This window comes from Desemzia incerta, assembly GCF_900115825.1.
GTDB lineage: Bacteria > Bacillota > Bacilli > Lactobacillales > Carnobacteriaceae > Desemzia > Desemzia incerta.
The window spans coordinates 1-57,671 of the sequence record NZ_FOXW01000001.1; the positions used below are offsets into that span (position 1 = coordinate 1).

General features: G+C 38.5%; 47 protein-coding genes and 6 tRNA genes (1 of these 53 running past the window's edge). 47 read left to right on the forward strand and 6 right to left on the reverse strand.

The window, feature by feature from the left end:
- Position 1 precedes the first annotated feature (1 nt).
- The 20 genes from BM137_RS00005 (at position 2) to BM137_RS00100 (ending at position 18,111) form a co-directional block, all read left to right on the forward strand.
- Positions 2–74, forward strand: a tRNA-Phe gene (locus BM137_RS00005).
- A 5-nt stretch (positions 75–79) separates the two neighbouring features.
- A tRNA-Tyr gene (locus tag BM137_RS00010) sits at positions 80–160 on the forward strand.
- Positions 161–177: 17 nt separating this feature from the next.
- Positions 178–250, forward strand: a tRNA-His gene (locus BM137_RS00015).
- A 7-nt stretch (positions 251–257) separates the two neighbouring features.
- A tRNA-Gln gene (locus tag BM137_RS00020) sits at positions 258–329 on the forward strand.
- A gap of 16 nt (positions 330–345) precedes the next feature.
- A tRNA-Cys gene (locus BM137_RS00025) sits at positions 346–416 on the forward strand.
- A gap of 37 nt (positions 417–453) precedes the next feature.
- Positions 454–538, forward strand: a tRNA-Leu gene (locus tag BM137_RS00030).
- Positions 539–827: 289 nt separating this feature from the next.
- On the forward strand, positions 828–1,118 hold the full coding sequence (locus BM137_RS00035) for a WXG100 family type VII secretion target (protein ID WP_092478936.1): 291 nt from the start codon (positions 828–830) through the stop codon (positions 1,116–1,118).
- A gap of 112 nt (positions 1,119–1,230) precedes the next feature.
- Positions 1,231–4,530, forward strand: a complete 3,300-nt coding sequence (esaA, locus tag BM137_RS00040) for a type VII secretion protein EsaA (protein ID WP_143084221.1) — start codon at positions 1,231–1,233, stop codon at positions 4,528–4,530.
- 2 nt (positions 4,531–4,532) lie between these two features.
- Positions 4,533–5,027 (forward strand): hypothetical protein, encoded by a 495-nt coding sequence (locus tag BM137_RS00045; protein ID WP_092478940.1) that lies wholly within the window; start codon positions 4,533–4,535, stop codon positions 5,025–5,027.
- Positions 5,017–5,259, forward strand: coding sequence for an EsaB/YukD family protein (locus BM137_RS00050; RefSeq protein WP_092478942.1), 243 nt, complete (start codon positions 5,017–5,019; stop codon positions 5,257–5,259). Before BM137_RS00045 ends, BM137_RS00050 begins: the two co-directional genes overlap by 11 nt.
- Positions 5,260–5,269: 10 nt before the next feature.
- Positions 5,270–6,475 (forward strand): type VII secretion protein EssB, encoded by a 1,206-nt coding sequence (essB, locus tag BM137_RS00055; protein ID WP_092478944.1) that lies wholly within the window; start codon positions 5,270–5,272, stop codon positions 6,473–6,475.
- A gap of 37 nt (positions 6,476–6,512) precedes the next feature.
- The gene (gene essC, locus BM137_RS00060) at positions 6,513–11,069 is read left to right on the forward strand and encodes a type VII secretion protein EssC (RefSeq protein ID WP_092478946.1); all 4,557 of its coding nucleotides are present in this window, start codon (positions 6,513–6,515) and stop codon (positions 11,067–11,069) included.
- Position 11,070: 1 nt separating this feature from the next.
- On the forward strand, positions 11,071–12,216 hold the full coding sequence (locus BM137_RS00065) for a hypothetical protein (RefSeq protein ID WP_092478948.1): 1,146 nt from the start codon (positions 11,071–11,073) through the stop codon (positions 12,214–12,216).
- Positions 12,209–12,508, forward strand: coding sequence for a TIGR04197 family type VII secretion effector (locus BM137_RS00070; RefSeq protein WP_092478950.1), 300 nt, complete (start codon positions 12,209–12,211; stop codon positions 12,506–12,508). Before BM137_RS00065 ends, BM137_RS00070 begins: the two co-directional genes overlap by 8 nt.
- 11 nt (positions 12,509–12,519) lie before the next feature.
- Positions 12,520–13,947 (forward strand): T7SS effector LXG polymorphic toxin, encoded by a 1,428-nt coding sequence (locus tag BM137_RS00075; protein WP_092478952.1) that lies wholly within the window; start codon positions 12,520–12,522, stop codon positions 13,945–13,947.
- A gap of 54 nt (positions 13,948–14,001) precedes the next feature.
- Positions 14,002–14,439 (forward strand): hypothetical protein, encoded by a 438-nt coding sequence (locus BM137_RS00080; protein ID WP_092478954.1) that lies wholly within the window; start codon positions 14,002–14,004, stop codon positions 14,437–14,439.
- A gap of 27 nt (positions 14,440–14,466) precedes the next feature.
- Entirely contained in the window at positions 14,467–14,889 is a 423-nt protein-coding gene (locus BM137_RS00085; RefSeq protein ID WP_092478956.1) for a YwqH-like family protein, read from the forward strand.
- Between the two features lie 199 nt (positions 14,890–15,088).
- A complete protein-coding gene (locus BM137_RS00090) occupies positions 15,089–16,012 on the forward strand; it encodes an alpha/beta hydrolase (RefSeq protein WP_092478958.1) in 924 nt (307 codons plus the stop codon).
- A gap of 27 nt (positions 16,013–16,039) precedes the next feature.
- Positions 16,040–17,446, forward strand: coding sequence for a condensation domain-containing protein (locus BM137_RS00095; protein ID WP_244887612.1), 1,407 nt, complete (start codon positions 16,040–16,042; stop codon positions 17,444–17,446).
- Positions 17,446–18,111 (forward strand): DUF6320 domain-containing protein, encoded by a 666-nt coding sequence (locus BM137_RS00100; RefSeq protein ID WP_092478962.1) that lies wholly within the window; start codon positions 17,446–17,448, stop codon positions 18,109–18,111. Before BM137_RS00095 ends, BM137_RS00100 begins: the two co-directional genes overlap by 1 nt.
- A 33-nt stretch (positions 18,112–18,144) precedes the next feature.
- On the opposite strand, the gene BM137_RS00105 is transcribed toward BM137_RS00100, so the two are convergent.
- Positions 18,145–19,332 carry a MalY/PatB family protein gene (locus BM137_RS00105; protein ID WP_092478964.1) on the reverse strand — a complete coding sequence of 396 codons (1,188 nt, stop codon included), beginning with the start codon at positions 19,330–19,332 and terminating at the stop codon, positions 18,145–18,147.
- A 221-nt stretch (positions 19,333–19,553) separates the two neighbouring features.
- Here BM137_RS00105 and pepF (BM137_RS00110) point away from each other — a divergent pair, with 221 nt between their 5' ends.
- From pepF (BM137_RS00110) to BM137_RS00160, 11 genes are all read left to right on the forward strand, one after another.
- The gene (gene pepF / locus BM137_RS00110) at positions 19,554–21,362 is read left to right on the forward strand and encodes an oligoendopeptidase F (RefSeq protein WP_092478966.1); all 1,809 of its coding nucleotides are present in this window, start codon (positions 19,554–19,556) and stop codon (positions 21,360–21,362) included.
- A gap of 16 nt (positions 21,363–21,378) precedes the next feature.
- Positions 21,379–22,146, forward strand: a complete 768-nt coding sequence (locus BM137_RS00115) for a MurR/RpiR family transcriptional regulator (RefSeq protein ID WP_092478969.1) — start codon at positions 21,379–21,381, stop codon at positions 22,144–22,146.
- Positions 22,147–22,266: 120 nt separating this feature from the next.
- The gene (locus BM137_RS00120; protein ID WP_092478972.1) at positions 22,267–23,868 is read left to right on the forward strand and encodes a PTS transporter subunit EIIC; all 1,602 of its coding nucleotides are present in this window, start codon (positions 22,267–22,269) and stop codon (positions 23,866–23,868) included.
- Positions 23,869–23,891: 23 nt separating this feature from the next.
- Positions 23,892–25,220, forward strand: a complete 1,329-nt coding sequence (locus BM137_RS00125) for a 6-phospho-alpha-glucosidase (protein WP_092478974.1) — start codon at positions 23,892–23,894, stop codon at positions 25,218–25,220.
- A gap of 94 nt (positions 25,221–25,314) precedes the next feature.
- Positions 25,315–26,211: a phosphogluconate dehydrogenase (NAD(+)-dependent, decarboxylating) gene (gnd, locus tag BM137_RS00130; RefSeq protein WP_092478977.1), complete on the forward strand. Its 897-nt coding sequence runs from the start codon at positions 25,315–25,317 to the stop codon at positions 26,209–26,211.
- Between the two features lie 15 nt (positions 26,212–26,226).
- Positions 26,227–27,771, forward strand: a complete 1,545-nt coding sequence (locus tag BM137_RS00135) for a gluconokinase (RefSeq protein ID WP_218147477.1) — start codon at positions 26,227–26,229, stop codon at positions 27,769–27,771.
- Positions 27,772–27,979: 208 nt separating this feature from the next.
- A complete protein-coding gene (locus BM137_RS00140) occupies positions 27,980–28,738 on the forward strand; it encodes a MurR/RpiR family transcriptional regulator (RefSeq protein ID WP_092478979.1) in 759 nt (252 codons plus the stop codon).
- A gap of 154 nt (positions 28,739–28,892) precedes the next feature.
- Positions 28,893–30,497 (forward strand): alpha-glucoside-specific PTS transporter subunit IIBC, encoded by a 1,605-nt coding sequence (locus BM137_RS00145; RefSeq protein WP_092478982.1) that lies wholly within the window; start codon positions 28,893–28,895, stop codon positions 30,495–30,497.
- A 164-nt stretch (positions 30,498–30,661) separates the two neighbouring features.
- Positions 30,662–32,005 (forward strand): 6-phospho-alpha-glucosidase, encoded by a 1,344-nt coding sequence (locus BM137_RS00150; protein WP_092478985.1) that lies wholly within the window; start codon positions 30,662–30,664, stop codon positions 32,003–32,005.
- A gap of 241 nt (positions 32,006–32,246) precedes the next feature.
- Positions 32,247–32,501, forward strand: a complete 255-nt coding sequence (locus BM137_RS00155; protein ID WP_092478987.1) for a type II toxin-antitoxin system Phd/YefM family antitoxin — start codon at positions 32,247–32,249, stop codon at positions 32,499–32,501.
- The gene (locus BM137_RS00160) at positions 32,486–32,752 is read left to right on the forward strand and encodes a Txe/YoeB family addiction module toxin (protein ID WP_143084222.1); all 267 of its coding nucleotides are present in this window, start codon (positions 32,486–32,488) and stop codon (positions 32,750–32,752) included. The genes BM137_RS00155 and BM137_RS00160 overlap by 16 nt, the downstream gene beginning before the upstream one ends.
- A 401-nt stretch (positions 32,753–33,153) precedes the next feature.
- Here the strand turns inward: BM137_RS00160 and BM137_RS00165 are convergent, their stop codons facing one another.
- The 3 genes from BM137_RS00165 to BM137_RS00175 all read right to left on the reverse strand — a co-directional run bounded on the left by BM137_RS00165 (position 33,154) and on the right by BM137_RS00175 (position 36,399).
- A complete protein-coding gene (locus BM137_RS00165; protein WP_092478989.1) occupies positions 33,154–34,395 on the reverse strand; it encodes a DUF438 domain-containing protein in 1,242 nt (413 codons plus the stop codon).
- Positions 34,395–34,625: a DUF1858 domain-containing protein gene (locus BM137_RS00170; RefSeq protein WP_092478991.1), complete on the reverse strand. Its 231-nt coding sequence runs from the start codon at positions 34,623–34,625 to the stop codon at positions 34,395–34,397. Before BM137_RS00170 ends, BM137_RS00165 begins: the two co-directional genes overlap by 1 nt.
- 229 nt (positions 34,626–34,854) lie before the next feature.
- Positions 34,855–36,399 (reverse strand): FAD-dependent oxidoreductase, encoded by a 1,545-nt coding sequence (locus tag BM137_RS00175; protein WP_092478993.1) that lies wholly within the window; start codon positions 36,397–36,399, stop codon positions 34,855–34,857.
- Between the two features lie 264 nt (positions 36,400–36,663).
- Between BM137_RS00175 and pepF (BM137_RS00180) the strand changes: the two genes are divergently transcribed.
- From pepF (BM137_RS00180) to BM137_RS00195, 4 genes are all read left to right on the forward strand, one after another.
- Positions 36,664–38,472 (forward strand): oligoendopeptidase F, encoded by a 1,809-nt coding sequence (gene pepF, locus BM137_RS00180; protein ID WP_092478995.1) that lies wholly within the window; start codon positions 36,664–36,666, stop codon positions 38,470–38,472.
- Between the two features lie 25 nt (positions 38,473–38,497).
- Complete coding sequence (locus BM137_RS00185; protein ID WP_092478998.1) at positions 38,498–38,779, forward strand: hypothetical protein; 282 nt, start codon at positions 38,498–38,500, stop codon at positions 38,777–38,779.
- Positions 38,780–38,923: 144 nt separating this feature from the next.
- Complete coding sequence (locus BM137_RS00190) at positions 38,924–39,253, forward strand: PadR family transcriptional regulator (protein ID WP_092479000.1); 330 nt, start codon at positions 38,924–38,926, stop codon at positions 39,251–39,253.
- Between the two features lie 2 nt (positions 39,254–39,255).
- Complete coding sequence (locus tag BM137_RS00195) at positions 39,256–40,242, forward strand: permease prefix domain 1-containing protein (RefSeq protein WP_092479003.1); 987 nt, start codon at positions 39,256–39,258, stop codon at positions 40,240–40,242.
- Between the two features lie 50 nt (positions 40,243–40,292).
- Here BM137_RS00195 and BM137_RS00200 read toward each other — a convergent pair whose 3' ends face one another.
- Positions 40,293–40,919: a glycosyltransferase gene (locus BM137_RS00200; RefSeq protein ID WP_092479004.1), complete on the reverse strand. Its 627-nt coding sequence runs from the start codon at positions 40,917–40,919 to the stop codon at positions 40,293–40,295.
- Between the two features lie 408 nt (positions 40,920–41,327).
- On the opposite strand from BM137_RS00200, the gene BM137_RS00205 reads away from it, so the two are divergent.
- The 10 genes from BM137_RS00205 (at position 41,328) to BM137_RS00250 (ending at position 55,680) form a co-directional block, all read left to right on the forward strand.
- Positions 41,328–43,976, forward strand: a complete 2,649-nt coding sequence (locus BM137_RS00205) for a calcium-translocating P-type ATPase, PMCA-type (RefSeq protein ID WP_092479006.1) — start codon at positions 41,328–41,330, stop codon at positions 43,974–43,976.
- 60 nt (positions 43,977–44,036) lie between these two features.
- Positions 44,037–44,894 (forward strand): PPK2 family polyphosphate kinase, encoded by an 858-nt coding sequence (locus BM137_RS00210; protein WP_092479007.1) that lies wholly within the window; start codon positions 44,037–44,039, stop codon positions 44,892–44,894.
- Between the two features lie 300 nt (positions 44,895–45,194).
- Positions 45,195–46,847, forward strand: a complete 1,653-nt coding sequence (locus tag BM137_RS00215) for a peptide ABC transporter substrate-binding protein (protein WP_092479009.1) — start codon at positions 45,195–45,197, stop codon at positions 46,845–46,847.
- A gap of 143 nt (positions 46,848–46,990) precedes the next feature.
- Positions 46,991–47,932: an ABC transporter permease gene (locus tag BM137_RS00220; protein WP_092479010.1), complete on the forward strand. Its 942-nt coding sequence runs from the start codon at positions 46,991–46,993 to the stop codon at positions 47,930–47,932.
- On the forward strand, positions 47,925–48,962 hold the full coding sequence (locus BM137_RS00225) for an ABC transporter permease (RefSeq protein ID WP_092479011.1): 1,038 nt from the start codon (positions 47,925–47,927) through the stop codon (positions 48,960–48,962). The genes BM137_RS00220 and BM137_RS00225 overlap by 8 nt, the downstream gene beginning before the upstream one ends.
- A gap of 3 nt (positions 48,963–48,965) precedes the next feature.
- Complete coding sequence (locus BM137_RS00230; RefSeq protein ID WP_092479013.1) at positions 48,966–50,090, forward strand: ABC transporter ATP-binding protein; 1,125 nt, start codon at positions 48,966–48,968, stop codon at positions 50,088–50,090.
- The gene (locus BM137_RS00235) at positions 50,035–50,997 is read left to right on the forward strand and encodes an ABC transporter ATP-binding protein (RefSeq protein ID WP_218147478.1); all 963 of its coding nucleotides are present in this window, start codon (positions 50,035–50,037) and stop codon (positions 50,995–50,997) included. Before BM137_RS00230 ends, BM137_RS00235 begins: the two co-directional genes overlap by 56 nt.
- 211 nt (positions 50,998–51,208) lie before the next feature.
- Positions 51,209–54,052, forward strand: a complete 2,844-nt coding sequence (locus BM137_RS00240) for a sigma-54-dependent transcriptional regulator (protein ID WP_092479016.1) — start codon at positions 51,209–51,211, stop codon at positions 54,050–54,052.
- Between the two features lie 79 nt (positions 54,053–54,131).
- Positions 54,132–54,632, forward strand: a complete 501-nt coding sequence (locus BM137_RS00245; RefSeq protein ID WP_092479593.1) for a mannose/fructose/sorbose PTS transporter subunit IIB — start codon at positions 54,132–54,134, stop codon at positions 54,630–54,632.
- 304 nt (positions 54,633–54,936) lie between these two features.
- Entirely contained in the window at positions 54,937–55,680 is a 744-nt protein-coding gene (locus BM137_RS00250) for a sugar phosphate isomerase/epimerase family protein (RefSeq protein WP_092479018.1), read from the forward strand.
- 43 nt (positions 55,681–55,723) lie between these two features.
- On the opposite strand, the gene BM137_RS00255 is transcribed toward BM137_RS00250, so the two are convergent.
- The gene (locus BM137_RS00255; RefSeq protein WP_092479020.1) at positions 55,724–56,545 is read right to left on the reverse strand and encodes an aminotransferase class IV; all 822 of its coding nucleotides are present in this window, start codon (positions 56,543–56,545) and stop codon (positions 55,724–55,726) included.
- Between the two features lie 193 nt (positions 56,546–56,738).
- Here BM137_RS00255 and BM137_RS00260 point away from each other — a divergent pair, with 193 nt between their 5' ends.
- Complete coding sequence (locus BM137_RS00260) at positions 56,739–56,936, forward strand: hypothetical protein (RefSeq protein WP_092479021.1); 198 nt, start codon at positions 56,739–56,741, stop codon at positions 56,934–56,936.
- Positions 56,937–57,045: 109 nt separating this feature from the next.
- A protein-coding gene (locus BM137_RS00265; protein ID WP_092479023.1) for a zinc-dependent alcohol dehydrogenase crosses the window boundary here: on the forward strand, positions 57,046–57,671 show its 5' portion. 523 nt of this gene lie beyond the right edge of the window; the window shows 626 of its 1,149 coding nt (coding positions 1–626); the start codon lies at positions 57,046–57,048; the stop codon falls past the right edge of the window.

Sequence of the window (57,671 nt, forward strand, 5' to 3'; positions counted from 1 at the left end):
TGGCTCGGTAGCTCAGTTGGTAGAGCACTTGATTGAAGCTCAAGGTGTCGGCGGTTCGATTCCGTCCCGAGCCATTGTTGGAGGGGTAGCGAAGTGGCTAAACGCGGCGGACTGTAAATCCGCTCCTTCGGGTTCGGCAGTTCGAATCTGCCCCCCTCCATTTTTTATTTTATTATGGCGATTGTGGTGAAGTGGTTAACACACCGGCTTGTGGCGCCGGCATTCGTGGGTTCGATCCCCATCAGTCGCCCCTTTAATGGGCTATAGCCAAGCGGTAAGGCAAGGGACTTTGACTCCCTCATGCGCTGGTTCGAATCCAGCTAGCCCAGTTTTTTAATATATTTTGGCGGTATAGCCAAGTGGTAAGGCAGAGGTCTGCAAAACCTTCATCACCGGTTCAAATCCGGTTACCGCCTTGTTTTATAAGTGATAAAATTTGTAGGCAAAACACATGCCGGCGTGGCGGAATTGGTAGACGCGCTGGACTCAAAATCCAGTGCCCGTTGAGGGCGTGCCGGTTCGATTCCGGCCGCCGGTATTAAACACAACGATAGACTTTAATACGTACTTCAAACTAACAACTTGTTCAGTTTGAAGTACGTATTTTTTTTACCTAAAATTAAATAAGTCTTCCTAAAATAGGTCGCTTGTTTAAAGTCTGTCAGACCTACTTTCTAAAGTTATTTTACTGCTATTATTCTATTTAAGGATTAGAGACTATTTTGTGAAAAAAATGTGTCAAAACTTTAAGTTATTAGTTGCATTGTATAGAAGAAGTTTGGTAAATTTGTTCTAGGTATAAATTACATATATTGGAGGAATAAAGCATGGCACAAATTAAATTAACACCAGAAGAGTTGAGAACTTCAGCAGTAAAATATACAAACGGTTCTTCTGATATTGATAACGTTTTAGCAATCTTAACTTCTGAACAAGAAGCTATTCGTGAAAATTGGGAAGGATCAGCTTTTGAAAGCTTTGACAATCAATTCAGTGAATTGAAACCTAAAATCCAAGAATTCTCACAATTATTACAAGACATTAATACTCAATTAAACTCAGTAGCAGATACGATTGAGCAAACAGATCAAGATATTGCTGGACAAATCGGATTTTAATATTCAAAGTTAGTTGATTAAAAATCGAACCATAGGGAAGGGATGAGAATTCCCTTTCTTTTTTTATGTATTTTTTCAATAGGAGTTTAATTTGGAGAGGTGAAGGTTGGAGATGAAAAAGAAAAGAAGGCTTTGGTTAAAAATTGGAGCAGCAATTATTGTATTTGCAGGTTTATTATTTGTGTTAAGCAACCAAGTCCTGACAGCGGAACAAGCTGGTAAAGAAGTAAAAGAGGCGGGGACTGAAAAAGCTGTAGACGTCAAAAGTAAAATGGCTATAGCTATTGTAAATGAAGATGAAGGAACGGTAGTAAAAGGTGCAGATTATACTTTAGGAGCCAATTATATCAAGCAAATTGAAAAGAATGAAGAATATGATTGGTATGTAGTGAGTAGAGGCAGTGCAGAGTCAGGGCTGAACGAGGGATTGTACCAATTAATGTTGATCATTCCCAATAACTTTTCTGCAAAAGTATTGGATATGAATGAAACAAATCCAGAAAAAGTAGCAATAGAATACCGAGTAAATGCTAATGGAAACAATGAATTGGAGACAGAAGCCACTCGTGTTGGGAATGAAATCGTAAATGGATTGAATCAACAGTTAGTTGACGTATATGTAGCAACTATTCTAGTTAATCTCTCTCAGGCTCAAAATAATGTGCAAGAAGTAGTCGATGGCAACAATACTAACATGGGGTCTTATGAAGATCAAGTTTATGGAACGGCTTTAAATTTTGAAAATGCTATTCCAACAATAAAAGATCATACAAGCGTTTCCCTTGAAAGCAATGAGCGATTAACAGATACTCTTGCTGAAAATACAGCAGGATTTGCTGAATATAGTCAGTCATTATTGGAATACGATTCTCAATTAATGGAATACATATCAAAACTGAATAATGACATTATTTCTTATGAAACCTTCATGGAGAACATTCTTAGTATGGATGCAGCTTTATTGAATCAAGAAACAGAAGACCTGTTTAACAGTATTCAAGCTTCAAATGAAGTTCTGTTATCTCAATTCCAACGTCCAACAGGTCCCGTCAGAACGGCAGCTATCGGTGGAGATACTTATGCGAGTGAATATGCTCGTTTAGAGAGTTACATGAATGAAATGAATACAAAAGTAGCCCAACAAGAAGAGTTGTTGAATAAGCAATTAGAGACAGTGAATTCTTTTGTTGAAGAGCAATTGACTGAGGTTTATGGTAAAGAATCAGACATTAGCTTAAGAACGTTTTTACAGAGTCATGAAGAAAGAAAAGATAACAAAGGGGAGACCAACTCTTTCTTGCAGAAAATAGCTGAAAAGGAAGGGCAACATAAGAAAAAAGTATTGCAACAAATAGCGAAGCTACCTTATCTAACAGCTGATGAACTGCCTAGAGAACAGTTGATGTTAGATCAAAACGATAATGACATTAAGCAGTTAATTGAATTTATAGAAAAACAAGAAAATCAGTTGAAGGAGCTTTTAGAAAAAAATGACGTAATACAAAATGGAGAAGCCACGGCTTTAGCCGAAGAAGTTACTAAGGCTTATGAAGATCTAGTACCATTCATCAATAAAGAAGTGCCAAAAACATTTCAGTTCGATATAGACAATACAGATGAGAAAATACAAAATGACGCTGAGGTAAAAATTATATTTCCTGAAGGAATCGCGGGCACATGGTCAGTGAATGGAGAAAAAATTACTGGAACTTCTTTTAAGTTAGTAGACCCGGAACCTCAAATTACTATTAGTGGAACATATAGTATTGAACATTTATCTGAGGACCAGTTTACAAAAGAACGGATTACAGTTGAAGTGATGCCAAGACAACAGAATCCAGAAACAGACCAACCAGAAAAGGACCAAGAAAAAGTAGACTCTGTCCTAGGAGATACCTTTGAGGGGGATATGAAAGACGACGAAAGCAGTATACCTCCTTTAGAAACAGAAAAAGATTCTACTGAATCTGACACTGAAACGGAAGAAAAACAAGCAAAAATCCATTATGTATTTTACGAAGAAGTGGATTATTATTCAGGAGTAGAATACCAAGATGCGTTAAACAGTTATGCAAACATCATTGGGAAAGTTGTCCAATTATACAAAGATGTATTCGCACAACTAGGAATGACAGAAACTGGAATAAATCCCCCAGTATTTGATGAGTATTCAAAAATAGTAGGAAACTTTTTAGATCGTGATGTGAAAGACTACCTGACTGAAGTCATTACAAACACGTTAACAGCTAACATAACGGGCTATAATCAGTTAGCCAAGCAACAGATAGATGTGCGTTCTACGATGGTTGATTTGACGCAGCAACTGCCCATATTAGCGGAAAAAATGACAACCATCAGAACAACTGCACAAAACAATGCTGAACAAATCAATAGTCAGCTGCAATTGTTATCCAGCTGGCAAGAACAAATTCAAACTGTAACAGCTTTAGGAACAGATACGGGTGAAAATCAACAATTGAACTCTACTACAGCTGGAGACATTTATACGAACCTCGGCCAAATTTTGCAAACAAGCGGGAATTTAAAAACAGATTCTGAAAGTACGGTAGAAATAGCAACCTCTGTAAAAGATGTGTTCCAATCGTTCGATGAAGATGTTGAAGTACTAGAGCTGAGCAGTGGAAAATTAACAACTGACGCCAGCAGTTTAATGAACCAATTCCAAGAACAAGTAAGAGAAAACAATCAGTTTGCGGGTGATTTTGTTGACGTATTGAGCAATGCTCACCAAAATGGCGTATTGAACGAGACTGTTATGGACTTTATCGCTAATCCTGTTGAAAAAGAGTTTAAAGGTTCCATTAAAGCTGCAGAAAAAGTCAATCCATTTACTTGGGTATTGATGATTTATGGCATTTCTTTATTTGCAGGATATTTAGTGGCAACGAATAATGTTGTTTTCTTGAAGAAAGACGATTTTGACGAGTCTAATGCAGCATTGAAAATGAAAGGTTATCCGTTATTCATTATTCTTGGGATCAGCATTGTATTAGGTTTGATTGAAGGGATGATTAGTGGTGCGGTCCTAGGAGTGCCATTTGAAAATACTCTGAAATGGACTGGGGCGGTTGTTCTTTTAAGTGTGGTCTTCAGTGTAATCAATTATGGTTTAATCAAACTATTCAAAAACATGGGATTAGGCATCAGTATGTTCTTCTTGATCAGTTATGTTTTTGTAACAGAATCAATTGGAACTGCAGCAAATCTAACTGGTTTCGCGGATGTTATCCGAACAGTCAACCCACTGATGCTGGGAGAAAAAACCATGAGAGCGTTGCTCCAAGGGCAATCTAGTGTCGAAATGATTCTGCTACTGGTAGTTTTAGCTATTATTGTCAGTGGAATTCTACTGGTGGTTGGAAAGAAACCTGCTAAACAAGAGGTGGCATAGGTATGAGAAATAATAGACTGTTTCTGCTGTTTTTATTGTCAATGGGAATATTGGTTTTAGTGATCCCTGAAAGTGCTGCAGCAGAAGAAAGCTCTGATTCTACGAATGGTGTCTCGATTCAAGTAGACCGTTTAGAAGGGGATTTAAAAGGACAGTCTACTTCACCAGATGTCAGCGATTTGTTTCAATCAAAAGATATTGAATGGATAGAAACGTATACTGCACAAGAGCAAGTAAAAAAGAATGAGGAGGTCAACAATCTTTTTACTAACGGGATCAAAGAGACTACACACGAGACTTTTAAGAAAAAAAGCTTGTTTACTGCTCCTATAAATACAAAACATACTGGAGAGTCAGCGCTGCAGCAAGAAACGCATGCGCTTGGCTCAGTCAGCTTATTAGAAAATACGTGGTTCACAATCATTTTAATAGTAGTATTTGGGGCTTCTATTTTAGCTTCCTATCAATTGTATAAGAGGGATAACTATGAGAGATAATGATCATATTAATGTTACGTTAGTGTTGAAAAATGGAAATCACGTTGATTTGCGTATTCCTATTTATATCACTGCCGCAACTTTAGTGAACCAATTGCGTTCTATCTTTCATTTGGAAGAGAACGAAGGGATGAAACAAATCAAGGTTTCATCTAAAGGATTGATCTTGGCAGAAAATCAGCTTTTATATCACTATCCAGTAACAGATGGAGATATTATAGAAATTATTTAAGGAGAAAACTATGGACTCAATTGAACATATTCCGCAGCCAGTAAAAATAGTTTTTGATCACGTAGAGTATGAGTACGAAAAGAACGACACACAGTGGACAGTCAGTATCAAAAAATCAGCCGCACATTTAAAGCATGAAGATCATTTAGCGGTTTTAAAGGTTCCTGAAGCCCACTTTTTACCAGCCAATTATGAAGTTACAGAAGATAAATTGATTTTTAATTATGCGATTCAGCGACCAGGTTATACTGCGAAAGAAATGCAGGATCTAGGTACGGTAGAAAAACTGAAAGCCGCAGTAAATGTGTTGTCTTTTAGTGATTTGACTCAATTCCCGTATACGTTCTTCCTGCACCCAGAAAATGTTTATTTTGATTACAATTTGATTCCTGCTGTTGCTTATCGAGGAATCAAAGAACAGATGCCGCCAATGGAGATGAATCAAGAATTTCTACTCCGAAATGTGAAATGTTATTTGATCAGTTTATTCTCAACAGAGTATCGATTTGAAGACTTGTATGCCGGCAATTTGGAGACTGTTACGGGAAATGACTTTATCAATCATATTAAGAGTGCTGGTTCCATGGAAGAACTGGCTCTTTACATCAAACCACTGTATGTCCAAAAGGCAGCAGAAGAAGAAGAAAAGTATCAAAAAGTAGATAAAAAGAAATATAAATGGTCTCGACAATTGGCCTTATGGTTTGGAGGGGCTGTAGTGGTTTCTCTAGCAGCATTGAGTTACTTTGTATTTATTCGCAGTCCTTTTCAAAATAGATTATTAGAAGCAGACTCTCATTTTGTACAAAACAACTACACAGAAGTTATCTCCACGTTAAACGCTATTAAACCGGAAGACTTGCCAGCTACGCAAAAGTACATGATGGCTTATTCAGTGGTCCACGGTCAAAGCTTTAATGAAGAGCAAAAACAAGTAATTTTAAATAATGTCAGCTTAAAATCTGATGTAAATTATTTAGATTATTGGGTTCATATTGGTCAAGGAAATTACGAAGAAGCGATTGATTTGGCTAAAAAGATCGGGGACTACGATCTGATTTTGTACGGTATCGCTCAGATCAGAGAACAAATCATTAATAATCCTGAGTTATCAGGCGAAGAACGAGAGCAGCAATTGAGTCAATACGAGAACCAATACGAAGAATACAATGAAGAAAGAAATGCTATTCTTGAAGAAGAGACGGAAGCAAACTGATAGAAAGTCAGAGCATTCAGTAAGGAAGGTGCACTAGGTGGAACAACTCCGATATCAAACGAAGACTATTCAAAAAATAAGCCTCATTATCCACTGTTTAGCGGATCGCTATCAGTTTGATCTGACGCTGAATAATCAAGAAGACGAGTCATTCTCTTTGAATGAACCAAAGTTTGCAGCATTGATTGAATCCTTTCCTGAATTACAGGATTGTGCAGTACATGTAAAAGGCAATACATACACAATCCAACATGAAAAAGGGAAAAAAGACAATTCATTAAATCAATGGACAACTATTCCTACAGCAAAAGAAAACGTAGCTGTCTGGGTAGGGGAACAAGCGGAAGAAAAAATATATGACATGACAACAAAAGCTGTGCTGCTGGTAGGAACCAAAGCAAATGCGGACCTTCGTATTCCAACTGAAGGTTCACAATTCTTATTAAAAAAGTCTGCAGATGAGGATTGGATTTACGAAACGATTGAAGGAGACTTCTACCTCAATAACCGTCTGATCACTTCTAAAACAGGAAGAATTCAATTTGGCGATGAGATAACGATTCAAAGTGTTACACTGAAAGTGATGAAGGAAGAATTGAAAGTCTGGGGACTGCCTTCAGAATTTGTACGCCTGCAAGACGTTACGTTTTCTCGGTATGCTTTCCCAGAGGATTATCCAGAGTATCATCGTTCGCCGCGAATCATTTATCGCAATCCTGACAAAAAAGTAGAGGTAAAAGCACCTCCTCAAATGCCGAAGAAACCGACTGAACAGCTGCTGAAAATCATATTGCCTCCTTTGGTGATGGTAACGTTGCTTGTAGTCATTAGTATTTTCCAACCAAGAGGGCTGTATATTATGATTACATTGGCGATGTCTTTTCTAACGGCTGTGTTCTCTATTCAACGGTACTTCACTCAACGAAAAAATTATCAAAAAGCAATAGAAGAAAGAGAAAAGACTTATCAGCATTATTTGAAAGAAAAAGCAAAAGACTTGTATCAGGACAAAAAAAATCAAGAGAACGGACAACATTATCACTATCCTTCGATCGGAGAGTTGCAAGAAGCGGCTGTAAAATTAAATCATCGCATTTATGAAAAAACACCGTTGCATTTTGATTTTTTGCATTACCGATTAGGATTAGGAAAAGTATCTAATTCAGTGGATTTGACCTACTCGAACAAAGAAAGAGAAAAGAAGCTGGACGAATTGGAAGTTCAAGGGTATGAGTTGTTTGAACAGTACCAATCGTTGAATGATATGCCGATAACCGTTAACTTAATTGATGCACCTGTGGGATATATCGGACCTAGAAAGCTGGTCATTGAGCAGTTGCAGTTACTGGTCAATCAGTTAGCTTTTTTCCATAGTTACCATGAAGTTCAATTCATTACAGTTTTTCCTGAAGAAGAAAAGGAAGAATGGAATTGGATGCGCTGGTTGCCGCATGCCAAATTAAGCAATATCAATGTCAGAGGTTTTGTGTACAATCAGCGCAGTCGCGATCAAGTATTGAACAGCTTGTACCAAATCTTAAAAGAACGAAAAAATGCATTAGGAGAAAACAAAAAAGCCGAAGATTCAGCTGCCTTCACTCCTCATTATGTTGTGTTGGTAACCGATGAAAAGTTGATCTTAGATCATATGATTATGGAATTTTTTGATCAAGATCCATTGCAACTAGGCTGCAGTATTCTTTTCGTTCAAGATGTATTGAGCTCGTTATCAGAAAACGTCCAAACGGTTATCGATATTCGAGATCGTACGACGGGTGTGTTATTGATGGAGAATGGGGAGCTTAAAAACACTGTTTATCAATTGGATCACTTTCCAACAGAATTTGATAAAGAGAGAATTCCTCGCGCGTTGGCACCGCTGAAGCATTTGCAAAGCATCAAAAATGGGGTGCCTGATACCGTAACATTTTTAGAAATGTATCAAGTCAGTGATGTGGAAGAGTTGAATGTTGTCAAACGGTGGAAAGAACATTCTCCTCATAAAACATTAGCTGTGCCTATTGGATTACGAGCTGCTAATGATCCTGTTCAGTTGAATCTGCATGAAAAAGCTCATGGACCTCATGGATTGATTGCCGGTACAACAGGTTCTGGGAAATCAGAACTGATTCAAAGTTATATCTTAAGCTTAGCGGTCAATTTTCATCCGCATGATGTGGCTTTTCTATTGATCGATTACAAAGGCGGTGGAATGGCCAACCTATTTAGCAGGTTGCCACACTTGTTAGGAACGATCACCAATTTGGATGGCAACCAAAGCTTACGAGCGCTGGCTTCTATCAAAGCAGAATTGAAGAGACGACAGCGATTATTTTCAGCAAATAACGTCAATCACATCAACCAGTATCAAAAACTGGTGAAAAATGGAGATGCAAAAGAACCTATGCCGCACTTGTTTTTGATTAGTGACGAGTTTGCGGAATTGAAATCCGAGCAGCCGGAATTTATGAAAGAACTAGTTTCGACAGCTCGAATTGGACGCTCACTAGGTATCCATTTGATCTTAGCAACTCAAAAGCCGACGGGCGTTGTAGACGATCAAATCTGGAGCAACTCACGCTTTAAGATCGCGTTGAAAGTGGCTGACCGATCAGATTCTATGGAAATGCTGCGGACACCAGACGCGTCTGAAATCACTCAAGTCGGACGCGGATACATGCAAGTAGGCAATAATGAAATCTATGAACTGTTCCAAAGTGCTTGGAGCGGAGCAGATTACCTGCCTAATAAAGAAACACAGCACATCGAAGACCACACAATCTATTTCGTCAATGATCTGGGGCAGTATGAGATCTTGAATGAAGATCTTAGCGGTCTGGATGCTGTAGAAGAAGTCAAACAAGTTCCAACCGAGTTGGATGCTGTCATCGAGGGAATACAAAAAGAAGTATTCAAAGCTCAAATCAAACCAATTGCCAAACCGTGGCTTCCGCCGTTGGAAGAGCGTATTTATATCAGTGACTTGCACCAGGCAGACTTTAAAGAAGGATGGTCTGATCCAAAATCACCTCTGACCCCAGTTGTTGGAATGATTGACTTGCCGGACGTTCAAGAACAGCAGATCCTGCAGTTGGATCTGACAAAAGATGGTCATGTGCTGTTGTATGCCAGCCCAGGTTATGGGAAGTCGACTTTCTTACAGACTGTATTGATGGACTTGGCACGCTCTCAAAATCCTGAACAAGCAGAAATGTATTTATTAGATTTCGGGACAAATGGCTTGCTTCCGCTAAAAAACTTGCCGCATGTAGCCGATATATTTACTGCAGATGAACACGAAAAATTGAAAAAATATATGACTCGAATCAGCCAGGAAATGAGAGAACGTAAGAAACTATTGAGCCGTTATGCAGTAGCTAATATAGCTTTGTATGAACAAGTCAGTGGAAAAACGATCCCTTCTATTGTGATCGCTGTAGACAGCTATGAGGGAATCAAAGGTTTTGCGATCGAGGCAGAATTTGAAAGTCATTTGATACAAGTGGCTAGAGAAGGAGCAGGACTTGGTATCCATTTGGTAATGACAGCCGGAAGACAAGCTAATCTGAGGATGAATCTGTCTGGAAATATCAAACAGCAATTTGTTCTGAAACAAAACGCTGATGATGAAGCAAGAATGGTTGTTGGAAGAACAACTCTCAGCATTGACGATTTACCAGGACGCGGATTGGTACGCGTAGAAAAACCAGAGTTGATCCAAATCGCATTACCAGTTAAAGCTGAAAGCAGTATGGAGTTGATCCAAGTCATGCAGCAAGAAATAGACCAGATGAAACAATCCTGGAAAGGGAAGTTGCCGACTCCGATTCCAATGGTCCCAGATGAGTTGTTTGTGAATGACTTTGTCTCCAACCCAATCGTAGTAGAGACTTTGGCGCAGAAAGAAACAATGGTCATCGGACTTGATCGCGGAACTGCTCTGCCAGTTGGTTTTGAACGTAATGGAAAAGTTATTTATTTAGGAGCTGGAAGAGCTAAATTGACAGAAAGTTTGAGTTCATTGCTGCACATCTCAAAATCAGCTGAACAACAAACGTACATTATTGACCAATCCAGCATGCCGCTTTACGCACATCGAGATAGTGTCCAAGCTTATGCAACAGCTGATCAAGAAATAGAATATGTATTGGATCATGTGTTAGAGATCATTGGTGAACGAGAAGAAATGTACTTCAATCAATTCAGACAAGCTTCAGGACAAAATATGGACCATTTTTACGCTGATTTTACCCCTGTCATGTTGCTCATCAATGATTTGACGGCGATATATGATCGATTAGAAACAGCAGCGAAGCGTAAAATCGATCAACTAGCTGAATTGGAGCACAAGCTGGGGATCACTATTGTATTTGGAGCTGAGTACAGTACTTTTAATCGAGATTACAGTGATATAGCGAAGAAATTAAAAGCTACCAAAAATGCTGTGATCACGATGGCCTTTTCAGAACAAAGCATTTATCCGCCAGGAGTTCGAATTGCTCGTGAAAAACCGTTGGAACAAGATGAGGCTTACTTGTATCAAGAAGGACACTATCATAAAGTCAAATTCCCAGTAAAGATTTCGGAGGGGTAAGATGAACCAAGTAAACGGATTAAAAATAGAGATCAATCAACATAGGTATATGGACAATAAACTTTATGTATCTATCGGGCTTCATGCAGGATTCGCTTATAAGGAGTACGTCTCTTTGACGGATCCGACAAGACGAATAAAAGTGAACCAAGCTAGTGCCAATGTTTTCATGGAATACATGCGATTAGCAGCCATGAAGCAATTAGGAAAAACGCTTCGTGTCAATACGACGACGAATGCTTCTGTACTGACTTTTCTAACGACTGCTTCAGCTTTTGATCGGGATATCCACCAAGTAATGGAATTAGTTTATGGTCACGAGATGGACGAAGAAGTATTTGCCGAGGCCAAAATCAATTGCGAAATGAACTTTAAACAAAATTACAAAGATATTGCTTTTCGAGCTTATACAAAAATGATAGAATTTTCAGATAAACGAAAAGATTTTCACTTTCATCATTTGACAAGAGACATTCAAGCTATTGAATTAGCAGATATTAAACACTTTATGGAACTGTTTGTGAATTTCCCTAATACCGTTTTATTGATAAATGGGAACACCGATAAAATAACAGAAGCAGACTTTTTTCATCAGCTGAAAGAAACGCAAAAGCCTGGGGAAGTTATCGTTCCTTCTCCGCATGTGGCTGGAATGCAGCCTATGGAAGATCAGCATTTGATCGCTGTAGATAAAGAATTGTATTCTGTTGGAGCAATGCACTTCGATTTTGATCCGCAAGTTGTTCCCGTCCACGACCAATTCGCTTTGTTGCAATTGATCGGACACTGCTTATTTAAACGAGATTTTGCTGTGAGTATTGATAATTTTGATGCCAGCATTCAGTACCAAGAGCATCCGTTGCTTGAGTATAAAAATCAATTATCCTTGTCTCTCACTCAAGGGACGGTCAAAGAAGCTTGTCTGTCGATTCAAGAAGAAGTGGAATATCTATTAGTTGAAAAACCTTATCAATTCAATCAATTGTTTTTAAGTTTATATGTCAATGGTATCGATTTGATCAAATATTATGTAACGATAAAAACGTATCAACCTGAATTTATCAAAAAAATCATGAAACAACACTATAAAGCCATTTCCGAATGTCATATGGTGTTGGAACAAGGAGCGAAGGTGAATTATGTCTGAAATATTGATTGAACCAGAACAACTTCAAGAAGAGATCACGAGCTTTAAAGAAGCTAATGGGGCAATAGACAGCTCTCCTTACGCAACAGAAAAAGGCCATTTAGATTTAACCGCCGTCAATAAATACATTGATGCGTTAGAGCAAATGAACCAAGCTCTAACGAATTTTAAGAACTTATCTGAGAACGACATTCAAAATTTAGAATATATCCGTGCTGACTGGATGAACTTAGATCGTGAATTGGCAGGAATGACCATGGGAGACAGGATCTTTAGTTCGAGTGATTCATAGGGAGGTGCACTATGGCTTTATTAAACAATGAAGAAATTGAAAATTTGACAAAACAGGCAACCGATCAAGCCTCTGCTTTAGAAGAATTATTTTATGCTCAATATAAAAGTGCTTATGTGTTAACTGAAACTGCTAGTTTTAGAGGAGCAGCAGCAGATAGTTATAAGCAATACATTCGGTTGTCAACTATCCATCATATCAACATGTTCATGAACATACTGACTGAAATCAAAACGGCTATCACGGATATTAAAGGTATTTACTTGGGATTTGAAAGCAATGAGAATGGAAAAGTTGCTACTGATGATCTGGAAGCTGCTGAGGAACAAGTATCTGCGAGGCAAAGAAGTGTTTCCACAATCACGAATCGGGTGGAGTCATTAAATAATGAGGCCGCCGAATACATCCCGGTAACCGATATCCAAAGCAATGCTTTAGACACGGATTTTCAAGCTGTTTTAGTCTTTTTGACCGATACCGCTTATGACTTAGCTGACACGGATCAAACAGCACTAGCACGAGCTGAAACGATTTATGAACGTATCCAAACTCTGAATACAAGTATCCAGAATATTGCTGAAAATTATTACGACAGCCAAGGAGGATTAGCATTAGATAAAGTAAGTCAATTGACTGATGAAGCTTGGTATCAAGCGGAACCTACAACAGCTTTAGATGAGAAATTGACTGAAGATCCTTTCTTCTTCACTGCAGACTCTCAAGCAGCAGCCGAAGGTCAATGGGCAGCTGGACTAGCTTCTGATACATACTTATCAGCAGGACATCAACAACTTGGACGTTCATACCAAACCCAAATGGATGGCGGTGTTTTGACGGCTTCTGGAGAATTTGTAACAGTAGAAGGGACCGCAAATGCTCGATTAGGCGAAGTAGCTGAAGCGAATGTAGCAGGAAGAGGTGTTTATGCGAATGGAACGTCAGAGTTCGGATCATTGACATCAGATAATAAAGGATTCAACGTCGAAGGTGAAGCAGGTCTGTTGTATGCTCAAGGGGATGCTCGATTAGGCAATGACTTAATCAATGCTGAAGCATCAGCTGGTGCAGAAGTGCTGACCGTTGAAGGCGGGGCAGCTGCTCAGTTTGAAGATGTAAATAATTATGCCGTTGGACTTAGAGGAAATGCTACAGCAGCAGATTTATCTGCCAGTGCAGGAGTGTCATTCTTTGATATCGAAGTAGACGGAGAAACTCGAAATGGTCAATCTGTAAAAGAAAATCTGTCGCTGTTTGGAGTGAATGCCGAAGCTAGTATTGGTTTAGCATCGGAAGCAACGGCTTATATAGAGACACAGAATGTAGCAGAATTCGGACCGTTAAATTTAAATACGACTTCTTTAGAAATCGGAGGAAAGTTGGGACTAGGACTAAGATTGAACGTCAGTGTTCCTACATTTACATTCGATTTTCCTTGGTAAAACCAAATAGATTTAAAAGATTATCAAAAATCGTTTATGAAAGGGAGTGAGAGTATGGCAGAAAATCTATCCGTCCGACTAATAGTGCCCAAAAGCTCAGCGGGTCAGAATCCTAGCAACAACAATATCGTGGCGCTCGCAGACCAGTATTTAAAAACTTTTCCTGATTTAGGCACCAAAGGAGTTTTTAATCTAACTTATACAGGCTACATGACAGAAACGGAGCCTGCACAAGCGTTGTTCATGGCAACAAATCGAACAGGAGAAGACATTTTTGATTTCTCGTTTGTATTTGATTTAAAAGTCGACGGACAAACAATATGGGAAAAAACGATGATTTCTATTACTGAAGAAGACTTTGGAGAACTACCTGCTGAAACTTCCATGCCACTATTGATCAGTGTCCCTCAAGGAAAAGAAGCAGGTTTACTGAAAGCAGGGGATGAAAACACGATTCAATTGTCTCTATCGCAATTACAGAGATTAGTTTAGTCCTAAGGTAAGGAGGGGGAATTTGGTATGGGTCTCTTAGAGGATCTTAAAGGAAGAATTCAACAGTATCAAGCGACCATAGAGGACGATCGTCAAAGGATCGAAGAATACAATCAAAAAATCACTGAGATTGATCGAATCTATCAGGCAATGAAAAGCGAAAAAGAACAATTGGTTGATGAAAAAAGAGCTGTTCAAACGTTGGCCGATCAAACATACGATAATTGGACTGGAGATCTTTATTCCAATGGATACGCGCCAAAAGTAGAAGAGGATATCTTAAATGGAAGTTTTCGAGCTACGATTCATGCAATCGACGAAAATATGGACGCTTTGAATGATGCCAAGACGAGATTTGAAAATAAAATTTCACGTACTGAAGGCATTATCGGAACACTGGAAGCCGGGATCAACTCTCTATGGAATGAAGTAGAAAACTTAATGAATTAACTAATTGTCAGCTGCACTGCACATCAGCTCTTCCATGGACGAAGTTTCGTCTATGGAAGAGCTGATGTTTATTTTTGCATTCTTCTGCAATAGTTAAGCTGCTTGTTTCAAAATAGAGCCATCTCTAGTAAAATAAAAGAAAACCAACAGGTAACAGAACAGTCATCCAAAAGTATGATGCTGTAGAAGGAGCACACTCATGAATCCATTTTTTAAATTTGTTCTCAAATTGATGTCTTCTCCAAAAATCAATATGCAAGAAGATTATCAGTTTGTCCGCAAGATGCAGCAGCTTTTTTCAAAAGGACCGAAAAAAGGATACATTATTTTGGATCACAAAATTTATTCTAAAAATCACTCGCATGACATACCAGTAAGAGTTTTTCATCCGAAAGAAAAGCGTCATGAAGATGTACTGGTTTTTGTTCATGGCGGAGGTTGGGTAACGGGGAATATTGATACCTACACGACCACTTGCATCAATATGGCTGAATTGACTGGCAGGGTAGTTTACTCAGTCAATTATCGTCTGGCTCCGGAACATCCTTACCCAGCAGGGTTGGAAGATTGTTACCAAGTCATAGATGTCTTATTGAACCATTTGGAATTAACACGGTTAGCGGATGCTTCCAAATTAACGTTGATAGGAGATTCAGCTGGTGCCAATCTCATTGCGGCAGTTTCTTTGAAATTGCGTGATGAAGGAAAAATCGTACCTGCCAAACAGATTTTATTGTATCCCGTCACTTATTGGGATCATACAGAAAATTCGCCTTTCGAGTCTATACGAACAAATGGGTATGATTATGGATTAACTGCTAAAAAAATGCAAGAATATATGGAACTCTATTCACCTGATTTGGAAATCAGACAAAGTGCATATATCTCTCCTTTGATGGCATTTGATTTAAGCCGTCAGCCGGATACATTGATCATTACGGCTGAGTTTGACCCTTTACGAGATGAAGGGGAAGCCTATGGTGAGAAGCTTCAAAGCGCAGGGAATCATGTGGTTATCCATCGGATCAAAGAAACGGTCCACGGGTTCATCACGTATCCTACATTTGTTGAACCGGTAGTGGAAGCTTATGAAGTGATCAATGCATTTTTGGATAGAGAATAGGAATACCGCTTAATGGGGGTGAAACAGGTGAAACAAAAGGAACAACCGAAACAAAAAGAATGGGTACGCTTAGATAATGCATCGAATATTTTTTTGGCTGCGATGTCGACGACCGATACCAAAGTATTCCGTTTGAGTGCGGAAATGCAGGATAAAATAGATCCAATCAGTTTGCAGAAAGCCTTAGAGCAGACCTATGCGCAGTATAAGTTGTACCACAGTGTGTTGCGAAGAGGGATTTTTTGGTATTATTTGCAGCATACAGAAATCATTCCCAAAGTGGCACCGGAAGTTTTAGCACCATGTTCGCAATTGTATCACTTTGACCAAAAAGAGTTGTTGTTTCGGGTAATCTACAATGAAGACCGTGTCCATCTAGAAGTTTTTCATGTATTGAGCGATGGAACAGGGGCTTTATGGTTTTTTGAAGACTTGATCAAAGAATACATTTTATTGCGCTATCCTGAATCGCTGGATGAAATAAAGAAAGAGCAAATAGAAGCTAAAGTTCGTCATTTGGAAGACAGTTTCGTAACGTACTTCCGTCACAATGGACAACAATCCTTTACGGAGTCTGCGCAGTCTGCGCTGCGCAATTTTGCCAGGACCAGCAAAAGAGCAGCTTTCAAATATGGGAAAAAATTCGGTCGTGCTTTACTGACAGATCGAACTGTCCCTACAAAAAAACGACGAGTTTACCGTATCAAAGGAGAAAAAACAGCAGATAACCGGACAAAGGTGATCGAACTGGAAATGCCGGTAAAAAAAATATTGCATTTAGCTCATCAAGAAGAAGCTACCTTGACCATTTACTTGATTGCCCTATTTTTTGAATCCATTCGAAAATCCAAGTCGGATTTTCAGATAAGAGACACTATAGCTATTTCTGTGCCGGTCAATCTGCGGCAATTTTACCCATCCAATTCAGCCCGCAACTTTTTTAGTACCGTAAAATTAGAGTACACGTACACCCAAGAACGTGATCCCCAACTAAAAGAGATCTGTGCATCATTGGCCAAGCAAATGAGTCAGCAGTTAAGCAAGGAAAGCTTAGAGAGAAGGCTGAGTCGGTTGATTTCGTATGAATACAATCCAATAAACCGCTTGATACCGCGACCAATAAAAGATGGGGTATTAAAGATCATCAATTACTCCAATAACCGAAACTTGACTGTAGCGATGTCCAACTTAGGCAGAGTGGCATTTCCTCAATCGATTGATGGATATGTCAACAGACTTTATTTTCATACCTCTGCTGTCAGACCTCAGTTTTCGGTTATTAGCCATGGGGATCAGTTGACCATTTCATTTACTTCCCCATTCATTGATACGGATATCCAACAGCAATTTGTCAGAGAACTGACCTCTGCCGGGGTAGAAGTAACGCTGGCTGCAAATAAAACACAAGCGGATGAATTAAGGGGGGACTTTTGATGAAGCGTTGTACGCATTGTCAAGTGAGCGTCAAAGGAGATTGGGATCGATGTCCTTTATGCCATCAAGAACTGGAAGCAGACAGCAAAGTGGATTCTATGAGTCCTTATCCGGACATCCCTTTACGATTTGATAAGAAGAAAGTCATTCAACGATTGATGCTGCTGTCATTACTGATTATTCTAGTGGTATTCACACTGGGGCTGTTCTTTCCTAGTCCGTTAGGTCCGCTTCGAATTTCTTTGTTTGGCATCATGAGTCTGTGGCTCGTTGCATTGATCATCATTCGCAAACGGCGAAATATTGCTAAAGGAATTGTTTACTTGATCGTTTCCACGTCTCTCTTGTGTGTGTATTTAGATTACATGGCAGGTTGGAGTGCGTGGTCAACAACGTATGCAATCCCGATCATTTGTATCAGTGCTATCATAGCGATGTTCATAGCGGTCAGGATTGTTCACTTAAAAGTCGGGGACTATATCTTGTATCTTTTAACGGCTACGCTGCTCGGATTTCTGCCGGCAACTTTCTTGTTTTTCAATTGGACTACATGGGCTTTTCCCGCACAACTGTCTCTATTGATGAGTATGTTGATGTTTGCTTGGATTATATGGAGACACGGAAAAGATATCTTAACAGAATTGCAAAAACGCGCGCAAATTTAAAAGCCGACTGCAAAAAAATACCGCTGACGACTGTCAGCGGTATTTTTTCATGGTGTCAACCAAGCGTTGCAAGGCTTCCATCAAGACTTTGGTAGGGACTGCAAGGTTTAATCGTTCGAACCCATTGCCTTCCGACCCAAAAATGTAACCCTCATCTCCAAAGACCAGAGCTTCTTCATGCATGATGCGCTCCAATTCTGCTGCAGAAAGGCCGAAAGCATTAAAATCCAGCCATTGTAAAAAGGTGCCTTCTAAATCAAAGACAGTTACTTCAGGTAATTCTTGATGTAAAAAGGCTTTTAATTTTTGATGATTCGTCCAAATCAATTCTTTGAACTCAATCAACCACGGCTCGCCTACAGTATAGGCTAGTTCAGTGGCTTTCAATCCGATGACATTGGTGCCGCTGTCGAGACCGACCATTTCCATATCTTCCAAGAATTGTTTTCTTAACTGCTCATCTGAAATGATGATGTTAGAATTTTTCAATCCTGCGAGATTAAAGGATTTGCTGACAGCTGTTGCAGTAATACAGATAGAAGCTGCTTCTTTTGTGACCGTCGCCATAGGAACAAAAGTGTGTCCAGGCATAGCTAAGTCATGATGAATTTCATCAGCTAAGATGATCACATCGTTCGCTTTACAGATTTCTATTACTTTTGCTAATTCTTCTGTTGTCCATACTCTGCCTACAGGATTGTGCGGATTGGAAAACAACAGCAACTTATTTTTAGGATCTTTCGCTTTTTCTTCCAAGTCAGAAAAATCAATTTCATAACGAGTTCCTTTTTGAATCAATGAACTTTTAACGATCGTACGTTTTGTTTTTTCGATGGAAGAATAAAAAGGGTAGTATACAGGTGATAAGACTAATACACCATCTTGAGGAGCTGTATAAGCTCTAATAGCAGAATAAAAAGAAGTCACGACCCCAGGAATAGTGATGATCCAGTCTTTTTTGATGGACCATCCGTGCTGTTTTTTCATCCAGTTGATCACAGCGCTATAATATTCTTCGGTAGGCAGATCGTACCCTAAAACAGCAGTATCGAGATAATTTTTTAGCCCTTGAATGATTTCCGGAGCCAACTTCATGTCGACATCCGCAACAGATAATGGATAGATCGTGTCATCCAGAGAAGGATTCCAATGGTTCATCTGGATCCATTTTGCAGAACCAGTTTGTTTTCGATTGATCGGTGTTGTAAAATCATACGTCATTAACAATACCCTCCTAAAACTCCAATTTATCTTCTTCATGCTCATTCTAACATACAAACTAAATTCCTAAGAATAGAAACCCGGCTCTCTCAATCGTATAAGAAAATGAAGAAAGACAGCTTATTTTTTCGATAGAAAGGAGACAAGTTTTCCGGTAAATGTTAAAATAGAATGAAAGATTAGTGAAAGCAAACTTATTTTATTGAACAGGGAGAGATTGGATGACTGAAAAGGGATTACAAGAACGATCTTTAGTACCAGAAGCTTTAACGTGGGATGTATCTGCGATTTACAGTTCACGGGCTGAATTTGATGCAGCAGTGGAAGAGATAAAAGCAGCTGTAGAAAAATTTGCGGAGAAGTTTGAGGGGAAACTATCAACCGCAGAAACCATTAAAGAAGCAATCAAAGAGTATGAAGCCATTTTACAAGTAGAGATGTGGTTGAATTATTACGCTTACTTACCTGTTTCTGCGGATATCTCCGATCCTAAGAATATGGAATTGTACCGATGGATCGGAAACTTGATCGCTGAATGGAGCGGGACATTGAGCTTCTTCCATTCTGAATTGGTCGAAAGTGAAGCGGAGTTATTGGACCAAGTAGCAAATGAGGAACCTGATTATGCTGTTTTCATTCAAAAAATCAAAGATGAAAAAGCAATCCACTTAGATTCAGCCGTTGAAAAAGCTTTAGCGCAGCTAGATCCTGTTTTAAGTGCTCCGCAATCGATCTTCGAGCAGATCCGCTCTTCAGATATGGATTTCGGAACATTTACGGCAGAGGGAAAAGAATATCCGCTTAGTTTCGTATTGTATGAAGAATATTACATGTACCATCCGGATACGGCTGTTCGCCGGGCTGCATTTGACAAATTCTCCACAGTATTGGGACAATACCAAAACGTGATGGCTGAAACGTACTACACTCAATTGCAAAAAGAAAAAACGATAGCGACAATGCGCGGGTTTGACTCGATTTTTGACTACTTATTATACAATCAACAAGTCGAACGTGAAATGTATGATCGTCAAATAGATGTGATCATGAAAGACTTAGCACCCGTGATGCAGAAATACATCACTCATGTCAAAGAGGAAAATGGATTGGATAAAATGACGTATGCAGATATCAAGATCGATTTAGATCATGAATTTGCGCCTACCGTTTCCGTTGAAGAATCAAAAGATCTTGTACAAAAGGCTCTTTCGACTTTAGGAATGGATTATGTAGATATGATCATGAGAGCTTATCCAGAACGCTGGGTCGATTTTGCTCAAAATAAAGGGAAACGTTCAGGTGCCTTTTGCGCAACAGTCTATGGTAAGCATCCTTATATCTTGATGTCTTGGACTGATCAACTGACGGATGTGTATACGCTGCTTCATGAACTTGGGCATGCCGGTCAAGGCGTGTTGTCAGGCGCGAACAACTCTATTTTATCGGCTCGGATGTCGTTGTACATGATTGAAGCTCCATCGACTTTCAATGAATTGTTGTTGACGGACTCATTAAAAGAAAGCAGCACAGACCCAAGAATGGAACGTTTCGCATTGACTCGAATGATTTCTAAAACGTATTTCCACAATTACATCACTCATTTATTGGAGGCAGCTTATCAACGAGAAGTCTATAAGCTGATAGATGCTGGACAAGGATTTGATGCTGGCAAATTAAGCGAATTGAAACGTGCCGTTTTAGAAGAGTTCTGGGGCGAAGCAGTAGAAATTAATGACGGTGCCGAGTTGACATGGATGCGTCAAATCCATTATTATATGGGACTGTACTCGTATACTTATTCTGCCGGTTTGACGATTGCTACTCAAGCATTCTTGCGAGTAAAAGAAGAAGGCCAATCCGCAGTAGACGATTGGTTGAAATTCTTAGCTTTAGGCGGTCAATTGAAACCAGCCGAGGCAACTAAAGTAGCAGGAGTAGATATTACTACTACAAAAGCGTTGGATGACACGATCCGCTATTTAAATGAAAGTGTCGATCGGATCATCGCGTTGACAAATGAAATGAATTAAGTTCGGAGGATGACAGGTGATTGACTTAAACAAGTTGGTTGCAGGAAAGCAGCTTACTGAGTTAGACGAGAAGATACTGCATTATGTGATCGATAATATGGATACGGTTTTGCAAATGGGTGTCAGAGAAATTGCACGGGTGAACTTTACTTCCCCGGCATCTATTATTCGGCTGTCGAAAAAATTGGGTTACACAGGCTTTGTAGATATGTATTATCATTTGCTGCCTAAAGTGTCTCATACACAGCAGCCATCAGAAAAAAGTCCCGAAGACATTTTCAAATTCGAATTGGATGATATTTTTCAATACAACTCGAGAGAAAGTGTAGACCGTTTTATTCAGCAAGTCTTAAATCTTAAACAACAATACATTTTTATTTATGCAACAGGTTTTTCTGCGATCGCAGGAGAGTATTTGTATAAGAAATTATTGGTATTGGGCAAGAAAACGATCTTTGCTTCCGGGACGGATTCAATAGGGGTATTTGAAAATAACTTGGAAGACATTGGTGCTTTTGTAGTCATTTCCAAATCAGGAGAGACTCAGCAAGTCATCGACAAGTTAACATCTGCTAAGGAACAAGGCATCTGCACAGTCTCCTTTACGAAAAATGAACCTAATCGAGTAGCAGAATTGTCTGATATCCATTTCAAAATTTATGACCGAAATGAACTGGATGATCGAAACATGCTGCCTAATACATTTTTCCCTAGTTTACTAATGATGTTTGAATACTTGTTTAAAGCTTATTTAGATGAAAAAAACACCGTGCAAGACAAATAAAAGCGAAACGTGTTTCTGTTTTAGGAAACACGTTTTTTTGTGGTCGTTTTGCCTGTACAAGAAAGGGGTTTCATCATAAGATAAGGACAGCAAGGAAAGAGACAAGGAGGAAGAAAAGACATGAAAGAAAAAATGATGGATGGGCTGCAGCGTTTTTCCAAAGCTATGTTTATTCCTGTATTGATATTACCGATCGCAGGGATCTTGATTGCTTTAGGAAACGTGTTCACCAATCAGCGGTTAATTGAAACCGTTCCCTTTATGGATAATCCAATCACTACAGGTTTTGGCACTATTTTATCTGGATCATTAGTTTCCATTTTAAGCAACTTGGGATTGATTTTCTGTGTTGGGTTAACGGTTGGTTTAGCGAAGAAAAAGAAAGCTGAAGCAGGGTTTACAGCTGTCTTAGGTTATTTAGTATTTATCAATGCAATGAATAAATTTATGGAATTATCTGGATTATTGATTGAAGCAGAATCTTTGCAAGGAACGGGACAAGCATCTGTTCTAGGCGTTCAAGTCTTAGATATGGGTGTATTCTTGGGAATCTTGTTGGGTGTCGTTACAGCAATGGTACACAATAAATATGTAGAAAAGGAATTTAACAATGCATTTCAAATTTACGGCGGATCACGTTTTGTATTTATCGTACTGATCCCAGTCGTTGTGTTATTAGCCATCGCCTTTACTTATATTTGGCCATTTTTCCAAACAGGTATCAACAACTTGGGAGTCTTGATCAATCAAAGCGGCAATTTCGGATTATTCTTATACGGTATGCTGGAAAGATTATTGATTCCTACTGGATTACACCATTTAGTGTACACACCGTTCTTATACTCTTCATTAGGAGGCGTTCAAGAAGTTGGAGGTCAAATTTTTGAAGGAGCTCGAAACATTTACTTTGCTGAAATAGCGGATCCGAATGTATCTGTTCTTTCTCCAAGTGTTATCTGGGATGCACGTGGAATCTCTAAAATGTTCGGTTTGATCGGTGCATGTTTGGCTATGTACCAAACAGCAAGTCCAGAGAAAAAACAACAAGCGAAAGCTATCTTGATTCCAGCAGCGGTAACATCTTTTATCGCCGGAGTTACAGAACCGATTGAATTTTCGTTCATGTTCATTGCGCCGATTTTGTTCGTTGTGCATTCAGTATTGAGCGGATTGAGTATGGTCGTCTTAAACTTATTCAACGTTCGAGCAATCGGACCAAATGGTTTTATTGACTTTATTTTATACAACATTCCTCTTGGTCAAGAAAAAACCAACTGGATCATGTATATTGTTGTCGGATTAATGTTCTTTGCGATTTACTACTTTACGTTCCGTCTATTGATCACCAAATTGAATTTGAAAACCATTGGACGTGAAGATGATGGTCAAGAAACAAAATTGTATTCAAAACAAGATTACAAAGAGAGCAAAGGATCAAAAGATGTTGCAACACAAACAGGAACAAAAGATACTGGCTTAGCCAGCACGATCGTCGGAGCGTTAGGCGGAGCGGATAATATCCAATCAGTTACGAACTGCTATACACGATTAAGATTAGTTTTAGAAGAACCTGATAAAGTTGATGAGTCTGTTTTGAAAAATGAAACAGGTGCTAATGGAATCATCGTCAAAGGGCAAAATGTTCATGTAGTATACGGATTGCAAGTAGAAAGTGTTCGAAAAGCAGTAGACAAGTATCTAGGTATTGCTGAAGAAGAATAAAACAAACAGAAGGAGTTTTTTAAATGAAGAAGTTTTCAATTGTTATTGCCGGTGGAGGAAGTACTTTTACTCCAGGAATCGTAATGATGTTATTAGACAATATGGACCGTTTCCCGATTAGAGAATTGAAACTCTACGATAATGATGGAGAGAGACAAGGGATTTTAGGAGATGCATTAGAAATTCTCTTGAAAGAACAAGCTCCAGAAGTGAAGTTTTCACATACAACAGATCCAGAAGCTGCTTTTACAGATGTAGATTTCGTAATGGCGCACATTCGTGTTGGAAAATACGCTATGCGTGAACAAGATGAAAAAATTCCTTTGAAATATGGAGTCGTTGGTCAAGAAACTTGCGGACCAGGTGGAATTGCCTATGGAATGCGCAGCATTACAGGAATGATGGAGATCATCGATTACATGGAAAAATACTCACCGGATGCTTGGATGTTGAACTACTCAAATCCAGCAGCTATTGTAGCAGAAGCGTGCCGCGTGATGCGTCCGAATTCAAAAGTCTTGAACATTTGCGATATGCCTGTAGGAACATTAAGAAGAATGTCTCAAATCGTAGGAAAAACTCCAGATGAATTAGAAGTTCGCTACTTTGGGTTGAACCACTTTGGTTGGTGGACAAGCGTAAAAGACAAAGAAACTGGACACGAGTATTTAGATGAAATCAAAGAGTACGTTGCTGAAAACGGCTATTTAACACAAGTAGAAGTAGATACGCAACATATGGACGAGAGCTGGCAAGCAACGCATAAAAAAGCCAAAGATCTATTAGCAATCGAACCGCGTTTCTTACCAAATACGTATTTGAAATACTACTTCTACCCAGATTACGAAGTATCTCAGTCCAATCCTGAATTTACTCGTGCCAATGAAGTTATGGCTGGTCGTGAAAAAGAAGTCTTTACAGCAGCTAGAGGCATTATTGAAAAAGGAACAGCTGAAAGCAGCGGCTTCCACATCGACAGTCATGCATCATTTATTGTTGACCTAGCTCGTGCGATTGCGTTCAACACACATGAACGTATGTTGCTGATCGTTGAAAATAACGGAGCTATTGCCAACTTTGATGACGATGCAATGGTAGAAGTACCTTGTATCGTGGGTAGTGATGGTCCAGAACCGTTAGCTCAAGGAAAAATCCCTAACTTTGAAAGAGCGTTGATGCTGCAACAAGTTACAGCAGAAAAAATGGTTGTTGAAGCGTATATCGAAGGAAGCTACCAAAAATTATGGCAAGCATTGAGTCTATCTAAGATTGTTCCAAATGCCGAAGTGGCTAAGAACTTGTTAGATGATTTGATTGAAGCCAACAAAGGATACTGGCCAGAATTAAGCTAAGCAAAAATAATGAAAGCGGCGAGAAAAGTTTAGTTCCTTTTCTCGCTCTTTTTGTTTAAAATAAAAAAGAAAACCTTTAGGAGTGAACAGCAGAATGGAAATTGGTTTAATCGGATTAGGTAAAATGGGTCATCAATTAGCATTAAATTTGTTGGATAAAGGTCATAAAGTTACAGGGTACGACGTTATGGAACCAGCAAGAGAGGCAGCTCTTGGTGCTGGAATTGAAGTAGCAGAAAGTGTTGAAGGATTGGTCTCTGGTTTTACTGAACGAAGAGTCATTTGGATGATGGTCCCGGCAGGAGAGCCGTTAGAAACATTATTGCATGAGTTATTAGGATTGCTAGATGAAGGAGATATCATGATTGATGGCGGCAACTCTAACTACAAAGATTCTATCCATCATGCAGAGCTCGCAGCAGAAAAAGGTCTTTATTTCATGGATTTAGGCACGTCTGGCGGAACAAGCGGAGCTAGAGAAGGTGCTTGTATGATGATTGGCGGAAACGAAGAAGCGTTTCGTTACATCGAGCCTGTCATAGAAGAAATTTGTGTCCAAGACGGGTACTTATATACTGGTAAATCAGGCAGCGGACACTTTTTAAAAATGGTCCATAATGGTGTAGAATATGGTATGATGCAAGCAATGGGCGAGGGATTTGAACTCGTTGAAAAAAGCGGTTTCGATTATGATAATGCTGAGGTTGCAAAAGTATGGAACAACGGTTCTGTGATCCGTAGCTGGTTAATGGAATTAGCTGAACAAGCTTTCCAAAAAGATGGGCATTTAGATGAAATGACCGGGATGATGCAATCTTCAGGAGAAGGTCAATGGACTGTTGAAACCGGTTTAGAATTAAAAGTTCCGACGCCTGTTATTTCGATGTCTTTGATGATGAGATACCGTTCTTTACAAGAAGATACATATGCTGGAAAAGTTGTTTCAGCACTACGAAATGAATTTGGCGGACATGGGGTAATCAAAAAGTAAGAAGGAAGTGTAGCAGTGAGTCAATATGTTATTGGGGTAGATATTGGGACAACGAGTACAAAAGCGGTTCTTTTTCAAATAGATGGGACCGTTATGAGTTCAGCTTACGATTACTATCCTTTGATCAAAGAAAAACCAGCATTTGCTGAACAAGAATTAACGGATATCTATCAAGCCGTAGTAAAAACCATCAAAACAGTGGTGACTCAAACCAACACGCTTGCAGAAGAAATTGCAGCGGTTAGTTTTTCGAGTGCTATGCACAGTCTGATTTTGATGGATCAGGAAGACCAGCCGTTGACAAGAAGCATTACATGGGCGGACAATCGTGCTCACCAATGCGCGGAACGGATAAAAGCTACCACCGGGACAGAAATCTATCAACGTACCGGAACACCGATCCATCCAATGTCGCCTTTGTGTAAAATCAGTTGGTTCAAAGAAGAAGAACCAGAACTGTTCCGTCAAACGAAAAAATTCATTGGTGTAAAAGAGTATGTTTTCCATCAATTATTCGGGGAATATGCTGTCGATTATTCAGTAGCTTCAAGTACTGGTTTATTCAACATCCATACTTTAAATTGGGATGAATTGGCTCTTCAAGAAGCCGGTATAACGATCGATCAATTGCCAATTGCCTACAGTCCGACAAAGCAGTTGAGCGGACTGAAAATGGAAGTTGCCGCAGAGTTGGGCTTGCTTCCAACGACTCCATTTGTTTTAGGCGGAAGTGACGGGTGTTTATCCAATTTAGGAGTAGGTGCTGTTGATTCAAAAAGTGTCGCTATTACAATTGGAACCAGTGCAGCAGTGCGGATGGTGACGAACAAACCTTATTTGGATGAGGATCAGAGAACATTTTGTTATGTACTAGATGAAAACCATTACGTCGTTGGTGGAGCCATTAATAATGGCGGTGTCGTCATGGACTGGGCAAAAAAACAATTTTTCCATGCGGAGAGCGCATTTGGAAAACTAGAAGAGTACAGCAAAATGATGGAATTGATCAACACGGTTCCTACTGGTTCAGAAGGATTGCTGTTCCATCCGTATTTAAACGGCGAACGGGCTCCTTTGTGGCAAGGAGAGGCAAGAGGTTCGTTCTTCGGGCTGCATTTGATGCATGAGAACAAGCATATGCTGAGAGCTGTCTTGGAAGGAATCTGTTTAAACATTTATGATGTTCTGTGCGAGATCATGGAGCAAGCCGGAAAACCAGATAAGATTATTGCAACTGGAGGTTTTTCTCAATCTGAAGTGTGGCGTCAATTATTAACGGACGTGGTCCAACAAGAAATGTATGTTCCGGAAAGTTTTGAAAGTTCATGTTTAGGAGCAAGCGTGATTGCGCTGAAGAGTGTAGGCTTGATTGACGACATCCATGTCATCAAAGAGATGATTGGTGCAGAACACAGACACTATCCAAATCCTCAAAATAGTGCTGTGTACCAAGAAATATTCCCGTTTTACCGAAAATTGAGTAGACAATTCTCAGGGAACTTTGATGAATTGAGCCAACTGCAACAAAAGATCACTCCAAAAAATAGGGTCTTAAAATAAAAAAGATTAAGCTTCTTGAGCAGCAGTTGAATGCTTGAGAAGCTTAATTAAATTAGAATTCGACTAAGCCTAAAAAATATCCTTACACTAAAAGCAATTGGACGTTCATTATTATCCTTTTTAAAATTACATAAGCTCAAAAACTTGTTACTTAATTAAGCCTTTTTAAATATTGTGATCTTCATACTAAAAGGAGGAACGAATAAAAATGGAACTTGAAGCTGTCATTAATAGAAAATATGATGAACTAAATGAAAATGAGCTTTCAATCGTGTCTTATATATTGAAGAATAAAAAAGAAACTCAGGACATTAGTATCACAAAACTAGCTGAGGTTTGTCATACTTCAAAATCTACAATTCATAGACTGACACAAAAATTAGGTTTTAGCGGATTTGTGGAATTCAAATATAGTATCAAACAAAGTATTGAACTACACAGTGCTACTAATGACGATATGATCGAGAAGTTAAAAAATGATATTGAGACTACTTATAAATTATTTAATCAAACAGATGTAAAAAAAATTGTTGAAAAGGTTTATCAGTCTAAAAGAATATATGGTTATGGAACCGGTTGGGCGCAATTAAATGCGCTAAATGATTTGAACCGAAATTTCATATTGAGTGGTAAAAATAGTATGGTGCTTCAATCTAAGACGGAATTGAAATTGTTGCTATCGGAAATGGATTCAAATGATTTGGTGATTATCGTGTCAAAAAGCGGAGACGGAATTGGATTGTCTGAAATCACACAACTATTGTCATTGAAAAAGATCCCGATTTTATCTATTACAGAGTTTAAAAACAATGATCTAGCTTCTAAAACAGATTATAACTTATATTTTCAAAGTTCGGAGTTTTATGATAAACATCGGGAAAACACGTCAAAAAAGACTTTTGTAACAGTAAATATAGTATTAGATATGCTATATCGGGAATATATAAAATACGAAAATTTATTATAAAACATAATATCAGTAAAACAGGGAAGCTTCCCAATCAATGGTAACATTTCCATAGTTGGAGATTGCTTCCCTATGTTTTTGTATTCTATTGAGAAAGCGCTTTTACGATGGTATAAATTAAATGTAATGATGAAAAGAAAAGGAGATAAATATCATGATGGAAAAATTACAGCGATTTGGCGGAGCAATGTTTACCCCTGTATTATTGTTTGCTTTTGCGGGAATAATGATAGCCCTCTCAAGTTTGGCTACAAATGAGCTTATCATTGGGAACCTAGCCGCAGAAGGAACTGTTTGGACGAGAATTTGGGAAATATTAGAGGGCGGAGCTTGGGTTGTATTTGATCATATGGAACTTTTATTTGTAATCGGTTTGCCTATTGGTCTTGCAAAAAAAGCCAATGCTCGAGCAGCTTTGGAATCTTTGATTATTTATTTGACATTTAACACTTTTGTGAGTGGAATGATTGAGTTTTTCGGCCTGACTTTTAACGTGGATTTTTCTCAAGAAGTGGGAGGAGAAAGCGGGTTGACCATGATCGCCGGAATCAAAACTTTAGATACTAATATTGTTGGCGCCATTGTTATAGCTGGTATAGCAGTCTGGATACATGACCGCTACTTTGAAAAAAAATTACCTGATTGGTTAGGGATTTTCCAAGGTTCTGCTTTAGTCATCATCGTTGGTTTCTTCTTGATGATTCCTGTAGCCGGTTTAGTGAGTTGGATTTGGCCGATGGTGCAAGGAGGAATCAGTTCATTACAAACTTTCTTATCGTCTTCAGGCACTTTTGGAATTTGGTTATACGTCTTTTTAGAAAGATTATTGATTCCAACTGGTTTGCATCATTTCATATACCAACCGTTTGCATACGGGCCAGCGATTGTCGAAGGCGGGACGACAGCATACTGGTTAGAAAACTTAAGTACTTTTGCATCTTCAACTGCTTCTATGAAAACATTATTTCCAGAAGCAGGTTTCACATTCCATAATTATTCAAAAATTTTCGCTCCTCTTGGTATCGCTGCAGCTTTTTATGCTACAGCTAACCCTGATAAGAAGAAAAAAACATTAGCTTTAATTGTTCCTATAACACTTACTGCTGTTTTAGCGGGAATAACAGAACCGATTGAATTCACGTTTTTATTTATTGCACCGCCGCTTTTCTTATTGCATTCTGTATTGGCTGCAACCTTATCTTCTACAGCTTATATGGTGGGTCTTTCAAGTGATATGGGTGGTGGATTGATACGTTCTATTGCCCAATTTATTATCCCTATGTCGACTAATCACATGGATCAAATATTAATTTGGTTGGGGGTAGGTCTGACATTCAGCGCCATTTATTTCTTCTCTTTCAGATATTTTATATTGAAATTCGATTATAAAACTCCAGGAAGAGAACTAGATGCTGAAGTGAAGATGTACTCCAAAAAAGAGTTTAAAGACAAAATGGCCAATAGCAAAGCAAGAAAAACATCAGCTATACAATCTGTTAAAGGAGCTAATCAATATACGCCTCAAGCAGCGCAATACCTAGAAGCTCTTGGTGGAAAAGAGAATATTGAAAGTGTAACAAATTGCGCTACTCGTTTAAGAGTAAAAGTAAAAGATACTCAGTTGCTTGCCCCAGACGCTGACTTTAAAGAGGTAGGAGCACATGGAGTAGTTAAAAATGGCAACTCTATACAAGTGATCATAGGATTGGACGTACCTCAAGTGAGAGATCAAGTGGATAATTTGCTTTTAAATCAATAAATGTATAAGAAGACAATTCTAAAACTATGTGGGAACATTCCCAGAATAAAGGAACATTTTCTAAAGAGGAACTTCCTTCCCTAAAAGCCTTAAGTGCATTGTAAGGGTTATCAGAGGGTGTTATAAATACAATATCCAGTTTACAAGAAAGGAAGAATGAACAAATGACAAAAAAATTAAAACCCCAATCTATTGTTATTGCAGGAGGCGGAAGTACGTATACTCCTGAAATCATTTTAATGTTATTGGATAATACAGACACGTTACCTATCCGAAAATTAAAAATATACGATAACAACGAAGAAAGACAAAAAATAGTAGCAGATGCAGTAGAGATTATTTTAAAAGAAAAGGCGCCAAATATTGAATACTTGGCTACAACAGATCCAGAAGAAGCTTTTAGTGATGTTGACTTCGTAATGGCACACATTCGAGTAGGACTTTATGAAATGCGTGAACAAGATGAAAAAATCCCTTTGAAATATGGTGTAATTGGACAAGAGACTTGCGGACCAGGCGGAATCGCTTATGGAATGCGCTCAATTGGAGGAGTACTTGAGTTAGTAGATTATATGGAGCAATATTCTCCAGACGCTTGGATGTTAAATTACTCTAATCCAGCTGCTATCGTAGCAGAAGCCACAAGAAGGTTGAGACCAAACGCTAAAATCTTGAACATTTGTGATATGCCGATTGGTTTAGAAAGCCGAATGGCAAAAATTCTAGGATTAAACTCTAGAAAAGATATGGATGTTCGTTATTATGGATTAAATCATTTTGGTTGGTGGACAGATGTTAGAGACAAAGAAGGCAATGATTTGATGCCTAAATTAAAAGAATATATTTCTCAAAATGGATACAGCTTAGAAGCATTAGGAACAGATCCTAAAGAAAACGATCCAAGCTGGATGTACACTTTCAGAAAAGCTAAAGATGTTTACGAATTAGATCCAAACACGTTACCAAACACTTACCTTAAATATTACTTTTTCCCAGACGAAGCTGCGCAACATTCTAATCCAAACTACACAAGAGCCAATGAAGTCATTGATGGAAGAGAAAAACGCGTCTTCGGAGAATGTATGCGTATTACTGATATGAAAACAGCTAAAGATACTAATTTCCATATTGGAGACCATGCTTCTTATATTGTTGACTTAACTAGAGCTATTGCGTATAACACACATGAAAGAATGTTATTAATTGTTCCTAATAATGGCTCGATTGTCAACTTTGAGCCAACAGCTATGGTTGAAATTCCTTGTATAGTGGGTTCGAATGGTCCTGAACCATTAACACAAGGTGAAATCCCTCGTTTCCAAAAAGGGTTGATGGAACAACAAGTTGCTGTTGAAAAATTAGTTGTTGAAGCTTGGATCGAAAAATCGTATCAAAAATTATGGCAAGCATTTGCTGCTTCGAAAATCGTTCCAAATGCAGCTGTTGCTAAAGAGATACTAGATGATATGATAGAAGCAAATAAAGAATATTGGCCAGAATTAAAATAAAAATCTAGAGAGAAAACCGTGAGATAGGAGAAAAACTTCACTTACGGTTTTCTTTTATACTCCTTAAATTCAACTACTAAAATCGTCTATTTCTCTAATTCTTCAAAAAATTGAAAATGATTAAAAGACTTAAAATTTTTTTATTAAAACTAGAGATGACGAGTAAGATTTATTACACAAATGTTTTTGACGTACTTATATAAGTACGTTATAATAGTGGTGAAAAATGGGAGGGATAAATATGTCTATTTTAAATCCTAGTCAAGCAAGAAAAACCTTTTACCAGTTATTAAAAGACGTTAACAAAACTAGTGAACCCGTTTATATTTCAGGTAAAAACGAAGAGAGCGAAGCAGTTATGGTTAGTAAAAAAGATTGGGATGCTATCCAAGAAACTTTATATCTTCAATCTTCTGGAGTAGCTGACGTAATCCAGCAACGTGAACAAGAAAATGAGTTTGTTGCATTGGAGGATATCGATTGGGATACTCTATAAAGTTAGCGAAATCAGCTATGAAAGATCTCAAACATCTAAAAGGAGCCCATTTAGATCAGAAATTTAAATCCATTATGGAAATATTAAAGAATAATCCATTTCAAAATCCACCTCCTTATGAGAAACTGGTCGGAAATTTAAAAAACAAATATTCACGACGTTTGAATATTCAGCACCGAGTGGTTTACTCAGTCAATGATGAAACAAAAGAAGTTATTATTTGGTCTGCTTGGACGCATTATGAAAGATAGAAAATAACTTTTTGAAAAACTATTTTCTATTTTTTTATACCGCTCTTTTTTATATAAAAAAATCGTATGACTCAGATCCTTTTTATGAACAAAGGGTTCTATTTGAGCTCATTTGTCTAGAAAGACTACTAGTAAAAATATATAATATTTATGGAACACAAAGTAATTTAACTTTTATAAAGCAGACATGCAGTAAGCCTGGACTTCCTTGACTTGCTGCATGTCTGCTTTTGCTTTTTTGTTAGTAATGCGAAGATATGTTTGTGGAAATAAGTGCCTCACTTCACGCTCTTTTTAGACGCGTTGCGTAAGGCAGCTCACACAAATATAAGCCGAATTCGGCCTGTTAGGAGATACATCTAACTGGTCGAATCCTTCTTATATTTAGTAAGCTGAACGTCTTACTCCACGCTCTTTTTTTCTGTCCCGTCTAAGTCAATGATGTTTTGGATGGGTTGGACGTACTCCAAGGTACCCATGTAAGTGCCGTCGTCATCTCTGACAGCTGTGTAAGTGACCATGACGAACTCGCCGCGTGCATGGAACCAAAGTGTTTCAGAATCTTTTTCTCCTGATTTGAAGTCTTCGATTAACTTTTTGACGATCGGCTGACTTTTAGGAGGGTGACAATTTTCAACTTGTCGTCCAATAGCGTTTTTAGTCCGTGGGAACAATTTTCTGCCTGTTCCTACATTGAAATATTTCACAGTATCATTCGCATCGACAAAAGACAATTCAAGGGGTAATAAGTTCAGCATCTTTTCCAATTCATTAGGTGTTAAATGCCCAACCTTAAAGTGGATATTGGCATCTTGTTCAGCAGGTTCCGTTTCTGGAATTGAAACATCTTCAAATGAAGTCCGCTCCGGTATCCATTTGGCCTCTGGCTTGACGATACAATAGCCGATTTCATCCGATTCTTCGTCAATTTTGAGCCAATCATCTTCATTGAAAATGTCACTCACCATCGGAATCAAGATTTCTTCTTCTTTAACGATCATTTCTTCTAATTCATATTTCAAAGTAGCGAACTCTTCTTTTAATTGGTCCAACTGATTGGTTTCCACAGATAGAACGACTTGTTTGAATAAGGCGCGGATATCATCGTCCACACCCCACATGACTTTAGGAGGAGCTGTGATACCATAACGTTCCATAATAGGAAACATGGAGTTTTCCTTACGTGCATAATGGTTATCGAATTGCCAAAGAATCGTCAACTGTTTCAATAATCCATCTTTGATTTCAGGCTCCGGCTCCAAGAGATACACTTCTATCAATCGTTGTATACGGTCTAAGCTGCTTTCAATCGCCAAGTTTTCTTGTTTAAGCACGTGGATCGGATGACCAGGCTTCTTAAACTCATCGGATTGATTTTCAGGGTCACTAATAGCGCCTAAAAACATAGAAGCATGGATATTGCACAATTTTTGAATATCTTCTACATTAATGCCTTCTCCTAACAATCTTCTTTCCATTACCGAGATCTCAAACGCACTGATGCCCGAAAAGTGTTCTTCAAAATCTTGTTTTACTAAATCTTTGTCTTCGCCTGCATGCAGCCGCAGCAGCAGATCTTTTAAGATAGATTGTCGTTGCTCTAATTCTAGCGCACGTTTTCCTTTATGTTGAGTTTCAGTCATTAGGCATTCTCCTCAATCGTAAAACCTTGACCTTCCAACTTAGCGATCAATTCAGGAATATCTAATCCAATTTGTTCAGCGCCTTTTTTCAATGGCATCATTCGACCGACAGAATTCAATAAGTGATCATTTTGTAAGGGGGTAAAACCCATATGAACCAGAATATTCTTTAACTCAGGGTATTGTTGGATCAATTGATAAACAGTTTCGTTCAGATTGATTTTTTTCATAGTGCTCAACCTTTCAAATTCAATTCGATTGAATGTTTGTGATATTTTTCTCAAATGGTGACTGACTCTATTGTAAAGGAGAAAAAAATGCTTTTCAATAAATAGCAGATAGAATTATTTTAAGAAATCTATGGTTTCACAAATTAGTCAACTTTTTGGATACAATGCATTAAGCACCTATTTGAATCACCTAATAAGCGATTCAAATAGGTGCTGTTGATAAATTTGTTTAAATGTCTGATGATGGCAATGGTTTTACAGCCGGACCTTCTAACACTTCGCCTTTGTAAGAAAATCGAGAGCCATGACAAGCGCAGTCCCAAGAACGCTCGGCATCATTCCAATCCAAGCTGCAGCCTAAATGGGTACAGACCGGAACGACTTTATGCAAATGTCCTTGTTCATCTCGATAAGCGCCTACTTTTTCTCCCTGTATACTGACTAAGCCGCCTTCATCCAATGCAAGATCGGATAACTTCTTATCAGGACGTTTTAATTTACCGACCACAAAGTCTTTTCCCACCGATGTATTTTTCCATAAAAAAGTTTTGGTATCAACTAATTTCAATTTCTTTCGAGTAGGATCAAATAGAGAAGCATAACGATTCTTCTGGCCTAAAATAGTATCTGTTAATAACTTGGCAGCAACAGCTCCAGCAGACATGCCCCATTTATTGAATCCTGTAGCAACTAAAATCGTATCGTTTTGTTTGGTCATTTGTCCGATGTAAGGGACTTTATCTAAGGTTTGGAGATCTTGACTGGACCACATGTGAAGAGGGGATTGGCCGCCAAAGTATTTTTTGCCGAATTCTTCCAAGTCTTGATAATGAAAAATGGTTTTTTGAGAACTTTTGCCCGTTTGGTGACCTTCTCCGCCGACCAATAAGAGCGGTTCACCATATTTTCCTTGGACAGAACGGATAGATCGAGCAGGCTGTTCGACGTTGATATACATGCCTTCAGGAATTTTGCCAGTTGCTCGAGTCACCATGGCATAAGAACGGTGGATGGAAAGGCGTGTGAAATACAATCCGTCCGCATCATTTATAGGATAATGAGTAGCCATAATAATTTTTTTACATAAAATAAGAGAGTTATTCTCTGTCAAAATCAAAGGTGTTGTTTCTTTAAGGATTTCCATTGCACGAGTGTGTTCAAAGATTGTTCCGCCTAAACGAATAATCTCGCGAACGAGTGCAGTTAGAAAAAGTACCGGATCAAATTGTGCTTGATCGTACATCACTAAAGCTTCTTTGATAGGAAAAGGCAAGTCAGAGTTTTCTTTTGTTAATTCACCATTGATCCCCAGAGTTTGGTAAGCAGCTGCCTCTCTTTCTAGTTTTCGTTTTCCATAGTGGGACTCAGCGTAAATGAAGGAGTCTTTCGTTTCGTAAGCACATTCGATACTCAACTCTTTGATCAGTTGCCGGATAGATTCTAATCCATCTATGTTCGCGTCATAATACTGCTTGGCTTTATCTTCACCAAGCGTTTTTATGAGCTGGTCATAAATCAAACTGTGTTGAGCGGTGATTTTTGCCGTCGTATGACCGGTAACTCCGTTGATCAGTCGGCCGGCTTCGATCAATGTGACTTTTTTGCCCGCTTTTGCCAACAAATAAGCACTAATGATGCCCACAATACCACCGCCGACAATACCGATTTCAGTTTTATGGTTTTCTTTTAAGACTGGAAACTCAGGAGTGGTTTGTTGGGCCGTCCAGAACGATTTTGGAAAAGGCAGAGAAGTTTTTATGTCATGGGAATTCATTGAATAGACCTCCTTAATAAATGGATGAAAGTAAAAAGGCAAGCAATCAATCAATACATAAAATAGTGAGGGGAAACGAGTGAAAAACAATATGTACAAGCAGATTGTAGCACTAGTCCGCCCAAAATGTAACAGATAACCCTTTAAAAATATATCTATAAAATTTAATTGAAAAGGGTTTTACTTCTGATAGTAAGTGGTATACTAGGAACCATAAATGAAAAATTTCTCATTTTATGAGAAAGCAAAGAGGGAGCAAACCACATGACACAAGAAAAACTAAAAAATCGTGCAGATGTCCCAGAGGAATTGACGTGGGACCTTACAGCTTTATATGAAACAAAAGAGGATTTTGAAGCAGCTGTTGAAGAGTTGAAAAAAGCTGTAGACCAATTTATTACAGACTATGAAGGAAAGTTGACTGAAACGTCTATTATAGTTGAAGCCTTAAAAACCTATGAAGAGATTCAAGAAACAATGGTTTATACATACGATTATGCTTTTCTCCCGGCCACAACCGATCTGACGAATCCGGAATATGTACAGTTGTCTCGCTCAACAGATAATTTATTTGCTGAATTGGGAGCAAAGTTAGCCTTTTTTGATTCAGAATTAAAAGGAACATCTTTAGAAACGCTGGATGAAGTAGCAACAACAGCACCACAATTTGCATCCTTTATTCGCCACATCAAGGAAGATAAAAAAATTCAGTTGGACCCAGCTGTTGAAAAAGCACTGGCACAATTGTCTCCAACACTAAATGCTCCAAGCGAAATCTATGAACAAGCTAGACTTGCCGATATGGATTTTGGCACGTTTACGGCAGATGGCAAGGAATATCCATTAAGCTTTGTGCTGTATGAAGAGTACTATATGTACCATGACGATACAGTCATTCGCCGGGCTGCATTTGATAAGTTCTCGCAAGTTTTGAGCCAATACCAAAATACCGTTGCAGCAGCATACTACACTCAAGTACAAAAAGAAAAAACATTGGCTACAATGCACGGGTTCGAATCTGTGATCGATTATCTATTGTATGATCAAGAAGTTGACCGTGACTTATACAATCGTCAAATCGACACTATTATGACGGACCTTGCACCAGTGATGCAAAAATACATGACACATGTTAAAGAAGTGCGTGGATTGGATAAAGTAACTTATGCAGATTTGAAAATCGATTTGGATCCAGAGTATGCGGTTGAAGTATCGATTGAAAAATCAAAAGAATTGGTGGAAGATTCGATCACTGTCTTAGGAGAAGATTACGTGAACAGAATCATGAAATCTTATCCAGAACGTTGGATGGACTTTGCTCAAAACAAAGGGAAATCAACTGGAGGATTCTGTTCGTCTCCTTACAAAAAACACCCTTATATCTTGATGTCATGGACAAATCAATTGTCTGACGTTTATACCTTGATCCATGAGTTGGGTCATGCTGGGCAAGGGATATTATCTGCTGAAAACAACTCTGTTTTAGGCGCATCTCATTCATTATACTTGATTGAAGCACCTTCAACTTTCAATGAATTGCTGTTGACAGAATCCTTGCAACGTAAGAGCACTGAGGACCGCATGGACCGCTTTGTGTTGACTAAGATGTTGACGAATACGTACTTCCACAACTTCATCACTCATTTATTAGAAGCTGCATATCAACGTGAAGTGTATGAATTGATTGATGCAGGAAAGAGTTTTGATGCAGCTAAATTAAGCGACATCAAGCGTTCGGTCTTGCAAAAGTTCTGGGGTGAGGCAGTAGAAATCAATCCAGGAGCAGAATTGACATGGATGCGTCAAAGTCATTACTACATGGGACTGTATTCTTACACCTATTCAGCAGGGTTAACGATCGCCACTCAAGCATTCTTACGTGTCAAAGAAGAAGGACAGCCAGCAGTAAAAGATTGGTTGAAATTCTTAGCTCTTGGCGACCAATTGGTGCCTGCTGAAGCTGCAGCAGTGGCTGGGGTGGATATTACCACTTCAAAACCTTTAGATGATACGATTCATTATTTGGATGAAACGGTTGATCGCATCATTGCGTTGAGCTCAAATTTAAAATAGGCAGGAAATCGTTGGAGGATATGGAATGAATAGACGAAAAAAAGGTGCCTCTCCAGTAGGATTTTTAATGGTACAACTATTAGTAGGTGTTCTTTTGTTGACGCCAATAGAAGCGAAAAACAGCTTAGCAATAGTTGCATTAGGTATCAGCTTTTCAGGATTGTTTTTAGCCGTTTTTTCAGCATCCAAGTCACCAGATGCTAAGAACAAAAAGATACTAGCTGGGATTTTTACGCTCTCATTGTTAACAATCATTGGGATTACATTAACAGGCTTTGCCCAACTGGTAACGACAAATATGCCGTAAAGAAAAAATTCTGTACAATAAGCTCAAATTCAAAGAAGTAACTTTGCAAAAATAAATTGCTTAGTTGCTTTTTTTACTTTACCTGTCGTAGTAATTTTGTTATACTTTAATTACTACGACAGGTGAAGTAAATGAGGTGATGAATTGGTTACGAGTGATGTCATGCGAGGTTTCAATAGTTTGATCATTCTGTCCATTTTGATGAAGCAAGATTCTTACGGCTATCAGATTTCAAACTTGATCAAAGAAAAAACACATGGCGCATATATTATGAAAGAGACGACACTGTATTCGGCATTCAATCGGTTAGAGAAAAATGCATTGATTCAGTCTTATTCCAAACCAGAAACAAAAGGCAAAACGCGAACGTATTATAAAATAACTCCTCTTGGTATAGAGGCTTATTTTGAAAAGTTGGTTGAATGGGAAGAAACACAAGAAATTATTCAGCAGTTCGTTAAGGGGGAGAAATAATAATGGATACTATTCGAAATTATGTAGAATCAGTCTTTGTCAATTTGCCGAGAACACCTGAGATGCAGCAATTAAAAGAAGAGATGCTGCGCAATATGGAAGAAAAGTACTTCGAGTTATTAGATACAGGAAAAAGCGATAACGAAGCTGTCGGTACCGTATTAGCGGAATTTGGGAACATCGATGAAATCATGGAAGCTTATGATTTAGAGTCGCAAGAAGAACAAGATGATGATCAGATTTATTTCTCACGAGAAGAAGCTGATGAGTTTATGCAGCATCGTACTAAATTTGCTATGGGGATAGCCGCAGGAGTATTTTTATGTATCACAGCGCCCGCCGTATTGTTGTTGATCCAAGGATTGTATCAGTTGTTTCCAGCATGGCAAAGCGTGTCATCAGATACAATCGATATCTTTTCTGTAGTTCCTTTATTATTAATGATTGCTGTGGCGGTCGGAATTTTCGTCAATTTAGGGATGAAAGAAGACGAGTATAAATTAGATTACCGAGCTATCAAATTGGAAAATGCTACGAGATCTTATCTGCAAAGAGAAAAGCAAGAATTCCAACCGCGATTTGCTAAAGCTATTACGTTAGGGGTCGTCATGTGTATCTTGGCACCGGCTGTGCTACTGTTTTCGATGCTGTTTCTAGGGGAAGAAAATGGGTTATCAGTAGTGTTCCTGCTGAGTTTTATAGCAGTAGGTGTTTTCCTTTTCGTCTTTTACGGAATCCTCTACTCAACTTACGAAAGGCTCTTGGCGCAAGGAGACTACACGCCGGAAAAATTGAAGGCTGAAAAAGCATCTGAAAATGTGGCAGGGGTTGTGTTTCCGATTGCTGCGGGTATTTATGTCCTGTCGGGATTCTTGTTTGATACTTGGAGCACTGCTTGGATCATTTTCCCAATCGTCGGAATACTATTTGCCATCTTTACAGCTGCATACAGCAGTTACCTGACAATGAAACAAAGAGGGAAAAAATAAACGAAAGGCCGTCTCAAATGTGAGACGGCCTTTTTGCAGGTCAATTTATTTTACAGCCATGATCCAGTAAATTGGTGAATGGCATAGGTGTTTTTTGTGTCATCAACTTCTCTTGTGTAATAATCTTTTGGTGAAAAATATTCTCTAGGGAACAATGTAACGTCTTCAAAAGTTTGCTTTGTGTTGTCCATTTTGAAGCCTTTTTCTTCCATGATCTCTGTAATACGGATCACGTTGGTTTTACGATCATGCGTGCCGTCTTCTTTGATGAATGTGCGGTCTGCGTAGTCTTGGTACCACTCTTCAATGAATGGATGATGAGGTTCTGCACCGATGATTCCGGTAGAGATTTCTGTTTCGATTTCAAAGCCGAAGAAAGCAGGCAACTTCAAGAAATCGTCTAAAGGTTTGATGACTTCCATATCGGTATCCATATATATACCGCCATATTCTTTCAGGACATACAAACGAGCTACATCGGAAACGAAAGCCCACTGTTTTTCGTCATAAGCCTGCTGAGCATAAATTCCAGCCGCCTCTAAATCAAAGTTATCCTCATTCCACAATTTGATTTCGTAGTCTGGGCAATATTTTTTCCAGCTGGCAATACATTTTTCTTCTACTTCTCCAAAAGGCTTGCCTCCAAACCACACATAATGAATAATTTTTGGTATCATAACAAGCTCTCCTTCATAGTCATTTTTTGCAACGCTCTTACATAATCATAAAAATAAACAGGTTAAAAATCCACTAAAATGACTTGAGACAAAGAAACGGAGCTAGGAAATAACTCCCAGCTCCTTCTTTTTTACGAATAGTGGTTTCGTAAACATGCTCAAAAAGGCAGCCCCCGACATCCACTTCACGAATAATGCTCGAATGGTCTACGACCATCCTGCGCTTATTCGCTCCAGTGATTCGGGGCTAAACGCCTTTTTTCCTACTTTCGTTTTCTTACTAGAAGGACTTTTTTTATTTGTAGGAGTAAGTCAAATAATGCTCAAGTAACTTCGCTTCAAATTAAAAAAAAAATGCTTTACAATCATAGTTAACCAAACTTTGAGTCTAAAAAGGAGAACGATAAGTTGAATTATAAAACAGCATCAATAGAGGAAATTGCCGACGAATTAAAGACAGACATTCAAACAGGACTATCTGAGAAACAGGTAGAAGAAAATCTTAATAAATATGGAGAAAATAAATTTGAAGAATCAGAAGAAAAAGGATTGATTTCTCGCATATTTGAACAATTTAAAGACGTGATGAATCTTATTTTGCTGTTCGCTGGATTTTTATCCTTGTATATTTCCTATTCAGATGCTTCTCATGGATATTCTGAACCTATCGTAATTTTTTTAATTATAATCATCAATATGTCAATTGCTATTTATCAAGAAGGCAGAGCGGAAAATGCTCTAAATTCATTAAAAAGTCTGACATCTCCTGTTTCGAAAGTTATTCGGGATGGTATCGAAATAGAAATAGATGCTTCAAAAGTAGTGCAAGGAGATGTTTTGCTGCTAAGTGCAGGGGACAAAGTTGATGCAGATATTAGGTTAATTGAAGCCAATAACCTTCAAATCGATGAAGCGGCTTTAACTGGGGAAAGTGTTCCCGTAGATAAAGACCCGAAAGCTGAGATCGAAGAAGATGCTTCTACAGGAGATATATTAAACACAGCATTTTCTGGAACTGTGATAACAAATGGAAATGGTAAAGGAATTGTAATAGGTGTCGGCATGGACAGTGCTATGGGAACTATTGCAGGTCTTTTAAGCGATACTGCTAAGACTAAAACACCATTGCAGCAACGAATAGACAAATTAGCTAAAAAGTTAGCGGTTGTGGCCTTCATAGCTGGAGCTGTTATTTTTGGACTGAATGTTTTCACTACAGATATTTCCCTACTAGATAACTTAATGACAGCTGTTTCACTGTCTATTGCTGCTGTACCAGAAACATTACCGGTTATTGTTACACTTTCTTTAGCTTTTGGAGTTCAGAATATGGTAGACAGGAATGCAATCATTCGAAATATTCCAGCAGTAGAAACATTGGGAAGCGCCTCTGTGATTGCATCCGACAAAACGGGAACCTTAACTAAAAACCAAATGACTATTCAGAAGATATGGGCTGTTTCCAAGGAACCGAAATCTGTGGATGAATCATTCAACGAGGAAGAAGAATGGTTGATCAAAATGATGGGGTTATCTTCAAACGCTCAGGTAAAAGACGATGATGAAAATGGTGTGTCTGGAGATCCTACAGAAGCTGCTATTGTACAGTTGCTCATAGATAAAGGAATGACTAAAGAGCAGCTAGATGAAGAATATAAGAGAGTATATGAAATTCCATTTGATTCAAATCAAAAAAGGATGACGACGGTACATGAGTATGAGGGAAGGTATATAGCGATTACTAAAGGGGCTTTTGACCGCATTCCTCTAGACGAAGATAGCGTTGAGAAAGAGTATCAAAAAAATGCTGTTGAAATTCATGATGCTTTTGCAGAAGAAGCTCTTCGAATCATAGGAGTAGCCTATAAATATATGGATAACCCACCTAATGACCCCACAATAGATGAATTAGAAGAAGGAATGACTTTTGCGGGAATTGTTGGAATGATTGATCCGCCCCGCGATGAAAGTAAACAAGCGGTTCGAAAAGCGCGGGAAGCGGGTATCCGGCCAATCATGATAACAGGGGATCATGCTGTTACAGCGACTGCCATCGCTAAAGAAATCGATATTTTCCGTGAAGGAGACAAAACAATTACAGGTAAGGAGATGCAAGATCTTTCCGATGAAGACTTTAAAGATCAAATTGAGGAGTTTTCTGTATATGCACGAGTATCTCCTGAAGACAAGATCCGAATCGTTGAAGCATGGCAAGACAAAGGAAGAGTAGTCGCAATGACAGGAGATGGGGTAAATGATGCTCCATCACTGCAAGCCGCTGACGTTGGAACTGCAATGGGAGAAAATGGGACTGAAGTAGCTAAAAATGCATCAGACATGATTTTGACAGATGATAACTTTGCTACGATCGTTCATGCAGTTGAAGAAGGGCGACGGGTATATGACAATATTAAAAAAACCGTCTATTATTTGCTCTCTGCCAATATTGCGGAAATTTTGATCATGCTGATTGCTGTACTAATTGGCTGGGGATCGCCTTTGACATCAATTCAATTGTTGTTTATTAATGTTATTGCTGATGGAATTCCTGGATTTGGATTGAGTCGTGAAAAAGCAGAACCAAATGTTATGAAGCGAGATCCTGTCAGCAAAAATGAAAGTATTTTTGCTAAAGGTGGTTATCGCAGAATTATTGTAGCAGCTTTGACTTTTACGATTATTTCATTAATTGGATTTTATGTGGGAGAAAATATTGCGTTTAATGCATCTGTTGAACCTTCTACGGAAGTAGCTCAAACAGTGACATTTTTGATTTTAGGATGGTCATCAGTGATTCATATATTTGTGGCTAGAACTAACGAATCCATTTTTAAAGTAGGCATTACAGAAAATAAAACGATCTTTTGGACAACACTCTTTTCATTTATTGCTACAACTGTTGTAGCTGCTGTTCCTTTCTTGGCAGATATTTTTAATTTAGTGAACTTGAGTTGGGAATATTGGTTATTTGCTTTTGTTTTGTCTATTATGATTATTGTAGCAGTAGAAATAGAAAAATTTGTATTGAAAAAAAATGGTAAACGATTTTTAGAATAAAATGACGACTACAGCAATTTATGTAATACTATCAGTTTAAAATAAAGGAGCTAGAAAAATATGGATATTTCAAAATATAGAATTGTCCCTGGTAAAGATGTTGATTTGACGGAGTTAGCGGAAAAAGAAGGACATGATTATACAGAAGAGATCAAAGAAAAGCTGGTTCCGAAAAGTGTAGAACAATTGCGGGAATGGCAATTGAAATTGCATGCAGAAGAGAAAAAAGGGATTTTAGTGGTGCTGCAAGCCATAGATGCAGCTGGGAAAGATGAAATCATCACCTTTATTTTTTCTCATTTGATGCCTCAAGGTTTGGAAGTCAATCCAGTGAAAAAGCCGACTGAAGAAGAATTGAAACACGATTTCTTATGGCGAATCCATAAAGGAATGCCCGAAAGAGGACAAATTGCTATTTTGAATCGTTCTTACTATGAGGACTTGATTGCGCCGATTGTGTATGGAGAAGATCAGACAATCCCTATGCCTTCGAATGAACAAAATGACGATCCATGGGAAATCAGATGCCGTCAGATCAATGATTTTGAAAAATACATGAAAGAAAGCGGCTTTCCTGTCGTAAAATTCTTTTTGAATGTTTCCAGTGAGAAACAAAAGGAACGATTACTAGAACGAATGAAAAATCCGGATAAAAACTGGGAGTTTTCTTTCAGTGATGTTGAGGACAGAGAAAAATGGGGAGAATTTCAAAAAGCGTACGAAAGAATTTTGAATCATACCTCTACAGAGCATGCTCCATGGTATGTATTGCCGGCAGATGATGCTTGGTACACTCGTTATGCAGCAGCAGAAATCATGATTCATGTATTAAAAGAGTTGAACCCTGAATTACCGGTAATGACTGATGAAGAAAAAGAAAAACTGGATGAAGAGATCGAGAAACTGGAAAAAGAATAGGATTATTTTATTAAGGTATTTGACAAATAAATAGCAATAAAAAAGAGAAATCTAGGATGAGGTAAAACTCGTGCCTAGATTTTTTTTGTGAAAAATCACGATAGATTAAAAAAAGATTAGACTGCATTAAGCTGTCGGCTCAACGAATCGCTTCTAGTAAAGCTTTTTCAGTGGAAAGTTCTTTTAAAAAAATGTCTTGACCTCGGATTCTAATTAAATTATAATCATCCTATTATTATATAAGAGAATTTTAATCTTTCTTTAATTTTAATATAAAAGGGTATAAGAGGGGGAAACTTAATGATAAAGAATAAACGTTTAAGTTTATTAGTGACCGGATTTGCTTCAATGATGGTTCTTGCAGCTTGTGGAGGAGCGAATTCAGATGGAGCTGCGGAAGACGTAGCTGCTGACGAGACTGCTGGAGGAGTCTTAAATGTTCAAGTAGATGTTGAAGTCGCAACAATGGATCCTCAAATGGCAACTGATGGGACGTCATTTGAAGTCATCGCGAACACGATCGAAGGACTTTATACATTAGACGAAAGTGGAGTAGCGGTACCATCGTTGGCAGAGAAAACAGATGTCAGTGAAGACGGATTGACTTACACATTTACTTTGAAAGATGCGACTTGGTCAAATGGTACACCTGTTACAGCGGATGATTTCGTATACGCTTGGCAACGTTTGGCTGATCCAGATACTGCTAGTGAGTATTATTACATCATGGGAATCGCTGGTGTAGTGAATGCAGATGAAATCTCTGCCGGAGAAAAAGATCCTGAAGAATTAGGAGTAACAGCAATTGATGAAAAAACATTAGAAGTAAAATTAAACCACCCCGTTCCATTCTTCGAAAGTTTAATGGCCTTCCCTTCATTCTTCCCAATGAATCAAGCATTCTTTGAAGAAGCAGGAGAAAATTACGGAACATCAGCTGATACCTTGATCGCTAATGGTGCGTTTGAAATCACATCTTACGAGCCGGCAGCAACAACTATCGAGTTGGAAAAAAATCCAGATTACTTTGATGCAGAAAACGTAAGTTTGGATGGTATCAAATATCAAGTCATCAAAGATACGCAACAAGCAATGTTGTCTTATCAAAATGGAGATTTAGACGTTGTAACATTAGCTGGAGAGCAAGTTGATTTGTTTAAAGATGATCCTGAATTCCAAACGATCCAAGCTGGATATTTATGGTACATCTCTCCAAATACAAAAGTACCTGGTCTAGAAAATGCTAACTTGAGAAAAGCATTAGGACAAGCTTTTGATAAAGAGTATATCGCAGAAACAGTTTTAAAAGACGGTTCTAATGCTGCTGATTACATGATTCCAGAAGGCCTAGCAGTGGATCCTGAAGGAGTAGATTTCCGTGAAACAACAGGAACTTACTTGGAATTCGATCCGGCTGCAGCTCAAGAAGCTTTAGAGTTAGCTAAAGAAGAACTAGGAAAAGACAGCTTCACATTTACAATGATTATTGAAGATACTGAAAGCTCAATCAACGTAGCTCAAGTATTGAAATCACAAATTGAAGAAAACTTAGACGGTGTAACGGTCGAGATTGAACAAATGCCTAAGAAAACAAGACTTGATCGTATGAACGTTGGAGACTACGAATTAGCATTAACTCGTTGGGGTCCAGACTACGCTGACCCAATGACATACGCAGATATGTTCTTAACAGATTCTGGAAACAACAAAGGATTCTGGTCAAATGCCAAATACGATGAATTAGTTAATTCTTCTCTAGATGGCGAGTTGTCACTTGATCCAGAAGCGCGTTGGACAGCCTTGCAAGAAGCTGAAAGCATTATTCTTGAAGATGCTGGTATTCTTCCAGTTTACCAAAAAGGAAATGCGGTTATGGTTAAGAGCAATGTTACAGGTGTTGATTTCCATACAGTTGGAGTATCACGTATCGTAAAAAATGCTGTAAAAGAATAATCATTTCTGAATCTTGATGAAAAAGGCGTACAAAAGAATAACAATCGGTTGTTGCAACTGTTTTGGATTATTCAACGTACGCCTTTTTTAGTTCTAATAGAAAGTGAATGAGAACTTCTAGGTTAGTAGAAAGGGAAATCACCATGAAAAAATATATTGCACGAAGAGTCTTAATATCTTTTTTGACTTTATTAGTTATCATTCTGATTTTGTTTATTTTGATGCAGTTGCTTCCTGGCTCACCGTTTAATGATGAACGTTTAACTGTAGAACAGCAGACTATGATCATGAACAAGTACGGATTGAACGATCCATTGCCAGTCCAGTTTTTCCGCTATCTGCAAAACATGTTAGTGGGAGATTTTGGAAAATCTTATACCATTTCTAAAGATACTGATGTAGCGATTTTGCTGCAAAACAGATTGCCGATTTCATTAGCATTGGGTGGAATTTCTATTGTGTTAGGGGCTGCTATCGGATTGTTTCTTGGAGTATTTTCAGCGTTAAAACACAATACCGTATGGGATTCAGTATCGACTTTTATCACTGTCCTAGGGGTGTCGATTCCTTCTTATGTATTTGCGTTGGGATTGTCTTATTATTTCGGGTTCCAATTGAAACTGTTCCCTATGCTGTTTAGTCCGGCTGATGGGACGAATGCCTATTTATTGCCGGCGGTTGCGTTAAGTATGACTGTTATGGCTACAGTAGGACGGTTTACACGGACAGAAATGTTGGATGTTTTGAATTCCGATTACATCCAATTAGTAGAAAGTAAAGGTGTTTCAGGTCCGCGATTAGTCATAACTCATGCGATGCGGAATGCATCGATTTCGATTTTAACGGTTCTGGGGCCTTTAGTCGTTAGTTTAATGACGGGGAGTCTAGTCGTTGAAAAAATATTTTCGATTCCAGGTATCGGACAATTAATGGTACAAGCAATCCAATCAAACGACTATAACATTATAATCTCACTTGCATTTGTGTATAGTGCTCTCTATATCGGAGTAATGTTGGTAGTGGATATCTTGTATGGTGTCTTAGATCCTCGAATACGTTTAGCAAAGGGTGGTTCAAATGGATAAACCAATCGAATTCTTACCAAATGATTTTGAATTTGTAAAAGATGCTGATGGCGCAATGATCGATGAAGTCTATTCAGGCGAATCATTCTGGAAAAATATTCTTCGTCGAATTGTGAAAAACAAAGGAGCCGTTGTCGGTTTTTTCAGTATTATGATCATTTTGATCTTAGCTTTGATCGGTCCAGAAATCTCAGGATACACTTACGATCAGCAGATCTCAGGCCATGAAAGTATGGCTCCAAGGATTCCGGGTCTTGAAAAACTTGGGATTTTTGATGGGACAGAAACATTGAAAACATCGACCGGCGAAATGGAAGTTAATAAATACGAGCAAATATCAGGCGGAGAAGATGTTTACCATTGGTTTGGTACGGATGTTCTAGGAAGAGATCTCTTTACTCGTACTTGGGAAGGCACTCGTATTTCCTTATACATTGCTTTAGTAGCGGTTGTAGTGGATGTATTGATCGGAATGAGTTATGGGATGATCTCTGGTTTTTACGGCGGTAAAGTGGATATGATCATGCAGCGGGTAATGGAGATTTTAAACGGAATTCCTAGTTTGGTAGTCGTTACGCTGTTGATCATTGTCTTGAAGCCAGGTTTGTTGAGCATCACGATCGCAATCGCGTTGACAGGATGGATCGGAATGAGCCGAATCGCTCGAGCTTCGATGTTGAAGTTGAAACAAAGTGAATATGTACTGGCTGCTCGTACAATGGGAGCAAAAGATTTCCCAATCATGTATAAAGAAATCTTGCCGAATATTTTCTCTCAATTATTGATCATGTCAATGTTCTCTATTCCAAGTGCGATTTTTACAGAAGCCTTTTTAGCATTTGTAGGTATCGGGATCCCGGTTCCTATGGCGTCATTAGGTTCATTGATTTCAGAAAACTTTAAATCATTAACGACTCATTTTTATATGATCGTGCCGCCAGTAATTGTCTTAGCTGTTTTGATGTTGAGTTTCAACATGTTGGCTGATGGACTACGTGACGCATTGGATCCAACATTGAAAGAGGTGTAAAGCATGACAAAAGAAAAAGTACTTTCTATTCGTGATCTATCAATCGCGTTTAAAACGTCCTCTGGACTAGTCAATGCTGTTCGAGGAGTAAATTTAGATTTGTATAAAGGAGAAACGCTGGCAATCGTAGGGGAATCTGGAAGCGGGAAATCTGTTACGGTCAAAGCGATCATGGGAATTTTAAGCAATAATGGAAAAATCAAAAGTGGAACAATAGAGTATACCTATGAAGAAAATGGGGAAAAAGTCACTAAAAATCTTTTGGATTTTTCCAAAAAAGAGATGCGGAAAAATATCAATGGAAAACACATTGCGATGGTTTTCCAAGATCCGATGACTTCTTTAGACCCGACGATGAATATTGGGAACCAGATCATGGAAGGCATGCGCATTCATTACAAGACACCCAAAAAAGAAGCGTATGCTAAAGCAGTAGAATTATTGGAATTAGTAGGGATAACAGATGCGGAATCCAGAATGAGCAACTACCCTCATCAGCTTTCAGGCGGGATGCGACAAAGGATCGTCATCGCTATTGCATTGGCGAGTGATCCGGATGTATTGATCTGTGATGAACCTACAACGGCATTAGATGTAACGATCCAAGCTAAAATATTGGAACTGATCCAATCGATTCAACGAAAAACAGGTATTTCAGTTATTTATATCACTCATGATTTGGGAGTAGTGGCTAAAGTAGCGAATGATGTGAATGTGATGTATGCTGGTCGAATTATTGAAACTGGAACAGTCAACGAAGTATTCTATGAACCGAGACATCCTTATACTTGGGGATTGTTATTGGCTATGCCGGATTTGGAAACAAAAGCAGACAAGTTGGAGTCTATTCCAGGAAATCCTCCAAACATGGAACATGAGGTCGTAGGAGACCCGTTTGCACCTCGTAATCCATATGCATTGAATATTGACTTACGCTTAGAGCCGCCGATGTTCAAAATCAGTGAGACTCATTATGCAGCTACTTGGTTGTTGGCAGAAGATGCACCAGATTGTCCTCTTCCAAAAGAACTCCAAGAACGCATCGAGCGAATGAAGAGAGAGGATGAACGCTATGTCGGAACCGACGAAACCTATACTTTCAGTGAAGAACTTAAAGCAGCACTTTAAAGTCAATCGTAAATTTACTGTGAAAGCAGTAGATGGAGTATCTTTTGACATCTATCCAGGAGAAACATATGGACTGGTTGGAGAATCCGGAAGCGGGAAATCAACTATCGGACGATCAGTAATCCGTTTATACGATATAACGGATGGTGAAATGACGTTCAATGGACAAGATATTTCTGGAAAAATGACGAAAGAAACAAATGAGATGATGCGGACAAAGATGCAAATGATCTTTCAAGATCCGATGGCTAGTTTGAATCCTCGAAAAACCGTCATGGACATTATTGCTCAAGGATTGGATATTCATGGAAAAGCTGGTTCAAAAGAAGAAAGAGAACAGCAAGTCATCGAGATTTTAGAACGTGTAGGATTGTCGCGTGAGTTCGCAAACCGTTATCCAAATCAATTTTCTGGTGGACAACGTCAACGTATCGGAATTGCTCGAGCGCTAATCATGAACCCTGACTTGATTATTGCAGATGAGGCCATTAGTGCTTTGGATGTTTCGATCCAAGCTCAAATCGTTAATTTAATGAAAGACATCCAAAAAGAAACGAATGTAGCTTACTTGTTCATTGCCCATGATTTATCAATGGTTCGTTACATTTCAGATCGTATCGGTGTCTTGCATTTAGGACATTTGTTGGAGACAGGCACTACTGAAGAAATTTTTACCAATCCATTACATCCTTATACAAAATCACTGATTTCTGCTATACCTCATCCTAATCCCATTTTAGAGAAGAAGCGAACTTCTTTAACGTACGATTATGCGGCGAGCGGATTGAATTACAGTGAAGGAACTTTGCACACTGTGGAAGGAACACATAAAGTTCTGGGAACAGACTTAGAAGTCGAGAGATGGCTTCAAAAAGACAATCAATCCGAAGTTATTGGTGTAAGCTAAAAAAGCACTCTGTCACTAAAGACAGGGTGCTTTTCGCTATGAGTAAAAATCATTTCGAAATAAGAATCTCAATTGTAGACAAAATTTAAACAACTTCTCATTTTTCAGTATCGAAAAACCGAAAATCAGATGCAGTGTGTCAAAATTGATGATACACTAGGAGCAACATAAGGAATATAAGGGTTTTTGTGTGTTTCTGAGGAGGAATAACATGAAAAGAAAAGATAAAGTATTAGCTTACGTATTTGAAAAAACCAGTACTCTCAAAGATAAAGATATTGAAATTGGCGGCGGAGTCACAGCTTCTGAAGTGGCCGAATCACTAGAGATCCTTAGAAGCAACGCATCAAAAGATTTAAATCTGCTGACTAGGGAAGGTCATTTGGAGAAAACAGAGTCCAGACCGGTTCGGTACTACGACGCCAAAATCGATCACTATAGACCGTTGGAGAAAAAAGTAAAGAGTTTCAAGGATTTCTCTATTGAACCCTCAGCTCCAGTTGCAGTGACTAGTTTATCCGCTCCCACAACAGACTTGTTTCACCGCATGATAGGGGCGAACGGCAGCTTGACGAGTCAAATCAGTCAAGCAAAAGCAGCAATTTTTTACCCCCCTAAAGGATTGAATACACTAATCATTGGGCCAACCGGATCAGGGAAAACGTACTTTGCAAATGCTATGTACCAATATGCTCAAGACAACAAATTGATTGCGAAAAACAAAACGATGGTTGTATTGAACTGTGCGGATTATGCGCATAACCCTCAGTTGTTGATGTCCCACTTATTTGGACATGTTAAAGGAGCTTATACGGGTGCTGTCAGCAGCAGTGAAGGATTGCTGGAGAAAGCAGATCACAATATGCTGTTCTTAGACGAGATCCACCGTTTGCCTCCTGAAGGGCAAGAGATGCTGTTTTATTTCATGGATACCGGAACGTTTTCACCTATGGGAGATACCGGAGAAAAGAAAAAAGCAGACGTCCGTATCGTGTGTGCAACAACTGAAGATCCTAATTCGGCTTTGTTAGCTACTTTCAATAGACGGATTCCGATCGTTATCACGTTGCCGTCATTTCAAAATCGACCGGCTATTGAGCAGATTAATTTGCTGAAATACTTGATGAGTATTGAAGCAAAAAGAATTCAAAAGAGTATCCAGATCGAAGATAAAGTTATGCAGGCTATTTTAGGAAGTGTAACATATGGAAACGTTGGACAGTTGAAATCTGTTATCCAAATGGTTTGTGCTCGCGGTTTCTTAGAAAGTGTTAACAATAAATCTGAGATTACTTTGAAGTATGAAACACTGTCCAGTATTTTGGCAGATGGGTATGAGTCAATGTCTTTAAATCAGAAATTGAGACATGAAATCGTTCATTTCGTTGAACCGTGGACAACAATCACGCCCATAGATGACATCATGGTTTTTGAATCCGATACGTATGAGTTGCCGTACAATTTGTATGAGATCATTGGAGACAAGGTAGCAATGCTGAAAGAAACTGACGTCTCTAATCAAGAGATCAATCGCTTTATTACAACCGATATCGATCTGCATTTGAAATCATTTTATAAAAATACGATTTTTTCTACTAAAGAAGACGGATTGAAAGATATCGTAGACGTGAAAATCATTGAGTTGACGAAACGAATCCAAGAAACAGTGGAAGGTATTCTCCAATTTAAATTTTCTAGAAAATTCTTGTATGCGATGAGCTTGCACATCAGTTCTTTCGTCAAACGCATTCAAGAAGGTATCTTTGTCAACAATGACAATATCCACTTGAAAGAGTTTGTCTTGAATCATCCAGAAGAAAACCAAGCGGCTAAAGCGGTCAAAAAAGAGATTGAACAAAATTACCAAATAGTCGTTCCGACGGTGGAAGTGAATTATTTAACGATGCTGCTGGTTTCGTTGCGTACAGAAGAACAGCAAGGACAAGTTGGGATCGTTGTAGCTGCTCATGGCGCTTCAACCGCCTCTTCTATGAAAGAAGTCGTAGCCACACTCTTAAATTCCAGCAACTTGTACGCAGTTGATATGCCTCTGGAGATGAAGCCAAGCGAAGCGTTTGTTAAAGTGAAATCAGCGATTGAAGAAGCGGACAATGGAGCAGGTGTATTGTATTTGACGGACATGGGCTCTTTAGTGACTTTTGGGCAAAAGATCATGAATGAGACGGGAATTCGTATCGAGACTCAAGATATGATCACGACTCCGCTGTTGTTAGAGGCTGCTCGAAAGACCCAGTTCTCCAATCAAGATTTGATGTCAATGTCGCAAGAATTGAAACGATTCAAAGGTTATACCACTCAAAAAAATGCTTTTGAAAGTGCGGCTGAACAAGATCAGCAGCAACTTCAGAAAGAAGATAAAGAGCAGATCATTGTGACGATATGTGCAACTGGAGAAGGAACAGCATTCCAGCTGCAACGGGTAATAGAAGATATCTTAGCTGATTATCTAGAAAGTGATATCAGCATTATCCCCATCTCTATTTTGAATTATCAAGAGAAATTAAAAGAATTGCAGCAAGAATATGCTATTGTCGCTACATGCGGCTCTATTGACCCGCATATCAGTGCTCCATTTATTCCAATAGATGCTTTATTGGGCGGAAGCGGAAAACAACGACTGCACAATATTATCGAAGGGTTAGAGTCAGACTCTCAAAAAAAATTATTTCCACGTTTGTCTAAAGAAATGTGTGTGGAACATATGAATCAGTATGTGACTTACATCAATCCCGTTAAAATCATCACTCCTATTTGGGACTTTTGTTATGAAATGGAAAAGAAATTGGATCGAACGTTCAACAATGGTTTTAATTTGGGGATGATGCTTCATTTATGTGGAATGATTGAGAGAATGGTCATCAAAGAAGAAATCAGTTCAGGTAAAGATGTAGACGAAGTAGATCCTGAATTAGCTGCTTTTGTAGAAGAAACGATTTCTCCTGTTTTGCATGACCTCAACTTAGAGACCTCTTCTAACGAATTGAAATTCATTGGAGCGATGTATCAAAACAAATTGCAAGAAGCTTCTTCTTAAAAAAATGAACTTTGGATTATCAGGGGAAAGGTGCTTTCCTCTGATGAGTTCTAAAGGTCAGCAGAGAGGACCAATGGAAATGAGTATGGATATTCGTTTAGTTCGTATAGATGATCGGTTGATTCATGGACAAGTCTCTACAGTGTGGACCAAAATCACCAGAGTGAATCGTATATTAGTAGTAAGCGACAGCGTAGCAAAAAATGATATGCACAAGACATTATTAAAACAAGCGGCACCTCCAGGAGTGATCGTCAGTGTAATTACTGTAAGAAAAATGGTAGCGATTGCAAACGATTCAAAGTTTGACAGTTTTAAAGCGATGCTGCTGTTCACAAATCCGCATGATGTAGTAACAGTTGTTAAGAATGGTGCAAGAATCAAATCCATTAACATAGGCGGCATGAGCTATTCAGAAGGAAAAAAAATGATCACCAATGCGGTAGCCGTAAATAAAGAAGACGTTAGGGCTTTTCAATATCTGCACCAGCAGGGAATTGAGTTGGAAATTCGAAAAGTATCTTCAGATAGTAAAGTGAACATGATGAATCTGCTAAAAAAAGAAGGTATGTTAGAATAGTCCGAAAGAAAACCAAGTGTAAAAATTTTCCTTCATCTTATGATATTTAAAATCATTTTTTTCTTGGTACTTATTGATGGGTATGCTACTTCTTACCGTTCTATCTTATATTTTCTTTTACAAAAAAGGGCTTTGAAACTATGTTCAGATTTTGTATAGGTATGATTATTGGTTCTCAAGATTAAGCCTCTTTTTCCAACATCCCGCTTTCTTTCATTTGCTGGAAAAAATCGTTATAGTAGAATAAAGCATTCTGAAAAATAGGATTTTACAGGTTAAAATTGAGAAAGTGTGGGATACGATAATGAAAATAAATAACAGTCAATTAACGATCAACATGCTGGCGTATGAAGCTCTTGTCAATGAAACAACGAGCCAAGCGGACTTTTTTGATGAAATCAAAACAGCCGGTATTACTAAAATAGAAGTACGAAGAGAATACATTCAAGACGCTGCCGATTTAGTCGCTATTCAACAAGCAGCTGCCGGCCTGGAGATTGAATTGTTTTACGCGGTCCCTGAGATTTTATTTGCGGACAAATTACTGCCGTTGGAAGATCTAGAAACATACTTCAATGAAGCTCATCTCTTAGGTGCCAAACAAATTAAATTTACAGCCGGTTATGCAGAGGTAACTCAAGAGGAAGCAGATGAGTTGAATCGTTTATTGAACAAATTCGGCATAGAGAATCTGACACTGGAAAATGGACAGGATCCTGCTTTCGCTAAAGCAGAGACGCTGTATGAGTTCATCCAAGAACTGAAAGCTAAAAAACTTCCGGTAAGCGTGACGTTCGATACGGGAAACTGCTTATATGTAGATGAAAATCCGTTGGAAAGTTTTCGCCTATTGACAGAAGAAATCCGTTATATCCATTTGAAAGATGTTTCCAAAGAAACGTTATCTCCAACATTGAATGGCGAAGGAGATGTGCCGGTAAAAGAAATTTTGGCACAAGTTCCGGTAACGGTCAATGTGGCTATCGAATATCCGCTCGGTACTCATCCTACAGCGACCTTAGCAAAAGAAATCGCTAAAATCAGCTAAACAAAAAAGCCTTTATCCACAAACGTTGTGGATAAAGGCTTTTTTAAGCTTCTTTTTTAGAGGCAATATATTGTTTCACTAAGCGATCGTACTCACGCATAATAGTTGAAACCACCGGATTTTTTGTCGACTCTAATGTGATGGAATCGATGGAAGCTATAGGCAATACATCGTTACCTGTTCCTGAAATAAAAGCTCCGTCGATGGTATTTAATTCAGTCACAGGAATATTTTGTTCAATGATATCAATTTGCTGCTGTTGGCAAATGGCCACAACTTTAGAACGGACAATACCTAAAAGAACCGTTTTGGCTGGAGAAGTATAGAGCTTATCACCTTTTACAATAAACAAATTTGAACGGCTGCCTTCTGTGACGTTATCTTCTTGGTCGACCAACAGCACTTCATAGGAACCTGTTTTTTCTCGTTCCGCTAGTACAATTTTTTGATACTCTTCACGCTGGATCTTGATATTGGGATCTTCTCTTTCCAACTTCAACAAAGTTGTTTTCATTCCAGTTTGATAATAGCTCGCTGGCGGATAAGGGCTTTTAGTGAAGAAAGCCAGTAAACCTATGTCTTTATTCCATATCAATTTGATATTTTGATCAGAGACACCATTTTTAGCAACAAGTTGGTATAAACGATTGATTAAAATATCATCTGAATCTGTTAAAGGAATGCCGACAGATAAAGCAGATGCTCTGAATCGGCGCAAATGATCTTCTAAAAATAAAGGGATGCCTTCTCTAACACGAATCACTTCATACACATTTTTTCCTGTTAACTGTTCAAACGGCTGCAGGTTGTCTGTGGATTGTTCTTGATCATTATGATAGTAAAACTTTTGTTCAACGTATTCCATATTCTTCATCCTCTTTTATTTGATAATGGTGATTAATTTAATCAGGAGAGTACTGATGATCTATTCTAGATAAGTGTATCACTTTTCCCAAATGAAGACAGCAGTGATTTTAAGAGATGGAGAGATACAGCTCGTTTTATAGTGTATAGTATGGTACTTTATACAAAATACATACTGAGAGAAGGTTATTGTAATGACAAAAAATGAGCGAAAATGGCATAAGATTTATACAGCATTAATGGTTTTTATTTATCTCATTTACATCCCCGTATCAGTAATAGAATGGTTATCCACAGATAGCGGCTTTCCAATCGTAGCTTTAGTGGTAGGGATCGCCTTGCCATTTATGAGAAAAAATCATATGGCACAACTAAAAGAGGAACAAAAATAGATAAGGTTCGTAAACGTAAGTGAAGTCTTAACTTTTTACTCCTAGAAAAAAAGATGATAAACTACTTTTAAAGCTTAAACTATCACTTTTACAAAAAAGGAGAGATTTTATGCGCGCAGTAACATGGCAAGGAAACGAAAAAATGGAAGTGAAGACAGTTCCGGATCCAACGATCGAAGAACCAACAGATATGGTCATTCGTATTACAGCTACAGCTATTTGCGGTTCTGATTTGCATCTATACCATAACGGGAAACCGGTCATGGAAGAAGATTATGTAGTAGGGCATGAGCCTATGGGAATTGTTGAAGAAGTTGGTTCTGCAGTGACTAAAGTGAAAAAAGGTGACCGAGTCGTTATTCCATTTAATATTGGTTGTGGAGAGTGCCATTTCTGTGCTCATCATATGGAAAGTCAATGTGATAATTCCAACCCTAATCCAATGTTTGATCAAGGCGGATTGTTCGGTTTTGGTAAAATGCAAGGAAATTATCCTGGAGGACAAGCTGAATACTTACGTGTCCCATTTGCGGATTTCACATCTTTTGTGGTCCCAGAAAGCAATCTGCCAGATGAAAAAGTTCTCTTTTTATCTGATATTTTACCTACAGCTTATTGGAGTGTAGAACACAGTGGGATGAAAGCTGGAGATACAGTAATCGTTTTAGGTTCAGGACCCGTTGGTTTGTTCGTTCAACAATTTGCGAAGATGAAAGGGGCAGCACGAGTGATTGC

What these genes read in the sequence shown, in the direction of transcription:
- BM137_RS00210 (WP_092479007.1), top strand. Translation starts at nt 44,037, where the DNA reads ATGGATATTTCAAAATATAGAATTGTCCCTGGTAAAGATGTTGATTTG.
- BM137_RS00255 (WP_092479020.1), bottom strand. Translation starts at nt 56,545, where the DNA reads ATGGAATACGTTGAACAAAAGTTTTACTATCATAATGATCAAGAACAA.
- BM137_RS00050 (WP_092478942.1), top strand. Translation starts at nt 5,017, where the DNA reads ATGAGAGATAATGATCATATTAATGTTACGTTAGTGTTGAAAAATGGA.
- BM137_RS00235 (WP_218147478.1), top strand. Translation starts at nt 50,035, where the DNA reads ATGTCGGAACCGACGAAACCTATACTTTCAGTGAAGAACTTAAAGCAG.
- BM137_RS00245 (WP_092479593.1), top strand. Translation starts at nt 54,132, where the DNA reads ATGAGTATGGATATTCGTTTAGTTCGTATAGATGATCGGTTGATTCAT.
- BM137_RS00165 (WP_092478989.1), bottom strand. Translation starts at nt 34,395, where the DNA reads ATGACTGAAACTCAACATAAAGGAAAACGTGCGCTAGAATTAGAGCAA.
- BM137_RS00065 (WP_092478948.1), top strand. Translation starts at nt 11,071, where the DNA reads ATGAACCAAGTAAACGGATTAAAAATAGAGATCAATCAACATAGGTAT.
- BM137_RS00035 (WP_092478936.1), top strand. Translation starts at nt 828, where the DNA reads ATGGCACAAATTAAATTAACACCAGAAGAGTTGAGAACTTCAGCAGTA.
- BM137_RS00100 (WP_092478962.1), top strand. Translation starts at nt 17,446, where the DNA reads ATGAAGCGTTGTACGCATTGTCAAGTGAGCGTCAAAGGAGATTGGGAT.
- pepF (WP_092478966.1), top strand. Translation starts at nt 19,554, where the DNA reads ATGACTGAAAAGGGATTACAAGAACGATCTTTAGTACCAGAAGCTTTA.
- essB (WP_092478944.1), top strand. Translation starts at nt 5,270, where the DNA reads ATGGACTCAATTGAACATATTCCGCAGCCAGTAAAAATAGTTTTTGAT.
- BM137_RS00230 (WP_092479013.1), top strand. Translation starts at nt 48,966, where the DNA reads ATGACAAAAGAAAAAGTACTTTCTATTCGTGATCTATCAATCGCGTTT.
- BM137_RS00120 (WP_092478972.1), top strand. Translation starts at nt 22,267, where the DNA reads ATGAAAGAAAAAATGATGGATGGGCTGCAGCGTTTTTCCAAAGCTATG.
- BM137_RS00090 (WP_092478958.1), top strand. Translation starts at nt 15,089, where the DNA reads ATGAATCCATTTTTTAAATTTGTTCTCAAATTGATGTCTTCTCCAAAA.
- BM137_RS00195 (WP_092479003.1), top strand. Translation starts at nt 39,256, where the DNA reads ATGGATACTATTCGAAATTATGTAGAATCAGTCTTTGTCAATTTGCCG.
- BM137_RS00125 (WP_092478974.1), top strand. Translation starts at nt 23,892, where the DNA reads ATGAAGAAGTTTTCAATTGTTATTGCCGGTGGAGGAAGTACTTTTACT.
- BM137_RS00140 (WP_092478979.1), top strand. Translation starts at nt 27,980, where the DNA reads ATGGAACTTGAAGCTGTCATTAATAGAAAATATGATGAACTAAATGAA.
- BM137_RS00155 (WP_092478987.1), top strand. Translation starts at nt 32,247, where the DNA reads ATGTCTATTTTAAATCCTAGTCAAGCAAGAAAAACCTTTTACCAGTTA.
- BM137_RS00185 (WP_092478998.1), top strand. Translation starts at nt 38,498, where the DNA reads ATGAATAGACGAAAAAAAGGTGCCTCTCCAGTAGGATTTTTAATGGTA.
- BM137_RS00045 (WP_092478940.1), top strand. Translation starts at nt 4,533, where the DNA reads ATGAGAAATAATAGACTGTTTCTGCTGTTTTTATTGTCAATGGGAATA.
- BM137_RS00225 (WP_092479011.1), top strand. Translation starts at nt 47,925, where the DNA reads ATGGATAAACCAATCGAATTCTTACCAAATGATTTTGAATTTGTAAAA.
- BM137_RS00075 (WP_092478952.1), top strand. Translation starts at nt 12,520, where the DNA reads ATGGCTTTATTAAACAATGAAGAAATTGAAAATTTGACAAAACAGGCA.
- BM137_RS00170 (WP_092478991.1), bottom strand. Translation starts at nt 34,625, where the DNA reads ATGAAAAAAATCAATCTGAACGAAACTGTTTATCAATTGATCCAACAA.
- esaA (WP_143084221.1), top strand. Translation starts at nt 1,231, where the DNA reads ATGAAAAAGAAAAGAAGGCTTTGGTTAAAAATTGGAGCAGCAATTATT.
- BM137_RS00260 (WP_092479021.1), top strand. Translation starts at nt 56,739, where the DNA reads ATGACAAAAAATGAGCGAAAATGGCATAAGATTTATACAGCATTAATG.
- BM137_RS00175 (WP_092478993.1), bottom strand. Translation starts at nt 36,399, where the DNA reads ATGAATTCCCATGACATAAAAACTTCTCTGCCTTTTCCAAAATCGTTC.
- gnd (WP_092478977.1), top strand. Translation starts at nt 25,315, where the DNA reads ATGGAAATTGGTTTAATCGGATTAGGTAAAATGGGTCATCAATTAGCA.
- BM137_RS00220 (WP_092479010.1), top strand. Translation starts at nt 46,991, where the DNA reads ATGAAAAAATATATTGCACGAAGAGTCTTAATATCTTTTTTGACTTTA.
- BM137_RS00200 (WP_092479004.1), bottom strand. Translation starts at nt 40,919, where the DNA reads ATGATACCAAAAATTATTCATTATGTGTGGTTTGGAGGCAAGCCTTTT.
- BM137_RS00250 (WP_092479018.1), top strand. Translation starts at nt 54,937, where the DNA reads ATGAAAATAAATAACAGTCAATTAACGATCAACATGCTGGCGTATGAA.
- BM137_RS00150 (WP_092478985.1), top strand. Translation starts at nt 30,662, where the DNA reads ATGACAAAAAAATTAAAACCCCAATCTATTGTTATTGCAGGAGGCGGA.
- BM137_RS00240 (WP_092479016.1), top strand. Translation starts at nt 51,209, where the DNA reads ATGAAAAGAAAAGATAAAGTATTAGCTTACGTATTTGAAAAAACCAGT.
- BM137_RS00215 (WP_092479009.1), top strand. Translation starts at nt 45,195, where the DNA reads ATGATAAAGAATAAACGTTTAAGTTTATTAGTGACCGGATTTGCTTCA.
- pepF (WP_092478995.1), top strand. Translation starts at nt 36,664, where the DNA reads ATGACACAAGAAAAACTAAAAAATCGTGCAGATGTCCCAGAGGAATTG.
- BM137_RS00145 (WP_092478982.1), top strand. Translation starts at nt 28,893, where the DNA reads ATGATGGAAAAATTACAGCGATTTGGCGGAGCAATGTTTACCCCTGTA.
- BM137_RS00070 (WP_092478950.1), top strand. Translation starts at nt 12,209, where the DNA reads ATGTCTGAAATATTGATTGAACCAGAACAACTTCAAGAAGAGATCACG.
- BM137_RS00105 (WP_092478964.1), bottom strand. Translation starts at nt 19,332, where the DNA reads ATGACGTATGATTTTACAACACCGATCAATCGAAAACAAACTGGTTCT.
- BM137_RS00085 (WP_092478956.1), top strand. Translation starts at nt 14,467, where the DNA reads ATGGGTCTCTTAGAGGATCTTAAAGGAAGAATTCAACAGTATCAAGCG.
- BM137_RS00080 (WP_092478954.1), top strand. Translation starts at nt 14,002, where the DNA reads ATGGCAGAAAATCTATCCGTCCGACTAATAGTGCCCAAAAGCTCAGCG.